Source organism: Rhodococcus sp. NPDC003382 (assembly GCF_053589135.1).
The window spans coordinates 1-57671 of sequence record NZ_JBSFRH010000035.1 but is presented as its reverse complement, the minus strand read 5'-3'; the positions used below and the strand labels follow the sequence as shown (position 1 = coordinate 57671).

Sequence of the window (57671 nt, the reverse complement as noted above, 5' to 3'; positions counted from 1 at the left end):
GGGCAACACAACGGTGCGAAGCATCCGCAGATGCTTTGCGCCAAGCCCCAGCGGGTGACGGCGATCGGTGATGTCGACGGCGGGTCGGACTCCCCCGACCCACCGTCGGTGCCGTGACTGTCCGTTGGACGCCGGGGGTTAATGGGTCAGGTGCGGGTGAGTGCGGCTTCTTCTCGGGCGCGGCGCAGGGTCGCGTACATCGCCGACCTCGACAGTCCGCTGATCTCGCAGAGCTGGGCGGCGGTGTAGTCGCCGGATTCGTGGTCGGCGAGTAGGCGTTTGCGCTGCAATGCGGAGAGCTTGGGCTGTTTGCCCTTGAGACGGCCGGCCTTCTTCGCTTCGGCCATTCCTTCGCGGGTCCGGGCTCGGATCAGGTCTGATTCGAACTCGGCCATCAGTGACAACATGCCGAAGAATAGTTTGCCGGTTGGGTCGGTCGGGTCGTGGATCGAGCCGCCGATGTTCAGGCGGGTGCCTTTCGCTTCGAGCTCGTCGGCGATGGCGCGCAGATCAACGGCTGATCGACCCAATCTGTCGAGTTTCGCGACGACGAGTGTGTCGCCGGTGCGGCAGGCGGCGAGGGCTTCGCGGAGGCCGGGGCGTTCTCGATTGCGTCCGGTGTAGCCCTTGTCGGTGTAGATCCGGTCGTCGGCGACGCCGAGGCGTTTGAGGGCTGTGCGCTGCGCTCGCAGGTCTTGGCCGCGGGTGCTGCATCGGGCGTAGCCGATCAGGATTCCGTCCATGAGGCGACGATAGTGCGGTTTAGGTCGCCTATACGAGACCAACATGCAGGATGGTTATCCAGGACGGTCTAGGGTCCGGATTCCGCAGGACGCGATCGAGTGCCGGACGGCTTGCGGGTGTGCTGTTTGAGGATCGCTCACTGGTAATGAAAACTGTTTCCAATTCGATGGCACGCAAACGGGGTTGTGCGTTACATAGATTCGGACACGAGTTTCTTTACATTTTCGACCTGGGCGGACCTGTGATCTTCAGCGGTAAACGGCAGCTTTCTCGCAGATGGGATTGGCACCGCGCGAACCCGACTGCCTGCCGGGATCAGAAACGTTCCGGGCCCGGGTTGATGGTGTCGCTGTACCACTGCACACTCATCTCGGCCGAGGCCTCGAACGCTTCCAGCTCGGGCGATGCGAGGAGCGACTCGACGCACTGCTTGGACCCGCCCACGTAGCTGGCCATCAGGTCGATATTAGTCGCCACACACCACGCGCGGTCCTGCGGCCACCACAGGTTCGGCGAGAGCAGAGTGCGGAACCGGTTGCCTGCTGCGGTGATCACATCGGCGATCAGGAACATCCCCATGCACCCCGCCTTCATACGGCCGACGGTGTTCACGGACATCTTCGAGGACGATGTGGCCTTCCCATATCGCGAACCAGCACTGGTCCGCGGTGGTGGTGAAGGGAGCGAACACGGCGATCAGGGCGTGGGCCGTAGGCCGCCCAGATCTCCGGTCGGCGGGCCCTCGTCCTACCGGCCCGGCTGTCCCTGACAGCGGCTCGCAGCGGCACTGATGAAGTCCCACTCCGTCAAGGGGGTGCGCGATACGCCCGTTCGCTTCCGCCACCTCACCCCAGGTGACCGGCTCGACCCCGCCGGCTGTAGCAGCGTCCAGTCGAAGCGTTGTCACTGCAACCGTATCGGTGAACAGACCCGCGGTCAGAAGCCCTTCGTGCGAAGGAATTCGGCGACGGTGACCACAGCCTGCGGGTTGCGGGGGCTTTCCACCAGCGCGGCATACGGCAGGGCGATGATGTTGTTCTCCCGCACCGCGGTGGTGCCGGCCATCAACGGCTGCTGACGCAACTGCTCGATCTTCGCCTCCACCGACTCGTCCGGGCCGGCGCCGTAGTCGACGATCACGATCACCTGTGGATCACGTTGCGCCGCCGCCTCCCAGGACGCTGTGGTCCACGAGTCGTTCAGGTCGTCGAAGATGTTGCTGCCACCGGCCTCGCGGATGATCTGCGACGGTGCCGCCGTGCGGCCGGAGGTGAACGGTTCCGGGGTTGCACTGTCGAACAGGAACACCCGTGCCGGTTCCTGCCCGGCCGGTGCCGTCGCGTTCGCCGCGGCGACCTGCTCGCGGTACCCGGTGACCAGCGCGTCCGCCCGGTCGCGGACACCGAAGATGTCGCCGAGGTTGGTCAGGTCCTCGTACAGGGCATCGAGCGGTTCCATCACCCCGCGGCGGTCGCTGCCCGGCTGGCGGCATGCTTCGGTCAGCTGGTAGGGCACAGCACCGATCGACCGCACCCAGTCCGGGGTCAACCCGGTCGATTCCTTGAATCCGTAGTTCCAGCCGGCGAACACGAAGTCCGGATTCGCCGCCTGGACCACTTCCCGGGTGAAGGCGTCACCGAGCGCCTGCGTGGCCTCGAATTCCGCCTTCCACGGGGAGGTGGCGATGTCACGTTCCTTCCCCGGATAACTCGTATAACCCACCAGGTGATCGGTGAGCCCGAGCGCGAACATCATCTCGGTGATCCCGGTGTCGTTGGTGACCACCCGCTCCGGTGTGCCGTCGACGGTCAGCGGCGCACCGCAGTTGGACACCGTGACCGATTCCCCCGCGGCTCGGGTGGTGCCGCCCTGCACGTCTGCACCACACGCCGTCAGCGTCAGTGCCGCCGCCACGACCGTCACCGCGGCCAACTGTAGGGATCTCATCTAGTACTCCTTCTCGTCGAAGATGATCTGGGGAACACCCAGCCGAGGATGGGTGACGATATGACCGCCGATCCCGAACCAGCGCCGGATCACCTGTGCGCTGAGAACCTCATGCGGGGTGCCGGAACACACGAGACGACCAGCGTTGAGAACAAACAGCCGATCGCAGTACTGGGCAGCCAGATTCAGATCGTGCAGCGCCGAGACCACCGTGATCCCCAGGTTCCGGGCGGCGGACAGGACGCTGTACTGGTGTTGAATGTCGAGGTGGTTCGTCGGCTCGTCGAGCACCAGCACCCGAGGTTGCTGCGCGAGAGCGCGGGCGATCAGGACCCGTTGACGCTCACCACCGGACAGCGACAGAAAGCTGCGCTCGGCCAGGTGGGTCACGTCCGCGGTGGCCAGCGCGTCGCGGCAGATCCGGTCGTCGCGAGTCCGGGAGTCTCGGATGGTTGCGCGGTGCGGCAGTCGTCCCGTGGCGACGACTTCGGCCGAGGTGAAATCGAACTGCATCGGGGTGTCCTGGGTCAGCGCAGCGACCTGGCGCGCGTTCTCGCGCATACTGATCGTGGCGATGTCGCTCCCGTCGACCAGGATCCGTCCCGACACCGGTGACAACGCCCGATACAGGCAGCGCAGCACCGTGGATTTGCCACTGCCGTTCGGGCCGACGATCCCCACGAAGGTGCCTTCCTCGGCGGACAGGGTTATCGCCTCGACGATGCGCGCTCCGGCGATCTCGACGCTGATCTGCTGGTAGTCGACCTTCATCAGCCGGCCCCGACCAGCGCGCCTCGCCGGCGCATCAGCAGGACGAAGACCGGGACCCCCACCGCGGCGGTGATTGCTCCCAGCGGCAGCTCCTGCGGGGGAATGAGAGTGCGGGCACACAGGTCTGCCGTGACCAGGAACACCGCCCCCAGCAGGGGTGTGACCACGATCAGTCGGCGGTGATCCGCGCCGACCAGCAGCCGGGCCACGTGCGGGACGACCAGACCGACGAAACCGACGGCGCCGCAGATCGAGACGTAGCATCCCGTCATTGCCGCGGCAACGACGAACAGCAGCAGCCGGAAGCGGTGGGCATTCATCCCCACAGCGGCGCTGACCTCGTCGCCCATGGAGAGCGCGTTCAGGTGGCGGGCGCATGCCACGATCACCGTCAGTCCTACGGCTGTCACCACGACTGCCAGGGGAACCATCTGCCAGGTGGTGCCGGCGAGGCTGCCGAGCAGCCAGAACATCACCGACCGGGCCGCGTCCCCGTGGGGGGCGGTGAAGACCAGCACCGTGGTGGCCGCGGAGAATCCGTATCCCAGCGCCGTGCCGGTGAGCACCAACCGTAGCGGCACCAGCCCTACCGCCGATCGGGCCATCAGGTATACGAGGATCGTGGCGCAGAGGGCCCCGAGGAACGCCGCGGTCGACAACGCGTACAAGCCCAGCGCACCGAAGGCGCCGAACAGCACCACCGCGGTAGCGCCCACCGAGGCCCCGGACGAGATGCCCAGCACGTAGGGGTCGGCCAGCGCATTGCGCACCATGGCCTGCACGATCAGACCCACTGCGCTCAACCCCGCTCCGACCAACGCGGCCAGCAGCACGCGGGGCAGCCGGGAGTCGATCACGATCCGGTAGTTCGGAACATCCGCTGCCACTATCGGCCCGCCCGTGACCTCGGCCCACAGGAAGCTCGTGGTTGCATGCCACGGGATGTGCGCGGCGCCGAGCATCAACGCCAGCACCGACACCACCGCCAGCGCTGCGGCCAAACCAACAGCCAAGGTGGCCACGGGCAGTCGGCGCATCATCGGACACCGCCACCTGGAGACTGGGGCACCCGTGTGGGAGGGCGGGTCAGCACATCCGTCGAAGGACGGTCGGGGGCACAGCGATGTGGCATGACTCTGTCAGGCGATTCCATACACGACGTAGTCGTCGAACAGCTGCCAGACGGTTCCCGATTCGGCGAATCCGGCGTGTCGCAACGCGGCGAGCTGAAACTGCACACCGGTCGGAGCAGTACCGTCGCGTTCGGCGAATCTGGCTGTCCGCTCGTCCTGTAGCGTCCCGATCCGGGGGTGTGCGCGCAGCAGGTCCCACCACTGATCCCACTCGTCCGCGCCGGCAGCAAAGCTGTGTTGCTGCGTGCGCCGGTCGTGCTGCGCCGACCACAGGGTGATGTGCCCATCACGGTCGTCGAAGCGAAAATGGTCACCGTTGAGGAAAATCCCGTCGGGCGCGAGCACCGACCTGATCTGTGTGTACAAGCCGATCAACTGCTCAGGACGCAACCAATGCAACGCGGTGGTCGACACCACGGCGTGAGGCGCGGTGTCGAGCTGGGCGGCCACCAGGTCCGTCCAGTGAGGATCGGTGAGATCGGCGTCGACGAAGCGCACCCGGTCTGCGTACCCGGCGAGATAGTCGCGGGCGAGTGCGAGCAGCATCGGGTCGTAGTCGACGGCGACGATCCGGGACTGCGGAAACCGGTCGAGGATCCGCGCGGTCAGTGATCCGGGGCCGCAGGCGAGGTCGAGCGCGGTGAACTCGCCACCGGTGGCGAACTCGAGGGTGTCGAGCATCGCGGTGAAACGGCTTTCCCGTTCGGCGATGTAGGCGGCTTGCTGCCTGTCCCAGCGCTCGACGAGTTCCGCGGGTGTCATCGCGTCACACCCGGTTCGCGCAGGCCCACGACACGTTGCTCGATTCCGGCGATATTGCGGACGGACGGGTCCATCATGGTCGCGGCTTCGAGGATGATGGACCGCTTGTTTGGCACCGCGGTCACACGACTGGCGACCGGGTCCGATCCGCGGAACCGGATCCTGTCTTCGGCGCTGTCGACGTTACTGCCGAGGGCCGGGTCGGCCCGGACGAGAACAGCTGCTGCTGCTGACTTCCGACTACTTCGGTGCATGGCGCATCGAACTTCCCGTGGCCGCTGCACGCGAGCGGGCCACACGTTACGACCGGGGACGGCGAGGCGTCACCGGTCCAGCAGGGTATCGGGCTCGGGGTCGTACGACCCCATACCGTTGCGCGTCAGCTCCGGATTCTCACCGGATTCCACCTGGCTCCGTCTCCGGGGCTACCTGGCTCGATGAATCTAGCAAAACGGACAGGACGATCGAGTTGCCGGTTGCTCTCCTCGCATCTGTGCGACCGTGTCCCTGCGCGTCGGGCACGTTGCTGTCGGATCGGCCAGGAGAGCCGTGGTTCTGGCCTGGGGTTTTTCCTAGTTCGTGGCATTCAGGTGCTCACGATCTCGTCTGTGTCCCCGGGTGGTTCTTGCAGAACTTTCCATCGGGACAGTGTCCGCCGGGTAGGAGGCGCCCAGGCGTTCACGCTCGGTTGTTCCGCCCCACACGCCGTAGGTCTCGCCGGTGGCCAGCGCGTGCTGCAGGCAATCTGCACGTGCCGGGCAGGGGTGACAGATGCGTTTGGCGGTGCGTTCACGTCGTGCGCGTTGTCCGCGAGTTTCGTCGTCGGAAGCGAAGAACAACGTCGGCCCGAAGAATCGGCACACGGCTGCGTCCCACCAACGTGCCCGTGCTTCGGGTGCCGAACGTGCGGTGCCGCCGTGGTGCGAGCGGTCCGCAGCCGTGGTCGGAGTCCGGCTCGTCATTCGGAGGATCCGGGGGTGTAGGGGATGGTGGGCGCTCGGTGTTCGTCGATGTCGAGAGTGCGACCGGCCTGGGGGAAGGCGCGTTGAGCGCAGTCGGTGCGGTCGCAGACCTTGCAGCCGGCTCCGATCGGGACGGTCGTGACGGGATCATCGAGGTTCAGTCCTCGGGCGTAGACGAGTTTGTGGGCGTGGGCGAGGTCGCAGCCGAGTCCGATGGCGAAACTTCGGGGTGGAGACAGATGTCCTCCGGTGGGGTGTTCGTCGGTGGTACGTGCGATCCAGAGGTATTTTCGTCCATCGGGCATCTGGGCGACCTGCGTGCGGATCCGGCCCGGTGTGGAGAAGGTGTCGTGGACGACCCACAACGGGCAGCTCCCTCCGACACGGGAGAAGTGAAATGCGGTGGCTGATTGTCGTTTCGAGATATTTCCGGCCTTGTCGGTGCGGACGAAGAAAAACGGCACTCCGCGTTGCCCGGGCCGTTGGAGGGTCGACAGACGGTGGCAGACGGTTTCGAATCCGACCTCGAAGGCACTTCCGATCAGATCGATGTCGTAGTGCAAGGTTTCGGCCGTACGCAGGAACTGCGTGTAGGGCAGGATGAGCGCTCCGGCGAAGTAGTTGGCCAGGCCGATCCGTGCGAGGGACTTCGATTCGGCCGAGAGGTTCACGGCGGCAGCGGCGAGTGCGCCGATAGTGCGTTTCTGGGTGAGAAAAGCGAGTTGGGTGGCCAGATGGAAGGCGCGCTGGCCGTGACTGAGGCGACGGGCGAGAGCAAGGGTTCTCGTGGCGGGGTCGTAACTGCGCTTCGGACCGGGCACACCGGGTGCATCGGTGCGGATCCGCACGGTGATCGCGTGCTCGTCGCGCAGCAGCCGCGCCAGCTGCAGATCCAGACCACCGAGGGACAAATCCCGGGACACGAACATCTGTTCTGCTGCATCGTCGAGCTCGGCGATGTGATTACGCCGGTCGTAGAAGAAGTCCCGCACGTCCTCGTAGGGCATCGACAACGGCGGCTCTGCGGAAACGCCGTCATGAGTCGGTGACAGACGTTCGACCTGTTCGGTGGCGCCGCGCAGCCGCCGGTGCATGGTGACCAGGACCTGCGCTGCAGCAGGATAGCGGGTGACCAGGTCGTCGATCTCCGCGGCGGTGGTCTCGGCGGTGGCATGGTCGGCGAAGACGTCCTGCAGATCGGCAACGAGCCGGGCATCGCTGTCGACGGCGAAGAACCCCATGTCGAGGTCGAAGGTCGAGTTCAGACGCAGCAACACCGGCACGGTCAGCGGTCGCTGATCGTTCTCGAGTTGGTTGACGTAGCTGGTGGACAACTGCAGCAGCCGGGCCAGGGCGGTCTGGGTCAGGCCCCGTTCTTCACGCAGCCGACGCAACCGCGCACCTGCATACAGCTTCTGCATGTGCAGAAACTAGCAACACCGGATTTCGCAACTTTCGCAGATTCGGTGACCGGGTTACACACAAATCCTCCTGTGCAAGGTATTTCCCCTCCGACACGGTGTGCATAGCGTGCAAATCAGCCGCTGTGACGGCTGTGCCCCCCTGGAAGGTTGTGTAGTGAAAACCCATCTCGTCCGCACTCATCGTTCCGCCGAAGAGTTCCCCAAGCACGACCATCTCGCGTGGAAGATCGCCGAGGTCGCCACCGATGCGATCGAGGTGCCGACCGAGACCGAGGAGATGATCGTCAACCGGATCATCGACAACGCGGCTGTCGCCGCAGCATCGGTCAGCCGGCGTCCGGTCTCCAACGCTCGCGCTCAGGCACTGGCCCATCCCTACTCCCCCGGCTCCACGGTGTTCGGCGTCGGCGGTACATTCTCGCCCGAGTGGGCAGCATGGGCGAACGGGGTCGCGGTCCGCGAGCTCGACTTCCACGACACGTTCCTCGCGGCGGAGTACTCGCACCCGGGCGACAACATCCCGTCGATCCTTGCCGTCGCCCAGCACACCGGCCGCAGCGGTGCGGACCTGATCCGCGGCCTGGCCACCGGTTACGAGATCCAGGTCGATCTGGTGCGTGCGATCTGCCTGCACGAACACAAGATCGACCATGTCGCCCACCTCGGCCCCTCGGCCGCAGCCGGCATCGGGACGCTGCTCGGCCTCGACACCGGCACCGTCTACCAGGCGATCGGACAGGCACTGCACACCACGACCGCGACCCGTCAATCCCGCAAGGGTCAGATCTCGAGCTGGAAGGCGTACGCACCGGCCTTCGCCGGGAAGATGGCCGTCGAGGCCATCGACCGGGCATTGCGCGGCGAGGGAGCACCGTCGCCGATCTGGGAAGGCGAGGACGGTGTCATCGCCTGGCTGCTCGGCGGACCGAACGCCGAATACCATGTGCCGCTGCCCGGTCCGGGCGAGGCCAAACGGGCCATCCTCGACACCTACACCAAGGAGCATTCGGCCGAGTACCAGAGCCAGGCGCCGATCGACCTTGCCCGCCGGATGCGCGAGCGCATCGGCGACCTGGATCAGATCGCGTCGATCGTGCTGCACACCAGCCACCACACGCATGTCGTCATCGGCACCGGATCGAACGATCCGCAGAAGTTCGACCCCCAGGCCAGCCGCGAAACCCTCGATCACTCGGTGATGTACATCTTCGCCGTCGCGCTGCAGGACGGCACCTGGCACCACGAGCGTTCCTACGCTCCCGAGCGTGCGCAGCGACCCGACACCATCGAGCTCTGGCGCAAGATCTCCACCGCCGAGGACCCCGAGTGGACCCGCCGCTACCACTCGACCGACCCGGACGAGAAGGCGTTCGGTGCTCGCGCCGAGGTCACGTTGAAGAGCGGCGAGGTGATCGTCGACGAGCTCGCGATCGCCGATGCGCATCCGCTGGGTGCGCGCCCGTTCGCCCGCGACCAGTACATCGCCAAGTTCCGCACCCTCGCCGAAGGTGTGGTCGCACCGGCCGAGCAGGACCGCTTCCTCGATACTGCGCAGCGCACTCCCGCGCTGGCGGCCGGCGAGCTGAACCAGCTCACCTTCACCGTGTCCGACGAGGTTCTGGCCCGCGCCCCGAAGTCGCCGAAGGGACTGTTCTGACATGTCCGGCCTCATCTCCGCCACGACCTCCGCGGCAGACAAGCGCATCGCATTCCGGGCGTCGCTGACCTCGGAGAAGATCACTCGGCTCCCGGGCGCGATCAACCCTCTGACCGCAAAACTGATCCAGGAGATCGGCTTCGAAGGCGTCTACGTCTCGGGCGGCGCGTTCTCGGCCGCCCTCGGTCTGCCCGACATCGGCCTGACCACACTCACCGAGGTCGCCGCACACAGTGCCCAGATCGCCCGTTCCACCGACCTTCCGGTACTCGTCGACGCGGACACCGGATTCGGTGAGCCGATGTCGGCGGCCCGCACCGTGACGGTCTTCGAGGACGCCGGGCTCGCCGGACTGCACCTCGAGGACCAGGTCAATCCCAAGCGCTGCGGGCATCTCGACGGCAAGGCCATCGTGCCGACCGAGGAAATGGTTCGTCGGCTGCGCGCCGCGGTCTCCGCGCGACGGGACCCGAACTTCGTGATCTGCGCACGCACCGATGCAGCCGGGATCGACGGGATCGAGGCCGCGATCGAACGCGCGAAGGCCTACGCGGACGCCGGGGCGGACCTGATCTTCACCGAGGCCCTGCATACCCGCGCCGATTTCGAGAAGTTCCGCGGCGCGGTCGATATCCCGTTGCTGTCGAACATGACCGAGTTCGGCAAGTCCGCGCTCATCCCGGCACAGGCGCTCGAAGCCATCGGCTACAACGCGGTGATCTACCCCGTCACCACCCTGCGGTTGGCGATGGGCGCGATCGAGCGCGGCCTGCGGGTGATCCACGAGGAAGGCACCCAGGAGACCCTCCTCGCCGAGATGCAGACGCGGTCACGACTGTACGAACTGCTCGAGTACGAGCGCTACAACGAGTTCGACTCCGAAGTCTTCAACTTCACCCTCTCGAGGAGCCAGTGATGACAGCTACGCACCACGGTTCGTCGATGACCGAGACCGCAGTCCCCACCATCTACAAGGGCCTGGCCGGCGTCGTCGTCGACACCACCGCGATCTCCAAGGTGGTGCCCGAGACCAACTCACTGACCTACCGCGGCTACGCGGTCCAGGATCTGGCAGCGCACTGCAGCTTCGAACAGGTCGCCTACCTGCTGTGGAACGGCGAACTACCCACCGATGCCCAGCTCGCACTGTTCTGTCAGCGCGAGCGCGCGAACCGGCGTGCCGACCGATCCCTGCTGGCGCTGGTGGCGAAGATGCCCGAGAACTGCCATCCGATGGATGTGGTGCGCACCGCGATCAGCTACCTCGGCGCCGAGGATCCGCAGGAATGGGACAACGATCCGAAGGCGAACCGCGAGAAGGCGCTTCGCATGATGGCCGTGCTGCCGACGATCGTCGCCGCCGACCATCGGCGGCGCCGCGGCCAGGACCCGATCGCTCCGCACCACTCGCTCGGGTTCGCCGAGAACTTCCTGAACATGTGCTTCGGGAAGGTGCCGGATGCGCAGATCGTGAAGGCGTTCGAAGTGTCGCTGATCCTGTATGCGGAGCACAGTTTCAACGCCTCCACGTTCGCGGCCCGGGTCGTCACCTCCACCCTGTCCGACATCTACAGCGCCGTCACCGCCGCGATCGGAACCCTCAAGGGTCCGCTGCACGGCGGTGCGAACGAGGCCGTGATGCACGACATGCTCGAGATCGGTGAACCCGAACGCGCCGAGGAATGGATGCGCGGCAAGCTGTCCCGCAAGGAGAAGGTGATGGGATTCGGGCACCGGGTGTACAAGAACGGTGACTCCCGGGTGCCGACGATGAAGAAGGCCTTCCTCGACGTCGCCGCGCACACCGGTGGCGAGAAGTGGGTGCGGCTGTACGACATCCTCGAGAAGACCATGGCCGATGCCACCGGCATCGAGCCGAACCTCGACTTCCCCACGGGGCCCGCCTATCACCTGATGGGCTTCGACATCGAGGTGTTCACCCCGATCTTCGTCATGAGCCGGATCACCGGGTGGACCGCGCACATCATCGAGCAGGGCGCATCCAACGCCCTGATCCGCCCGCTCAGTCAATACACCGGCGTCCCGCAACGGTCCGTCGTGGCCTGACGTCCACCAAGCAGCGCTTCCGCAAGGGAATCCGCCAAGCGCGCTTCGCGGTCCTCGCGCAGGCACGGCGAGTGAGGCGCTGAGGATCGTTACCGACGGCACCGGTGGCCCGGATCGGCATCAGCCCGGTCCGGGCCACCGGTTCATCGCGTGTCCGTCACAGAATCTCGGTGCGCACGGCCCTGGCCGCAGCGACCATGTTTGCCAACGACTCCTTGACCTCTGCCGGTCCGCGGGTCTTGAGCCCGCAGTCCGGGTTGACCCACAAGCGCTCTGCCGGCACCGCAGCCAGCGCCTTGCGCAGCAGCGACGCGATCTCCTCGACACTCGGAACCCGCGGCGCATGGATGTCGTACACACCCGGGCCGACACCGACGTTGAACCCGGCGGCGTCCAGATCCGTGAGGATCTCCATGTGCGAGCGGGCCGCCTCGATGGAGGTGACGTCGGCATCGAGCCCGGCGATCGCGTCGATCACTTCACCGAACTCGGAATAGCACAGGTGGGTGTGGATCTGCGTGTCGTCGCCGACGCCCGATGTCGCGAGCCGGAATGCGCCCACCGACCAAGTGAGGTACTCGTCCTTGTCCGCGGCACGCAACGGCAGTAGCTCGCGCAGTGCCGGCTCGTCGACCTGGATTATCCCGACTCCTGCCGTCTCGAGGTCGATCGTCTCCTGTCGGATGGCGAGCGCCACCTGATCGGCGGTGTCGGCCAGTGGTTGGTCGTCGCGTACGAACGACCAGGCGAGGATCGTCACCGGCCCGGTGAGCATGCCCTTGACCGGCTTGTCGGTGCAGGACTGCGCGAAGGTGATCCAGTCGACGGTCATCGGGCTGTTGCGGGTGACGTCGCCGTACAGGATCGGCGGTCGCACGCACCGGGTTCCGTAGGACTGGACCCAACCGTTGTCGGTGGCGAAGAAGCCGTCGAGTTGCTCGGCGAAATACTGCACCATGTCGTTGCGTTCGGGTTCACCGTGCACGAGCACGTCGAGGCCCAGCTCTTCCTGCAGCGCAATGACGTCGTCGATCTCGGCACGCATCCGGTGCACGTACTCGGCTTGTTCGATGCGGCCGGCGCGCAGGTCCGCGCGCGCGACACGGATCCGGGACGTCTGCGGGTACGAGCCGATCGTGGTGGTCGGCAGGACGGGCAATCGAAGACGCTCCTGCTGGATGCCACGTCGTTCGGCCGCCGGTGTGCTGCGGCCGCGGTCGGGTCCGAGCGCAGCGAGCTCTTCCCGGACCCGGGCATCGTGGAGGCGAGGGTCGCTGCGTCGCACCGCGGCGGCGGTCCGTGAGGACGCCAGCTCGTCGGCGACGGCGTCACGCCCCTCGTCCAGGGCGGTCGCGAGCGTGACCACCTCGCGTTCCTTCTCCGCACCGAACGCCAGCCAGCAGCGCAAGGATTTGTCCAGCCGGGTTTCGGCGGCGACGGTGTACGGCACGTGCAGCAGCGAGCAGGACGTCGACACTGCCACCGCGGCTGCCTGATCGCGCAGCCCGATGAGGGTGGTGAGGGACTGCTCGAGGTCGTTGCGCCAGATGTTGCGGCCGTCGACGATGCCGGCAACCACCAGTTTGCCGGCCAACTCCGGAACGTCGGTGAGCGAATCCGGAGGACCGCTGGCCAGGTCGATCGCGATTCCGTCGATCGCCGTGCGGGCGAGCCGCGGAAGGGCCGGGCCGAGCTGCCCGAAGTAGGAAGCGACGAGAATCGCCGGGCGGTGCCGGACCTCACCGAGCCGCTGGTACACGGCGGTCACCACGTCGAGATCGGTGTCGTCGAGGTCGGTGACCAGGGCCGGTTCGTCGATCTGTACCCAGGAGGCTCCGGCGTCGCGCAGCCGGCCGAGCAGGGCCGCGTACAGCGGAACCAATTCGCCGATCCGGTCGAGCAGCGGGCCCTGGCCGTCGACGGGTTTGCTCAGTTTCAGGAATGTGATCGGGCCGAGCACCACCGGGCGTGCCGGAACCCCCAGCGTGTGGGCCTGGGTGAGCTCGGCGAGCAGACGGGTGGCGTCGAGCCGGAACACGGTGTCCGGTCCGATCTCGGGCACCAGATAGTGGTAGTTGGTGTCGAACCATTTGGTCATCTCGAGCGGCGCGACGGCCGCGGTACCGCGGGCGGCTGCGAAGTAGCGATCGAGGTCGTTGCGGATTCCGGCGACCCGCTCGGGTACGGCACCGAGCATGAAGGCGGTGTCGAGCACGTGATCGTAGAGGGAGAAGGTGCCGACCGGGATCGAGTCGAGGCCCGCGGTGCGTTGCCTGGTCCACGTGTCCGCGCGTAGTTGCGCGGCGACGGCTTCGAGAGCTGGTCGTTCCATGCGGCCGGACCAGTAGGCCTCGATCGCCTTCTTCAGTTCGCGGTGGGGGCCGATACGTGCGGAGCCGAGCACGGTGGCCGTGAAAGGTGCTGTCGATACAGACATCAGGGGTGGTTCTCCGGTGTTCGTCGCTGATGACATACCACCCGACGAGCGCACGAATCACCGATACGAGCCCCTGCTTCGAACCCGGTTCGAAGGGTTTGCCGATCAGGTCGCGCACCCATTCCACGAGGTGGCATACCGTCGGACACGGCGTGTCCGACACGATCGGCAGGTCTTCGGACTCGCAGGCGCTCCACATCCGTGTCCGGACGGGAACCTACTGGCCGTCGCTTCCCGGAACCGGTTGGGTTCCAGTGCTGATGACGGCGGTCGTTCCTGCATACCGCTGCGGGACAGTCCCGGAGTCACACCGGGTTCCCTCTCGCACCCGGCAGGGTGCTTCGACGCGCGTGCGTTGTCTTCGGGGCTCCTCACGACAGGCACGGCGAACCGCTCGCAGCGTCGACTATATAACCCCGCATAACCCCCATCAGGCAGTGGACACACACGCACCTCCTTACGGCGACCGCGGTCGTGTCGAACTCATCTAATTCGCGGAGCGATCGATGTACTGGCGAGGGGACCGATTCCGTTTCGGCTGTGAAGCGAGCATGGTGTCAAGCGGTACACATTCAGTGAGACCCCGGATGCTCTCAGAGAAACCGCAGGTCGGTCCGTTCGCGAGCCCGATCATCCAGTCAATCCGTCTGGTCTCACGTTGATCTGCGCTGCATCTCGCCAGCATTGTCGAGATGCAGTGAAGATTGACAGGACACGCCGCTACAGACTGACAGAGTCTCGGTGAGACGAGGCGCCAGTCAAGGTTTCATTCCGGGAAACCGCAGCTCAGAAGCTTTATAAAGCTGCGGTCGGCCCAGTTAATCTGCCCCGCCCATCTCGCTCATCTTCGCTGCATCTCGACAAGCATCGAGAGAACGTGGGTGAACCGGGCTCGTTGGCCCCTGCGTCGTGGTCACTCACGGTTTCTGCGGGATGGGTGTCGTAAATTTCCGTTTACGCACCATCGACGCTGAACTGCCAGGTGAACGCATTTTTCGTTTCTGGACGGTGCGGGAGTCCCGCGATCGACATCCATAGCTGTGCAGAACCAGCGCATGTCCGACGAATACTTGTCCGGGCGACGACGACATTCAGCATCACCGCAACGCGGCAGACGATCTCGGGTCGTCAGCAGTAGTACGGCGGCTCCCGATCAGGGTCGTCCTCGACGACATCGACCTCCCGCAAGGCCACGATCGTGTCGATCGCCTCGGCGGATCCGCCGATCGTGGCGAAATGTGGATCGACGTCGCAGGTCACACACCAGGCCCGATCGGCCGGCCACACGAACGCCGGCGTCGGCGCCTCGATGTCGTCGAGGAGCGCCTCGATTTGGCTGTTCCAGTCGGGGAAGTCTGCGAGGGTGCCGTGGAACAGGAAGTAGTCGCGGTTCGGGATCGACACCTTCGGCATCGGATCGTCAGGGCGAAAGCTCGGCCACCCGTCCCAGACCAGGAAGTAGCAATCATCCGGTGTTCCGGTGTACCGGGCCAATTCGGCCAGTACGACACCGATCTGGTCCGTGTCGTGCACGGCAGCTGGGTCGGCGGGGATCTCACTTTCCTTTTGTCCCGGGTAGCTCGGGTCCGGGATGATCCGTAGACGCGCATATCTGTCGAAACAGGCCGGGCCCCGTGCGGCGAGTCGCCTCCAGTCCTCGGGGCGCTGTTCGATCCAGCGCGCCGCTGTCACTTCGTCACACCGTGTGATGCTCACGCAGCCAGTATCACTGCCGTAGCTGCACGCTGAACAAGTTGCTGTCCTGGAGGTATGGGCGGGCTCGACGCCGAGCCTGGCGCGATCGGCATCGATATCCTGGCGTCTCGACCCTGTTCGACACCGCACACCAGCAAGGACCCTTCCGTGACAGCACGCCTGCTGAGCAGCATCGCTGCCGCCCTCGTCGGAGTTGTTGCGTTCTGCGGGTGCAGCACCGATCCGGGCTCGCCGGCCACAGTGCCCGCCTCCACTTCTGCAGAAACGTCCCCACCGGCGCACTCGTCTCTTGAGTTGCCCGCCTCCACGATTCCCTCTGCGGAGCAGGTCACCGAGATGCTGGCTGCCGCGTTCGACTACGACCTGGATCTGAATACGCGCGTGCGTCTGTTCGAAGGCGCCACTGTCGAGACACCTGATCCTGTCCAGCAGGTAGCGCACACGGGCGAGGCGACCTTACGCGCCATCAGTGTCGTACCGGATGGTGTGCAGGCTCTGGTGGTCTCGGTGGTGGGCACCGGTGCCTCCCGGCGGCGCTGCGCAGGCCATCACCGTCGCGCCCGGCGCCGGCGCCGTCGTCCCGCTCGTGGCCGAGCACGGGATCTGGAAGATCAGCAGAGCCTGGATCTGCACCGTGTCCGGGCCGCACTGTCGGTAGCACCGCATCGGTGATCGCTTCGTCAGTCCTGTCGGTGCACGGCGATGCGCTCGGTCGATCCCCCTGTAGTCGCGGTAGCCTCCGGGCGCCGGTGGATACGGCGATGTTGCGAGGTCGCTGGCAGTCTCGAACATCCTCGGTGGCAGGTGGGCATGCTCCGTCATCCGGACATCCCTTCGCCGGTGCGGGCTGGTGCAGGTTCGACGGGTCATCTCACCCCCCTGGCCCCGGCACATCCCGTGTTACGGGAAGCGCTCGTAGAGCCGTCGCTCGCCCCCCGTCCGGCGCGGCCCGCCGAAACCCCTGTGCCTGACACACTCGACCGATGCGATCCCGGACCTGCATCGGCGCACTATTCCTGCTCCCACTCACTCTCGCCGCATGCGGAACCGACGACACCGACCCCGCCGAACCCACCCACCGAATGGACGCCACCGTCGAAACCGGCGCCCCGCCCCCACCACCGGCCACCATCGACCTGACACCGGACCCCACCACCGGCGCCCTCAATCCCCACGACGTCGAAAACGCTGTCCGCGCCCACGCCTCCGCTGAACTCGCCGGCACCACCCTCACCCACAACCACCACATCGACGTGCACTGCCTGACCGGAGGACCACCCCTGATCCACCCCGCAACGACCCTTTGTCACGCCCAGGTCAGCGCCCCCGAACTCGCCACCTACACCACCAGCTACGGCGTCGTGCTCACCGACACCCCAGGTCGGATCCTCATCACCCCCCACTACTGACCGCCACCCACTACGGCCCCGGAACGGGGGGTACAAAAAACTCTAACGACCCATGCATTCGGGACTTTCAGCCCTACCGGACCGAGCGGTCGTAAGCGAAGAAAATACCGTCCGGCCGAACGTGGTTGTGATTGACTCCTGCCGTCGCCGTCTGACGCTGTCCGGCGACACAGGCCCCGTCGGCACCCCCTGCATCAGCCGACGGGGTCTGCCCCTGCCCGAGGAAACCTTTCACACCCGCAACTCGAACCTGCCACGATCGGACACGGGCCAGTACTTCCCGGGCATGGGGAATGCCTGGTCAGCACTCGGGCCCACCCACCACTCTCGCGCCGTACCCGGCGAACGAGCCTGAGTGTGGCGAGGAACCCATTGCCGACAAACCGGGCATTCGGGTTTTCTGTCGACATGAGCCGAAAGATGCCGTGGCGATGGCGCCTCGACGAGCCACTGTTCGATGACGCGAACTCACGCCGCGGCGACCTGGCGATCGCTGCAGCACTCGGGACCACGATCATCCTTGTCGTGCTGCTGCTCTTGGCCGGATGACATCGCCGCTACCGGTCCGAACGGGATTCTTCGACCGACAAACAAACACACGAGCGCTCCACCTCCCGGGAGCAGAGGCGGAGCGCCGAACGGCTACTCCCCAACGCATCGCAGGCAGCCGGTTGCAGCCACCGTCAGTGTACGGCGGCGAAGACCTGACCGAACGCGACTGCGCCCCGCCTCCGGGGAGCGGAGGCGGGGCGCATGGGAGAGGTCGCGGTGAACATGTCGGGGGTAGTTCACGGCAACCATCCCTGAAATCGGACAGAACGGACCGGATGTTACCGGACGGTCGATGAGGCGCCCCCATCACTCACCGACACAAACCACCGCTCACGAGAAGCCCGCGGTCGCGGCGGGTTTCCTGCCGCCAGGCTCAGATCCTCGAGGGTCCGGCTTCGTAGGTGACCCACCGCGTTCGGGTGGCGAGAGTGTTGTAGAGGGCCTGGGCCTGGTGGTTGTCCTCGGCAGTGACCCACTGCACCACCGAACGCCCTTCGGCGGCGGCCATTTCGGTAAGACGCTCGATCAGTGCTCGTCCCACACCCCGCCCTCGAACGGCCGGATCGGTGAACAGGTCGTCGAGGAACAGACCGGTGGTGCCGGTGTACGGGGAGGAGAACCGACGATGGTGCGCGAACCCGAGGATCTCGCCGTCCATTTCGGCCACCAGAGCTTTGCACTCGTGCCGGGGATCCATGAACCATCCCCACACCCGGGAGACGACATCCTCTGACGCGGGCAGCGTGTAGAACTCGCGGTATGCGCGGAAGAGGACGCGCCAACGAACCTCGTCGGCCGCGGCGAGCGGCCTGATCGTCGCAATGGTGGCGGTCGTTGCCATCGGTGGCTCCTATCGGTGATGTGAAGGTCTCGGCAGAACGGCCCGTGCCGGCGCACCGCCTGAACGTTCCCGGCCCGCCCGGATCGAAGATCCGATACGGCAGGCACTGCGCGCAGGCGTCGGACACGGCCAGGGAATCGACAAGCATCCAGCGGAGGCCCGCGAGGACCCAGGGACACTGCGGCATCGCACGCAGCAGAGGCATCGCGGTTCATCGGCGTGCCACCGAGACGGACGACTTGACACCCGATCGGCAGGGTAACAATGTTGCGAACATGTGAGTAACGTTATTTATTAATCTCATGTCCAATGATAACAGGGCGACGGAAATTGCTACACACCTCCGCAACCGCATCACCACGATGCGCCCCGGCGAGAAGCTGCCGGGCGTGCGAGAACTCTCGACCGAATTCCAGGCCAGTGCAGCCACCATCTCCTCGGCCCTCTCGGAACTGACCACACTCGGGCTGGTACGGGCCGAGCCCGGACGGGGAACATTCGTCTCCGGCCGCGACCGGACACCGGAACCGGACTTCTCCTGGCAGTCCCAAGCCCTCGGCCACGCCCGAGTCGACGCCGACCGTGCCGCCCGCCTGGGCGGCTACGGCACCGCCGAACACATCCCGCTCTCCTGGGGATACCTCGCCCCCGAACTACTGCCGACCCAGGACCTGCATCGCATCGGCTCCCGGGCGGCGAAAAGTGCTCGCGCCTGGATGATGACCCCGCCCGCGGGATCGCCGGAACTACGGCGAATCCTCGCCTCCGAATACCGAGCCGATCCGAACGACGTTCTGGTGGTCTCCGGCGGGCAGCAGGGCCTGGTCTTCGCACTGCGCACACTCGCCGAACCGGGCTCGACAGTCATCACCGAAAGCCCCAGCTACCCCGGCGCGATCCTCGCCGCGCAGAGCGCGGGCCTCAACCTCTCCTCGGTCCCTGCCGACGCCGACGGGATCCTCACCGACCGTCTCGCCGACGAACTCGACCGCACGCGAGCCAGGGTGGTCTACCTCCAGCCGGGCTACGCCAATCCCACCGGAGCCGTCCTCGGTGCAGAACGCCGAACGCAGATACTCGAACTCGCCGCCCGACACGGCGCATTCGTCATCGAGGACGACTGGGCGAGATATCTCGACATCGACAGACAGGCCCCACCCCCGCTGTTCACCGACGACCCTCACGGCCACGTCGTCTCGATTCTCACCCTGTCCAAACCGGCTTCCCCGGGTCTGCGCCTCGGCGCCGTCATCGCGCGTGGCCCGGCAGGTGAGCGGCTCCGGGCCTCTCGCACCGCCGACGACCTCTGTGTCTCACCGCTGGTCCAGGAGATCGCCTACGGACTGCTGACCTCGAATGTGTGGCCCCGCCACCTCAAACGCCTACGCACCGAACTCGCGACACGGCGCGACGCTCTCGTCTCCGCACTTCACACCACCACACCCGACATCCACATCCCGCACGTCCCGCACGGGGGCATCCATCTCTGGGCAAAACTTCCTCACGGCATCGACACCCGCGAGATGTGCGCCGCAGCGTATGCGGCCGGGGTGCTCATCGGGGACGGACGCCATTTCTTCGTCGACGAACCACCCGCACCGTTCCTTCGCTTCTCGTTCGGTGCCGCAACCGAAGGTCAGATCACCGAAGGCATCAGGCGACTCTCAGAAATCCTTCAACGGTGACGCGCGGGACTACGTCGGGCGGGTGATTCTGGTGATCGACAAGACCGGGTCGATGAGCAGCCGCTATTCCAGCGGCGAGGTCGCCGAGATCGTCCGCCGGATGGTGCCGGTGGCCACCCAACTCGATTCCGACGGGCAACTCGAGGCGTACCTGTACGGGGTGCAGTTCGCGAAGCTGCCGGAGGTGACCGTCGACCGCGCCGACGAGTGGATCGACGAGTACATCCACCTTCACGGCCGTCACGGCGGAATCGACTACGACCGGCAGATCGGGGGCGTCAACGACGAGATTCCGATCATGTCCGAGGTGATCGCCAGCCTCGACCGTGACACCAGCGTTCCCACGCTCGTGCTGTTCTTCACCGACGGCGGCTTCCACAAGCGCGCCGCCATCGAGAAGCTGATGCGGCAGGTGTTGTCGCGGCAGGCGTCGTCGCGGCCGGCGTTCTGGCAGTTCATCGGTATCGGCCGTAGCGGCTTCGGTGTCCTGGAAAAACTCGACACCCTGGCCGGGCGTGTGGTCGACAACGCCGGGTTCTTCGCCGTCGACAATGTCGATAGCCTGCCGGACAGCCGCCTCTACGAGCTGCTGCTGGCGGAGTATCCGGACCGGTTGCGGGCCGCACGGGCCGCGACCATCCTCCCCTGAACGGGTAAGGGCTGGTCAGACCCCTGCCGCGGGTCCGACCCGCCCTTACCGACGGCATCATGTCGTTGTCACCCCGATTGTCACCCTGAATAGGAGATAACGGACAATAAGTACTCGGCGATGAATACCTGTGTCGGGAATCCTCGTCGGAACACCCAGTGTGTTCCGGCCCCAGGAGGGGAGACAACGGGTGAGAACATCGATTCGAGTGTGGGCCTGCGCAGCAGCAGTGATGGCCGGGACCGTGGTTCCGGCGGCCGCGTCCGCGACGCCGCTACCGCCGGTACGCGCACTGCAGATCGAGACCGAGCCTGCGGCCGCGGGGATCACCGCGGTGGTGTACGCACCCCGCACCGACCCATTCACCCTCACTCTCACTTCCGCACAGTTCCGGACCTGGGATGGGGTCCCTGCCGAGTGCGCGCCCGGATCGTCGGTGACCGTCCAGGTCCTCAATATCGAAGACCGGGTACCGAAGGACACACCCGCGCTGACCCGGTCGGTGCTGGTCTGCGAACTGGGTGTGCTCGACATCGGGTCCGTGCACACGGTTCCGGTTCCCGTGCCGCAGTCGGCCACGGACACCGCTGCCTTCGCGGCCGGCTCCGTGTTCACCGCGAGTCTGCGTTCGGGCGAGAGGCTCGTCGACCGGGTCGAACACCCCGCACCGCCGGTCACCGAGTGCGCCCCGCCCGGGCGAGCACCAACCCGCCCGGCCGAGGATCGGTCCTCAGACAACAGTGCCGGCGGGGCACGAAAGACGGTGCCGGCGACGGCGAGCGGGCAGATCGCCGGCCACACCGACCCCGGCACCCGTCTGTTTCTGACCGGAACGGATGCGTGCGAGGACCGCATCGACCGCACGGTCACCGCCACCTGCGACGGGCAGTTCCGCTTCACCGGTCTGTTGCCGGGCCGCTATGTCCTGCTCGACGAGACCGGGCAGATCCTGCGTCACATCGATCTGGACGCCGACACTCCGGTTGTCGAGGACCTCCTCGTCGCGCCCGTGGATCGACTGCAGTGAGCACAGTGCAGCCGACGAGTGCGTGGACTACGGCGGAGGTGGTGGCTGCCGTGACACGGTGACCCGAGAGCATCACCAGAACAGGGTGGGGAGACCGGAACAGGCAGGGGGCGAAACAGGAAGAGTTTTCACGTGGGACAACTACCGCGCTATCTCATCGGTGCCATCACGATCATCGCCGCCGGGTGCGCAGTCCTGGCCGGGGCCTCCGCCCTGGCGGCGACCTGGTGGCAGGTCGACCTCGCCTCCGGATGGGCCACCACCGCGCAGCCGGTGGCCACGGTGATGCTGGCGGTGGCGCTGGCAGCCTCGGCGGTCACGTTCGGTCGGGGTTTGACGGCGCAGCGGAAGATGCTGGCCACCCATCGGCACCTCGATGTCGAACCGGCGAACGTGCAGGGTCTGCGCACCCGCATGCTCGACGGGGCGCGGATGCTCGCGCAGGATCCTGCGACCCTGCGGTTGGTGGGGGTGTACGAGCTGCTCGCGGTGGCCGATGACTGGTGCCGGATCGCCCGCCGATCCGCCCACCCGCAGCGGATCCTGCTCGAACACCAACGGTGCCTCGAGTTGATCTGCGGATACCTGCGCGCCAACCACCGCCTGGAACGGTTCGTGCCCGGCACCATCGTCGGTGACGGTGACGAACACGACGAGCGGATCGTGCGCGGACAACTGTGCGCCGGCCTGTGCACACACCTGACCACATGGAAACACCTCGGGCCGTTCCGGGTCGACCTGTCCGGGGCGGACCTGGCCGCGATGGTACTGCGCGGGCGGTCACTACCGGGGATCATCGCTACCGGCAGTGTGCTCACCGAGGCCGACCTGTCCGGCTCGGACCTGTCCGGCGCCGATCTGCGGGAGACGGTCGCGGCCGGCACCCGGTTCACCGACACCGTCCTGACGGATGCGGATCTGACCCGGGCCACGGCACCGTTCGCCTCGTTCAGCGGCGCCGATCTGTCCGGCGCCGACCTCACCGATGCGGTCCTGCGCGGAGCGCACCTGCTCTCCGCCACCCTCGATCGCACCGAGTTGACCGGCACGGATCTGACCACTGCCAAACTCATGCGGGTCGATCTGCGCACCGCGACGTGGGAATCGGCGGATCTGTCCGGTGCGGACCTGACCGACGCCCAGCCGGCCGCCGTCCGTGACCGGTCCACCGCAACCACCACCGCCATCGGGGTGAGGAAATGACCGTGCCGCCGCGGCCTCTGGGGTGGCATCAGGATCCGGGTAACGACAGGTTGCAACGCTGGTGGGACGGCACCGCGTGGACGACGTTGGTCCGTCCTATTTCGCGACCGCCCGTCGCCGGCCTCGAGACGCCCCCGCCGCTGGATCCGGCGCCGCAGCGCACGCCGATGTCCACAGATGCCACACGCGCGTTGATCATCACCGCGGTCGCGGTTGTGTTGTTCGTGGTCTGGGGATACACCGCCCTCGTCGTGGACACGAATCCGGCGCCTTCCCCCGTGGTGGCAGAGCAGGACACCGCGCCGTGACTCAGGGCCCAGAGATGGTTGGTGGTCAGTCCTGGGGAGCAGGATCGATGCCCGGAATCGACCACCGACCTGGGGTGCAACGCGGCGACAACGGAACGGTGATCGTTTTGCCACCGTCGCTCATGCGCCGGCGACCAGTCGATGCCGTGCAGCTGCAGGCACTATCGGCACGGTATCGGGCTGAGCCACCCCGGCCAGGTCCCCAACGAGGAGCAGTCTCTACCGACGGCGCGGTCCGGCGGCGATGCCGACGGACAGCATCGGAAAACCCGCAGACCTCTGCTCCTCCCGACCGTGTCGGTCCACGTCGGTAGCGTCGCCGTTCGTGGACAGTGACGAGCCCATCCCAGCCCCGGCGGTCGTGGAGACCTCCACAGCCGGTACTGCCCTCGACCTGCCCGACCTCACGCCGCAGACCCTCGCGCGGATCGGCGCCTCGGTGGCCTCGGCCCGATCGGCCGGCACCCGCCGCACCTACGCCTCGGCGTGGCGGAAATTCACCACCTGGTGCCGGACCGAAGGCCACGCCGCCTTGCCGGCGCATCCGGTGACCGTCGCCGCGTACCTGGTCACCGCGGCCGACACCCTCACCCCCGACGGCGCCCGCGCCTACGCCCCGGCCACGTTGGCGCATCACCTCGCCGCGATCGCGCATCATCACCGCGAGGCGGGACACTCCAGTCCCACCGGCGATGACCTGGTGCGCCAGACGATGTCCGGGATCCGCCGGGACTACGCCACCGCCGGGGACCGGCCCCGCAGCCCGCGGGCGCCGTTGCTGACCGCCGATATCCTCAGCATCGTCGAGCGGGCCCGGGCGAGCTGTGAGGGCTGGGCCGATGAGGTCCTCGAACGCCGCGACAGCGCGATCGTGTTGCTGGGGTTCGCCGGGGCGTTCCGCCGCAGCGAACTCGTCGCCCTGACCTGCGGGGACGTCTCGCTGCACCGGCTCGACGGGCTGCATATTCGTCTGCGCAGGTCCAAGACCGATCAGGAGGGCCGCGGCACCATCCGCGCCCTGCCCTTCACGAACAGCCATACGAGTTGTCCGCCGTGTGCGTGGATGCGGTGGACGCAGATCGTGGCCGCCTACGACAGCGGTGGTCGTTCCGCGGTGATCCGGTTGCTGCGCACCGCCGAACCTTTCGAATCCCATGTGTGCCGGGGGCCGCGTCCGCGGACCGCCTCCGATGCGCCGTTGCTGCGGTCGATCCGTAAAAACGGCAATCTCTCCGAGTCCGCCTTGTCGGGGGCGGCGGTGCACAAGGCGATCCGTCGTCGCGCCGAGCAGGCCGGTTACGACCCCGAGCTTGTGCAGCAGTTGGGTGGGCATTCGCTGCGGGCCGGGTTCGTCACCCAAGCGTTCCGCAATGGTGCGTCCGCGCATGCGATCATGCGCCAGACCGGGCACAGCACTCCGGCGATGCTCGAGGTCTACGCCCGCGAGAACGCTCCGTTGATCGGCAACGCGGTCACGAATTTGGGGTTGTAGCACCGTGACCACCACACCCCCTCTGACCGGCCACTCGATATCGCTGGCGGGGCTGCGGATCCCGGAGCGGTATCGGCACGACTGGGCACTGTTCGCCGACTGGTGCCTCGCTGCCGACCAGCGGCCGATTCCCGCCGCACCCGACAGCCTGGCGGTGTTCCTGCGCGAGCACCCGGCCGCGGTCGCGACGCAGCGGCGTCGGCTGTCGGCAATCAATGCTGTCCACACCGATCACGGCTACCCGGCCCCAGGGCGCACCGAGACGGTGCGGCGGCACCTCGATGCCGCCCGTGCCCAGCGACTGGATCGACTGGGGCAGCTACTGCTGCATCGAGCGGCCGAGCTACCCACCACCGGGTGGCCGAGTGGACTGTTCGGCCGCCGCGATGCCTTACTGCTGGTCCTTGCTGCCACCGGCATGACCTTCACCGACATCACCCGCCTGCGCCGCCGCGACATCCGCCTCGACGGCAACGCCCTCCAGGTCACCACCCGGGCCGGCGAACGCTTCCGGCTCGCACCGGATCCCGAGACCGGGGACAATCCCGCCGCCGAGATCTGCCGGCGGTGGGCAGACATTCAGGCCTTCCTCGACCAGTACCCGGGCACGCATCTGCTGCGCCACCACCTCACCAACCCGACTGCGATCGTCACTGATCCACTCAGTCCGGAGCAGGCCAGGCAACCGTTGTTGTGTCCGATCGACCGCTGGGGACATCTCCCACACGCGCGATCGATGACCGCGCAATCGGTGTCGGACTTGGTGCGGGCGCACCTGTCCGGCCGCGCCCCCAACCGCCTCACACTGCCGACGGCCCCGCCGGACAATGACGAGGCAGGGGTCGAACCCGAGGTGGTTCTCGACCCGGATTACTACGAACGCGGGATCGCTGCTCGCCGCCGCGATCATCAGGACCTCGAGGACCTCGCCGGTACCTTCGACGAGATCGAACAGCGCGCCGAGGCCCTGTTCGACGACCTGCTCACCGTGCTCGAAGACCTGTAGCCGTAGCTGCACGACGGTGCTCGCCGGTCCCGACGATGGGCAAGTAATGCAAGCAATCCCAGCAATACCGGGCTGTGCCTGCACCTGGTTCGATCTGCGAGCATGCTGTCGACGACGGGCTGAGCATGGGTCTGGCCCACGGTGTGACGTGGCGACCTCGCCGGCTCATCTCTTTCCTCACCTGTCGATCTCCCCCTCGGGGTACCGTGCCGGCGGAAGAAAATCCGGGCGCCCGATTCGGATCGGGGAGACCGGATGATCATCGCTGCGGTGAACCCGGATGACGGCGGGGTGCGCGATCCACTCACAGGCCCACAGGTCGGCCAGCCGGTGGATCGGCGGGTCCGGTACCTGGTCGTTGTCGACGGTGACATGGACGGTGGTGTCGGGTGCCGCAGAACCGACGACCGCCCACCAGGTCGGATGGGGGGCATCGCCGGGAAAGACTTCGCCGAAGGTGGTCACCGCGGTGTAGTCCGGTTCGCTCCAGATCGACACGCCCTGCTGCTCGGCCTCGTACAGAATCTCCAGTGCATCCTCAGCGGCGACGAGATTCCTGCCGTCCTCCCGGCGCTGGAGCACCATGCGGGAGACGGGAAGGACGAGACGGTCGATGCGCATCGGGTTCCTCTCGGGGTCGGCGGACGTGTTCACTCGAGGACACCAGTGACCTGAACCCACCGCTCGATGGCCACAGACATGGAACGCATTCTCCCAGAGGTCAGCGTGCCTGTGAGTCCGGATGCTTCCCTTTTTCGCGGAGAGCGCCCGCCGGAAGCGTCGGGCATTCCGGCTCGCTTTCCCATGATCGTGTTCCTGAGGATCTGTGTTCGAGGTGACTGTGAAAATCATTGTCACGCAACATGTTGGGGCGTTGTCGCCGACTCGCGGCAGAGCGTAGCGTCGATCCCAGGTGCCCCGACGAGTCATCCATCGGGTGGGCGCCTAGAGGATCGATGATGGCCGCGGTGGAGTTGACCCCGGCGCAACGCACCGAGGCGATGCGCCGCTACCGGATGCTCGAACCGCACCTGACCGGCGGTGTCCCCCTGACGCGGGTGGCCCGCGAGGCCGGCATCGGAGAACGCACCGCCCGCCGCTGGCTCGCGCACTACCGCGCCCACGGCCTGTCCGGACTCGCCCGCACACCCCGCCGGACCGGCCGCACCACCCGCCTCGAGCTGGTCCAGTTGATCGAGGGGCTGGCCCTGACCCGCCCACCGCCGAGCATCGCCGCGATCCACCGGCGGGTGTCCACCGTCGCCGACCACCAGAAGTGGCCCGTCCTACAGCACCGTCTACGCCATCGTCCGCGGCCTCGACCCCGAGCTGCTCACCCTCGCCCACGACGGCACCGCGGGGTGGCGGGACCGCTACGAACTGGTCTACCGGCGCACCGCCGACGCCCCGAACCGGATGTGGCAGATCGACCACACCCTGCTCGATGTGCTGGTCCTCGACCCGGCCGGCACCGCGGTGCGGCCCTGGCTGACGGTGGTTCTCGACGATCACTCCCGCGCCGTGCCCGGCTACAGCATCACTCTCGGCGCGCCGTCCACCCTGGGCACCTCCCTGGCGCTGCGGCAGGCGATCTGGACCAAAGCCGACCCGAGTTGGCCGATGTGCGGGATCCCCGAAATCCTCTACGCCGATCACGGCAGCGACTTCATCAGCGACCACCTGCGCCAGGTCGCCGCCGACCTGAAGATCACCCTCATCCACTCGACCGTCGCCCGACCCCAGGGCCGCGGCAAGATCGAACGCTTCTTCGGCACCCTCACCAGTGAACTGCTGCCCGAACTCCCCGGTCACCTCGACCACGGCCGACCGGTCACCACCCCGGCCTTGTCGGTGACCGACCTCGACCACCGGATGCGCGACTTCATCATCGAGCAATACCACCAGCGACCCCACCGCGAGACCGGCGAAAGCCCACACCGGCGCTGGCTCGCCGACGGCTGGCTGCCACAGCTGCCCGAGAACATCGAGGCGCTGGATCTGCTGCTCGTCCAGGTCGCCACCGGGCGGATCGTGCACCGCGACGGGATCCACTTCCAGGGCCTGCGCTATCTCGACCCGGTCCTGGCCGCGTACGTGCGTGAACCGGTCACCATCCGCTACGACCCCCGCGACATCACCGCCATCCGGGTCTTCCACCACGACCGCTATCTGTGCACCGCGATCAGCCCCGAACACAGCGGCCGGACGATCTCCCTCAAAGACATCGACACCGCCCGCCGCGCCCACCGCCGCCGCCTGCGCAGCCAAATCCACGAACGCATCCAGCTCGTCACCGACTACCTCCCGACCCGCGCCGCACCACCAGCCGCAGAACCCGCCCCGCCCCGCCGCCGCTCCACGCTGCGCACCTACCGCGAGGACTGAGCCGATGAGCCCCACCGACAGCGGCCGGTTCATCGTCACCAAAGAACACCGCCGCTTCACCGAATTCGCCGACGCGGTCCGCCGCGACCGCACCATCGGACTGTGCTTCGGCCCCGCCGGGGTCGGCAAAACCCTCTCCGCCCGCCGCTACGCCCACTGGGACACCGTCGAACCTCTCCTCGACGACTGGGGACCCCGCGACAACGACGCCGAACAACCCATCAACGCCGCCCTCGCCCAGGCCCGCACCATCGTCTACACCCCCTACGTCGGGGTCACCACCCGCCGACTACGCGAGGACCTGCACCAACTGCTCACCCGCGCCGAGATCTGCATCGACACCCACCTGAACCCACCGCCGCGGCCGCAGACTCATCCCCGGCCCCGCAACCGACGAGGAAGCCGGGTCGAGTTGTGCATCGTCGACGAAGCCGAACGACTGACCACCAGCGCCCTCGAACACCTACGCGATCACTACGACCGCGGCGAGCACGGACTGATCCTCATCGGCATGCCCGGCATCGAAAAACGCTTCGTGCGCTACCCGCAGCTCTACAGCCGCGTCGGGTTCGCCCACCACTACCGGCCGCTGTCCCACGACGAACTGATCTTCGTACTCACCCATCATTGGCGCAGCCTCGCCGAAGACCTGGACCCCGCCGACTTCACCGACCACCAGGCCATCGCTGCTGTCGCCCGGCTGACCGGCGGCAACTTCCGGCTCATCCAACGCCTGTTCCGGCAGGTCGATCGCATCCTCGAGATCAACCATCTGACCGTCATCACCGCCGACGTCATCGACACCGCCGCCGAAACCCTCGTCATCGGCACCACCTGATCTCAGACTCGCCCCCAACAGAAGAGCCGAGCCCCTCTGGGGCCGACGGCCGCGGTCGGCACCGATCGTCCACCTACGAGATCAGCCGCAGCAACCGCGGGGTCGATGCGATGTCGGGCGACTCAGATGCTGTCGGCGGAGTTCGCCGACTCGACGAATCTCGACCAGAACGGAACTGCCACCTCGAAGGACCAGTCCTTTCTCGCCACCGCTCCCACGCCGAACTCGTATCTGAGATATCCGACCAGGTCCGGGCCGTAATAGATGACGTCGGTCTGATACACCGAGAACACCGGCGCTCCCGACGGGGCGGGTGCTGCCGGTGTGTAACGGTGGCCGTAGATCGGGACCAAGCAGGGCCATGCCGCAAGTTCACGACGGACAATTCGCTCGACCTCCGCGGCATCTGCAGGCCGCGCACCCCACGAGGCCGGCCAGAACGGGGGATCTTGGTGCAGTGCGTCCCACACGAACCCCTCGATCGGCCAGTCGAGCATCCGGTGCAGGTGCGCATCGCCCTGGCGCCAGTTCGGCCAGAGATCACCTGTTGGTACCGCTGCGGCGAGCAGAGCGCGATGGTCCGATGCGAACTGGAATCCGTATCGCTGCTGCACGGCTGTGAACTCGAGGTCGCTCAGTCCAGGAGCAAGGTCCACCCCTGCCTGCTCGAGCACAGAGATCGCTTCAGCAGCTACCGGATGCATCATGCGAGTCTGGCACGAACCGGCCCTCTCGAGAGCCCGCGACAAGCCTTGCCGTCTCCGATCAAGACGGAGCCGAGGACCAGTGCCAGAGAAAACCGTAGTGAATCCAGGGACGGCAAGACCCGCCCGGTGCGAAGGGGCAGATCATGTCATTCACCTGTGGAAATGCGGCCATTTATCACTGAAGGTCACAGGCGGACCCGAATCGTGTGAAAGTGTCCGCAAACCATCGTTTGCATTACGATCAATTTTCATGAAGATCGGACTTGCCCGCGTCTCGACTCGGGATCAGCATCCCCACGCTCAGGAAGACGCGCTCCGCGCCGCCGGGTGCGATGAGGTGTTCACCGACCACGCCTCGGGTGTCCTCGCGAAACGTCCGGGTCTGGACAAGGCGCTGTTGATGGCGCGGGCCGGCGATCAGATCGTGGTCACCAAACTCGACCGCCTCGGCCGGTCGCTGACGAACCTGATCGACCTGTCGAAGACCCTGCAGGAGCGGGGCGTGGACCTCATCGTTCTCGACCAGGGCGTGGACACCTCCACCGCGGTCGGCCGGATGTTCTTCTCCATCCTCGGCGCGATCGCCGAGTTCGAGCACGCTCTGATGTCCGAGCGAACCGCCGAAGGTCTCGCGGCGGCCCGCACCCGCGGCCGCACCGGCGGGCGGAAGCCGAAACTCGGTGCACGGCAGATAGAGATGGCGCGGTCGATGTACGACGAGATCGACTCTGATGGGAAGCGGAAGTACACCGTGGCGCAGATCGCCGCCGAGTTCGGCGTGACTCGCCCTACGATCTATCGGCATCTGCAATCTGTCCAACAGGTGGCTGAGCCTCACAAGGGCTAGCGATGGCCCCCGGCCCCACCCTCAGTTGTGGTGAACTGAGGAGCCTATTTCCAACCGGATGTGGCAGATCGACCACACCCTGCTCGATATGCTGGTCCTCCGCCCTACCGGCACCACGGTGAGCCGTAGCTGACTGTGGTTCTCGACGATCACTCCCCGCCGTGCCCGGCTACAGCGTGAATCTCGGCGCGCCGTCGACCTTGGGCGCATCGACTGCGCGATCCGGTCACCATCCGTTACGACCCCCCGAGACATCACCGCATCCGGGTCTTCGACGATCAGCTTTCGTTCAACTGCCCTCAGCATGTTTGTTCACAGCACTGTAGCGCGACCTTATCCAACGGTTTGTTGCCGCCAGTATAAAAGCAATCAGAACAACAGGTAGGAGGTAAATATATACCGAGGGCATGTCGGGTTTAGAAGAACCGGCCACAGTGGAGATCAATCCGATAATGAATAGTAATGCCAAAGCTGACACCACTATCGAAGCTGCACCGGGACGGGCGTAAACTGCAGGAGCTATACATAGCAGCACCGGCAGGGCAAGTACGCCTATCAATGGTAGGCCGAAGTAGCTTCCGATCGTTTGGTCGCAGTTGTATGCCACACTCAGGCCGAGTTCGCAGTCAGTTATTTGCATCAGCGAGTCAGTGCTTATATCTGCTAACCATGCAACCGTGAGTGCCGATAATACGAGCCATCCTACTCTGGTGTACGCTATCTTCATCTCCAGCTTTCTACAACGCGTTGCAGTTTAATGCCATTATTGGTACTCCTTCTCGCGTTATTCAAAATAGCGTCAGGTCAGTTACCGCGCGAGTCGATTGCCCGCTTTCGGTTTCAGAACCTGCAACCGAACTCAGCCAAGAAAGATCAATCTCAGAGTTTTCGTTTTTTCCCGATGCGAGATCGTAGGTGACTAGCTTTGATTCGCTTGAATGAACAAGCAAATAGACATTCTTGCCGGATATCAAAATCTTGTCGTGGAGGCTGTCTGTTCGAATCTCATACTCAAGGTGTGCGGGATCCGACCCTTGTATAGCGGTCGAATAAATTTGACCCGCCGTGTTAGCCCAGTACATCCTGCCGTTCAAGGCGCCCACAGCTTTCGTTGGAACTCTCCAACCCTCTCCGGGCCCTAGGAGTTCGTATTCGGTGAGCGAAGCATCGGATATGTTTATCTCGATTTTAAGGAGAGGGCTCATGTCCGGGTTTCCAGACCCCTCGCGATCGGTGTATAGCGCGGCCATTGACAACCCGTCGTCAGAACAAACTGCCCGCCGAGACACGGGGCGCTTTGAAGCGGGGAACTTCCATTCGCCTATGATCTCCGCACCGCCTTTGGGGTCGACACGGTACAGCCAATTCGTTAGCGGCCCGTCCCAACTCAGCTGGCTCTGGTCTTCGACGACCGCGTATGCAATTCCCTCGCAGAAAGCGGAAGATACGGTCATACCGGGGAGCGTACCCGAGCTCGGTGACGGAAGGTTGGAGTTAGTCAACCAATAGTTGGTGGAGTAGGTATTCCCAACCTTTCCAGAATTGAACCATATGATTCCATCCTCTGCGTCAGGGCTCTCGACGATCGCTTCGACCACTTGCTCATCTATATCAATGTCCCGCCGCCCGTCGGGACCAAATTCGATCAACGATTTCGCTGTGGGGAAAACGATTTGTCGACCTAACGTTTGCAATTGACCGTTGAGGACCGCTCCACCCTGAACTTCGCCCAGTTTACGGCCATGCTCGTCGAATGGAATCAGCAACATTGTGTCAACGTCCGAGTCGAACGGAAACTGAGATGGCCCAACCAGAACGGCACCGACACTTTCTTCGGGAAGTGCCGAAAGAAGCTCGCTGCTATCAGCAGGAGGCGTGGCTGTACACGCAGCTACTGACGCGGCAGCCACCGCTAGCAGGGCTGCTCGAATGGGGAACGATGTGCTCATCGGAATATTCTCTCAAAGATCCTGGAGGCTCGCGTGAGCCCCTACCGAACTCACGCGAGCCTCATGAAGACCGCACCGATGTCAAGGGTACGGGATGGCCAGTGGCGAGTGCTTGATGTCCAGTGGCCATACTCCAAGTCCGCCGTCGGCGTCCAAGTCAACCGCGCCATTCGACGGGCCGTAGAAGGCGGCCCAAACGAGTGCGGAGCAGTTATAGGCTACTGCGTCCACAACCTTGTTCGACCAGAATTGAGCGTTGTATCCGAGGCCGATTTTGCTCAGCGCAAAGTCGATGGCACTTTGACGCATCGAACTTGAGGTGTCCACCCAGAACATTTCGGGGCTTTTCATGATCCGGCCGCCGCCCGTGGTGTTGTCGATGATGTAGACGCCGTTGTTGTTATTGGCCTCGACGGAGTGGGTCATAGTGGCGAAAATTCCGTTGTGGCCATGTGACACTCGCGCGGTCGCCGCTTTGGAGTAGAAAATGTCGCCGGGCCCACGTGGTGTCGGCATGATCGTGTCAACACCTGGGTCTGGATCGCCTAGCCCTTCGGCTGCTCCCGCTATCTCAGTGAGGCCCATGTTGACAACGTCTGTGATTGTGAGACTGAGTTCGGTTGCGAGGCGTTGTGCTTCTTGCACAATGTCGTCAGCTGTGGCTCCCGGGTTCCAGAGTGCAAGCTCCTGCGCCTTGGGTCCGGGGACTGTGATCGATCCCGCCTGGAAATTCTGTTGCAGCGTAACGTCACCGTCCGTGCTGTATGGCTGGCCGGTGGGATATTTTTGTTGACCAGCTTCATAGCCGGATTGCGCCCATTTGTCCAGGATCGCGCCGCTGACATCCCAGGCTCCGGTGGTGGGGTGCCAATAGATGACGCCGCGTTCGAAGCGGCTCATCCGTCCTTGGCCGTCAGGAAGATCGACGGGGTCTTGGATGGGATAGCCGAGCAAGCTTCCGGGTTCGTGGGCTCCGACAGCGTTCCATCTGTCACGGATAAGGCCGTTGCGGATGGCGGAACCGATGGCGTTCTGGAAGGCGACGTAGATGGCACCGCGCTGGAATTCCTGGCGGCGACCGACACCATCTGCGTGCACGATCTCATCGGTGGTGGGGTACCCGAGCATGCCAGTGGCGGCTTCGTAGCCGTGGATGCCCCATCGGTTGAGGAAACTGTTGACTACCGGATGCGCGCCGGTGGCGGCGGACCAGTAGATCGGTCCGTTGAGGAACGTGACGCGCTCGCCAGTGTTGCCCGGGTTGACGATGTTCCCGCTGGTTGGGAACGACAGGAAGCTCGCCGGCCCACCGAGGCTGTTGTACTTGTCGCGGATATCTCCACACACGCTGTACGGGGACGGCCAGTAGGTCTGACAGGTCGCCAACAGGGACATCCGTGAGGTGCCCGAGGTGGATCGTTGCTGCGCTTCGAGCATCTCCGCCTTATCGGCGTCTTCCTTGGTGAACGGAGCCGGGACCTCTTCCCGATCCGAACGCATCTGACCCGGCACGATCGTCGACTTCGGGTTCTCGGTCGGCCGCCAGTCCAGATCCGGTTCAGCGGTCTTCGACGACAGCTCCGGATCGTCCGGGGCGACCGGTTGATCCGCAGCCGGAGCGGTCGGCATCAGCTCTGCCGGGAGCGGTGCCACCGTCTCGGCCGCTGGGGCCACCGTGTCCTGCGCCGGTGCCACCGGTGGCTGCTCCGGGGCGGGAGCGGATTCGGAGGCTGCGGCTGTTTCGGGACCGACGGGTTCCGGTGCCACCGGCGTCGTGGCGGGGTCGCACGGCGGCGCCGGTGCTGTTGTGGTCGTGGTGACCGGCGGCGCGGTGGTCGTTGTTACCGTGGCCGTCGTGGGGACCGCGCACGGATCGGCAGTGTCCTCCGTGAGCGCCGGCGCCGGCACAACATCCGAGGTCGCGGGCGCGGTTGTGGTCACCGGTGCCGGGGACGGCGTGGGTGTGGTCGAGGCTGGCTGGGCGAGTGCTGCCGACCCTCCGACGGCAACCATCACCACGGTCGTGCCGGCGACCACGCACTGACGCCACCATCTGCTGCGCGGCACGACAGAACCCCGCTTGGTTTGCGAATTCATCTGGTACCTACTGTCTTTCATGCGGACAGGGGTAGCGGTGGCGCCATCGCTACTTAGGAACTTAAACCTTTTCCCAAGAACCACAAACGCACCAGATAACACTTTCGTCACAAAAACCATTCGTCCGGTTTGTTTTTGATTCGAAGGGCAAACCGGACTTTCCGGTGATACACACAAGGCGCGGACCGTGCCTGTCCCCTGCTGCGGCGCCGCGTCTTCCTCACCGCCTCGCGGTGTCCCCCACCCCTGAAGGAGCAACGATGAACGTGACTACCCTTCCCGCATCCGGCAGCTCGGCGCGGCGGCGGATCGCCGGCGGTGTGGCCGCGGCCGGGCTGGCGGTGCTGTGCCTGGTCGGCGGCGGCACCAGCGTGGCCGGGGCGCAGCAGGCGGCGAGCTGCCAGTCCTACTGGCCCTCGCCGTATCAGGTGTGTGACGAGATCAAGGACCTGTACGCCTCGCTCGGCGGACCCGCCGGCGCGTTGGGTTTCCCCACCTCGGCGCAGCAGCCGTTCGGGGTCGACGGGCTGCGGCAAACCTTCACCGGCGGCGTGATCGTCTGGACCCCGGCCACCGGCGCCTACGTCGAATAACACCGGCGGCCGCGGCGCGGGCGGGCAACACGAACCCGGATCAGAAGTGGATCTGCGTGACCTGATCGATCCGGGCCAGCTCGCCCGCCTCGGCGCCGGGGTCACTGGCGGCCAATTGAAGCGCGGCGCCGGCGGTCTCGGCGATCCAGCTCGACTCCTCGTCCGCGGTGTAGGTGGCGAAATCACGCATCTGCCCGTGCCGGTCGACGTCGAAGACCAGCACCCGGCCGTGAGGGTCGACGAACATGGCCCTGCGGATGAAATCCTCGGCGCCGGGACGGCGTTTCGGCGGTGCCAGCTCTTTCAGGCGCCAGCCCAGCAGGTGCAGCTCGGCGAACGGGTAGTGCTCGAGGAACTCGTACTGTCGCGACCTCATGACCGTGAGGATGCCCGCCGGCACCGACACATGTCCGCGACGGCTGCCATTCGATGCCGGTGCCTGGCCTCCGTCACGGCTGGTACGGGTTCGGCGGTAGCGGGTTGAGATCGTCACTGTCCCAGGTGACCCGATTCGTCGCCGTGGTGTCGATGGCCTCGAGCACGGGATGCGCACGCAGCGCTCCGGCACACTCGATCGATGAGCCGATGTAGGTCGACATCAGATCGATGTCGGTGGTGACGAACCACGCCCGGTCCTGCGGCCACCACAGGTTCGGCCCCCACGAATCCAGGGCGCGCACCGCGTCGTGCACGGTGCCGTGGACCAGATAGTTCTCGCGCCCGGGGATGCTCAGCCGCGGCCCGAAACGGGGTAGTCCCAGACTCTGTGCGGCGCCGCGACCGTCCCAGAACCCGAACCAGCAGTCGTCCGGGGTGGCGGTGTGCCCGGTGAGCACCGCGGCCAGCGCGGCGACCTGGTCTTCGGGCATGTCCCCGATCTCGGGTGTCTCGTCCCACGCGGTGCCCGCACCGTCCCCGGCACCGCGGCTGGTCCCGGCGTGCAGTAGGGAGAACCATTCGACGGTCGGATGGATCACCCCGGCGGTCGCGGCCGCGACCTCGGCCCACCGCACCGGCGCCTGCTCACCGGAGTCGTGCTCGACGCGCATCGCCGGGTGCAGGATTCGCGTGTAGGCCGGGTAGATCGGCGGCACCAGCGACCCGACGGTGGAATCGAAGCAGGTCAGCGCGGCGGTGACCCAGTCACCGGCAGATACATCGCCGAGGACATCGTCCACCTGCCACGCCAGCTGCTGGTACTCGTAACCTTGGGTCATCGCTGGTCACTCATCCCGCGGGTAGACGCGGGTGGCCCGGAACGAATATCCGTCCTGCTGCGCAAGTTCCCAGCCGAACTCGACCGTCGCCCCTACGGTCAAGGCTCGAAAACCGGTTCCCTCGATGGTGCTCCAGTACACCCAGCACCCGCCGGGAGTATCGGGAGAGTCCAACACTCCCCACCCCAGCTCGCCGTGCCATTCCTGCACCGTCCCCACTGTCTGTCCCATGGTGACGGTGATGCTTCCTCCGCCGGGCACAGGTTGATCATCGGGATGTCTGCCCAGGGCGGCATCCCTCGCAAAGTCCTCGTCGCTTTCGGTTCTCCATCCTCGATCACAGGTTCCTCGACCGAGGGATCGTAGTCGGAAGGCACGTTGTCGTACGTGGACATGGCGGTTTGCTGCTCCTCGATCGGGAAGTTGTCCGGGTCATCGACGACGAGAGCGAGTGCAACTGCTACGACCGCTGCAAGCACACAAGCCCCGCCCACCATGTGTGCGAATCTCAGAGTCACGCTGCCTCCTCTCCGACAATGCCGTGAGCGTAGCGGTGACCGAGATGGTCGACAGGCTCATCGGAAGCGGCCAGCGCCGCATGGCCGTTCCGGGCGCTCGTCACCGCCTCCATGTTGTTTCTGGAAGAACCCGATCCCCGGTCGATCGATGTGCTGCTTGGCGATCGTCAAACAGCACACCTTCCCACCCTGACGCGCAGCCGCTATCCTGAGATTAGATTCGGATATTGTTTAAAGATTTGGAGTAAATCATGGATGGCTACAGCGAGTTGAGGGCGGCGGTTGCGGACTCCGGAGTGCACACCACGACGATGGAGACCCTCAAGCGGATCCAGGACGCGGGACGACTGGGCATCCACATCCGGTCCGCCATCAGCCGGGCCCTGGCCTCTCACGGGATCGGTCACCTTCCTGCAGAATTGCCGCCCAATCAGGACGACGAGGTCCGCCTTTACCTGCTGGGCACCCCCATCGCCGATGTGGTGAGCGCGGTCCTGACCCCTAGTGAACGCGGGGATGCGATGTTGCGTTCCATCGGTTCGTCCGATGCACAGGAGAAGCTCGCGTTGATCCGGGACATCGTGTGCGGTTCCTCCAAAGAGGGGATCTGACGTGGTCGTACCTGACGAGGATTGGGGGGCGGACCGTGCACGCCTTCATTGACGAGTCGAAGCGTGGCGAGTACATCCTGTGCGCGGTGACGGTCCTGCCGGCGGGCCTGGACGAGATGCGAAAACGGATGAGGGATCTGTGCCCCAAAGGGAACAGCCGAATCCACATGGTGGCGGCGGGAAGGTCTGCACCGAAGATCGTGGCCGAGGTCGCGAAGTTGAACGCCGAAAGTCGCCTGTACGTGGTCAAGTCACCGAAACTTACCGAGCGTGAGGCACGGGATCTCACACTCGAGGCTGCCGCTCACGACTTGGTGGAACTGGCTGCAAAGCGCGTCGTCATCGAGTCATGTGACCAGGACAAGGAAGATAATCGTGTGATTCGGAAGGTGGTGGGTCCTCAAGCTCCGTTCGAGTACCTGCACGATCGACCGAGCAATCCGTTGCTGTGGCTTCCTGACGTTCACGCGTGGGCGTGGGGCCGGGGTGGGTCCATGCGCCGCAAGATCGAGCATCGTATCGAGGTCATCACGCTCTGAGATGCGCGAAGGCCCCCTCCGCTTGGAGGGGGCCTTCTACGTGTGATGGGCGCGCAAGGCTAGAAACCACCAGGTGGAGCTGCCCACAAGGGGTACTTCTGCTCCGGAGACCTCCTACACGAACCACTTCCCTCGACTACTGTCTCGGGCACCACGACTGTACCACTTTTGCACCCTTCCAGTACTACTTCATAGTGGTTCAACGCTGCCTCGACAGCATCCCTGTAAGCGATTGATCAGTCCGTTTCGAACCCGACCTGGTCGAATTTGAGAACGGTGGCGTTCTCGCTGACCGTGCGGATTTTGTTCTCGTCGAATCCGTTCGGCGTGGTGGCGGTGATTTCGATCCGCACTTCGAGGTGAACACCGTCTGCGGCGGCAAGGTGTTGGATGATCTCGGTGGTGATCTTGTTGAAGTCACGGGCGTAGAAGTCCGGATGCAGGGCGGTAGACCCGAAGAATCGGGTTTTCGCCACAGGAGCGGCAGCGGCACCCCCAGCTTCACTGCGGCTACCCGTACGTGTGGCCGTGGTGGTCTGAACCGTCGCACCAGAGCCCGGGGAGGTCTTCTCGTCGCCCGCGGACGAGTCACTCTCGTGCTGAGATGCGCTCTCATCCTGGGTTGCCTCGTATTCGGCGAGTTCGCGTTCGCGTTGCGCCTCGGCTCGATCAGGCTGTACCAGCAGCAGCGCATCGGTAATCTGCGGCGCGCTTACCTGATCGGACGGCAGCACCAGTCCGAGATAGTTCTGTCCGTCCCAGTCGACGGCCAGGGCAAATCCGGTCTGCTGCCAGAGCATCTCGCGGGATACCGACTGCACCCCGTCTTCGAGGACGGCGCGATCGCGCAGCCTCGCCAGGTACGGGTAGGTGGTGTAGTAGTCCCACAACTGGCCGAAGCGGATGTGACCCTCGCGGTCCCAGGCGGCCTTGAGGGTGCCGGACAGGTCGTGGCGGATCAGACCGGCGCTGCGCTGCAGAGTCAGCAGCGATTCGTTGCGCAACTTCGCTGCGGCGCGGGCAGCCAGATCGGTGGTGGTGCCGTCGGCCTTGAACGCTTCGATCTCGAGGGGTTTGGTGGCATCGCGCTGGGTGGGAGCGAGCACCCAGTGATAGGTCTGCAGCAGCCGATCGGCGACGGCCTGGTTGTGAGTGGCAACTCGGTCGCCGGCCTGCTGGCGTTGCGCGGCGGTCAGGTTCAGGTCCTTGTCGGCGTTGTCGCGGATGTAGGACCAGGCCAGAAAGTCCCGGACCGCGCTGTCGAGTTCGGCCCAGCGGGCGTCGTCGGCGGCGAGGAAAGCGACCATGTTGCGGTGGGTGCGGGCAGCGCTGCCGCGATGTTCGGTGACGTCCTTGGCCCAGACCGCCGCCGGGGAGTCGGCCTTGGCTTTGCGGTTGTGCAGATGCGCGGGGGGCACGATCACCAACCGCACCTCCGGCACGTCCGGTACGTCCGCCGACGAGTCGGGGGCGACGTGTACGCCGGCGAAGCCGTCCGACGCCGTTTTGCGGTGATCCTGCAGTCGGCGCACGACTTCGGCCCATACGTCTTCCTTGTGGAGGCGTTCGGCGTGGTCGCGGGCGGTGCGGGTGGTGTTGGCCTGGGTGTCGTACCAGTACAGCGATCCGGAGTTGTAGAAGTAGGTGGCGGTATTGGCCAGGTGGTTCAGCGCCGAATGGAAGTTACCCGGCACATCCCCGGGAAGAGCGGTGCCGAGGAAGATCCGTTGCTTGTCCAGGCCTTTGTGCGCTGAGGTGAGCGTCGGGGTGGCGCCCATGAAGACGGTGCGGGCCAAGCGTTGGGTGGTCAGACGTTGGCCGAGCAGCTGGTTGGTGTTGTCGACCTGGGCGGGAGCGGAGTTCGGTCCGTCGACGTCAGTGTCTATCAGGGCCTTCCACTGGTCGTCGAGGTACTGGGTCAGTTCGGTGACGACCTTGTCGGCGCGCAGCGGGATCGACCCGGGCATGATCAGCGGAGCGGTATCGTTCTCGCGCCAGAGCTGACCGACGATGACGTTCATCAACCGCAGGACACCACGGGTGCGCTGGAAGCGTTCGAGTGTGGACCAGTCCTGGTAGAGCCGGTCGAACAGCTCCGGGTGGATCGGATAGGAGCGGCGGATGCGTTCTTCATAGTCGAGTTCGCGGACCTCGCGGGGAAAGTCGCTGCTGTTCTTGACGTAGAACGCCACCATTGTCTTGGCGGTGGCGTTGATCTTTGCCAAGGCGGTGCTGTCCGGGGATTCGAACAATCGGCGACGGACGATGTGGAAGCTCTCCTCGGCGTTGGCGGCGCGCCACTGCTCCGCGACCCGGCCGACGGCCTTGCGCAGCATCTTCAATGCTTCGCGGCCGTTCTGCCCACCGACTTCTTCCTCGTCACCGACGTACTCGCCGTCCTTCATCTCCGCCGAGGCAGGAATGGAGATCAGCACCAACGTACCGGGAACGGCCTTGGCCGCCTCGGTCAGCGCTTGGGCGAAGGTGAACTGTGCATCGAAGGTGCCGTCGGGCAGCTCCTCATGGCCGAACAACAGGCGCGCGTAGGCGACCCATTCGTCGATGAGGATCACCGCCGGGCCGAACCGCAGGAACAGCTCACGCAGTGCCTCACCGCTGGGATTGAGCCGGTTGGTGTCGGATTCGGCGACCATCGCATAGCCTTCGGTGCCGCCGAGATTCCAGGCCAGCAAACCGCCGATGGTGTTGATGCGGGTGCCATCGGGCATCACCTTCACCGCACCGGCCTTGATCTGGGTGCCCACCAACGCCACCCGCCGTGCAGCGGGAAGCTCGGTGCCGGCGAGCAGATCCTGTACTTCCTGCGGATAGTCCACCAGCGGCCGACCGGACGCCAGATGCCATACCGCGAGCATGGAGTGGGTCTTGCCGCCACCGAAGTTGGTTTGCAGGTTGATGATCGGCGCGGCGTTGGGGTCGCCGGACAGTCTCTGCATCGCAGGGACGAGCAGATCCTTCAAACCTTCGGTCAGATAGGTACGGACGAAGAACTCCACCGGATCGGTGTATTCGGGGTCGCCTTCACCGCGGGAGACCATCGCCAGGTCCGCGGCGAATTCGGCGGCATGGAAGTTGCCGCTCTGCACATCCTGATGCGGGCTGAGCACCAGCCGCCACGGTTCGAGTCCGTCGGCACCGATCTCCGCCGCCGCAGAGGTCTTGACGACTTTGCGGTCCTGCTTTTCGGAGCTCAGACGCATCAGCTCGATTCGTGAGCGTCGGGCCTCATCGGCTTGGTCCGGAGCCCCGATGGCCCGCAGGAACCGCTCTGCGGTATCGAGGGCCCGGTAGGCATCGTCGGCGGTGAACGATCCGTTGTGCGCCCACGTGTTGCGCACATCCCGCAGTTCGGTGGCCCAGGATTGCTCGGTGCGGGAGAGGTGATCGGTGAACGGATACCAGCCTTTTTGGATTTGGTTGGGGATCTGTTCGGTGATCATCCGCAGGCCGTTCTGCGGGTCGGTGCGCACATAGGTCTTCGACGCACCAGCACCCTTGGTCTTGTCCCGCGCCGCCAGCAGGGCCGTCCAGTCCCCACCATCCAGCTTCTTCGCCAACACATATGTGTGGAACTCGTCCAGTGCGGGACCGAGAAGCTCGAAGATCCGACCGATCCGATCGCGGTTGCTCACAGCCATGACAAGGTTCCTTCTAGGTGTCCAGCATTAACTGGTTCGAGGCATTACGAGACTCAGCGACGATGTCGTTCCATGCGGTACCAAGGGAGTTGAACTCGATCGCAACCTGGGTGCGCTTCGAGTCCTCGGCGATGGTGAAGAGCAAGAACGCCAGTTCCTTGCACAGATCCCGATCGATCGATTCCGGTACCCGGGACAACAACGCCGCAGCAGCCGGTACACCCTTTTCCGTCAAAGAGCGGGAGAGGTGCACGACCACTTCCCAGGTACTGATGTGCGGGTCGGTCGCCGGGTCGTACTCCCTGACCGAGTAGATCGCCCCTAACGCCTCGGGGGAGAGCAGCGCGACCTTGCCAGCACGACTGGTCAGGATGCCGGACCGTTCCAAATGTTCGAGAGATGCATTACGGGCTCGGGCCATATTATCGGCATCGCCGAACGTTCCCGTTTCGAATCCGTGCTGGCGGAACCAAGCAATCGCGAAACGCGTGTCCGGGTCGAAGTCGCCTTCCTGCTCCGCGAGGACCTCGTCGAGAATCTCATTAATTCGGGCCAACGCGGCACGCACAGTCATCTTCGACCCATCGTCAGTAAGGACTCCTGAAAAGCGGGAGAACACTGCCATACCCGGACCGATCGCCGCCTGTGGCAGATCAACGGGAGCGATTGCACCCTGTTGGAGCTCGCGCAGCGCATCCGGGAGCTCGTCCTTGAGTGCGTTGATGAAACCCCGCCGATCGATGGTCGGGGCATCCTCGGCTCGAGGTCGCAATGCAAGAACTATGGAAGAAGCGAGAGCGTTCGTGCCTACGCTGATCATTCGTCCGCCACGTTCACTACGCATCGGCCAAGTGCCAGTGATCGACCACCCAGACCGAACCATTCCTTCGAGTAAGGTCTCCCAGCCGGTCGATGCTTCCCCGCTCGCATCGCTATCCTGCTGCTTGAAGGCGTAGTACACAGTGATGGGAAAGTCGGGAATAGCTGATTCTCTCGCCCTGCGAAAGACCTCCTGGAACCCTTCCTCAAAGAACTTATGCGCTTCGTCTTTGCCGCCATGCCTGTAAGGATTAGCGACTAGTTCGTCATTTTTCGGTACCAGCATGGTGCCGAGTAGATCTTTGTGTATGGCACGCAGAGAGCGACGGATCCAAACATAAAAGAAGTCGGACAAGTCGGAGTAGCCGATGTTGTCATAGTAGGGCGGGTCCGTAGAGATCACGAACCGATCTAGAGCACGCTCACGTGCGCTAGCCTGCTTAACGTGCCCTTGCAACCCTGTTTGGAGTCGGTCAAGCGCTTCTGCCATGGATCTTGTCGCAATCCCTAGATCGCCAGCAGCCTCAGCAAACGGAGAAACCTCGACAAAATCCCATGCCATAGGGATAGCTTGGCGAGCAAAGAGATTACGAGCTTGATCTCGACTGTTCGACCATGTGACAAGTGCGTTTCCGAGATCTGCAGTTCGGCTCACGCCTAGACCGAGATACGTCGCCACCCCAGCGGCATACGCTGCGGCCCCCGTTCGTCCAGCTTCGAGACCATCGTCAGACATGCCTGCAGCAAGTGCATCAGCAAGAACGCGTTCATGAGCCTCCCCCACGAGGTCACTAAAGTGAGTAAGCGCAGTGAGTTGGCGTTCAGTGAACAAGTCAGAAAACTCAGTCAGTCCGTATCGGACGACATTGATTCGCCCCGGCCAGTCGAACAGTTCGCCATCAGGTACACCAAGCGGCCGTTCGACCTGAGCGGCCGTCTCTTGGTCCGAAGTCGGTTCCAGATAGATTCGTGTTCTGTGCCCCTCAGCCACCGTTGCCATTAGCTGAGCACCCATCCGCTTAGCTCGTGCCTCTGCTCGGATGTAGTTCAAGTCGACAGCAGCTCTGCAGCCAATGCACACTGCCCCTGCACGTCCTACAGTCCCGTCGCCATCTTTTGCTGATGCCTTCTTTGGATCGTGGCCGATACGGAATACGACCTCTCCGTCTACGACGGCAGGGATGACGTAGGATTCCTTGCCCTTCTTCTTCCCAAGCCACCACGAGCGAACGAGAGGCATCGCAATGCCGCAGGCAGGATTGGGGCAGGTGACTGTGCGAGCCCAGATCCATGCGATGACTGTGGCTTCGGATCCGTCCGGCAACTGCGCCTTTGGGTACAGGTGACCGATGCGCTTTTCGGCTTCGTCGCGCATCCACTGTCCGTAACGACGCACGTCTTCGGCCAGTCCGGTAGCCCGCGGCCAGGTGGTGATCTGAGCATCCGCTGCTCCGGGAAACACCGGGGGCTGACCGGCGAACTTCGGAGGGATCTCGATCAGAGCCTTGTTGATGAGCACCGCGACCGGGTTGAGGTCGGAGGCGTGGGCTTCGAGGCCGAGGCGCTGGGCTTCGAGCGGGATGGTGCCGCCGCCGGCGAATGGGTCGAGGATCGGCGGCGGGTTTCCATCGGTGGAGGCCAGGATCTCTTCACGCGCCCGGCGCAGCAGGTTTTCGTCGCCAGCGTTTTCCCAGACGACGAGCTGTTCGATGATTTCGTGCAGGCGTTTGCGTTCCTTCGCGACAGCCTCATCAGTAGGGAAGCGGTCCGGAAACGAAGATGGGTCATCGACGAGCTGCGCGAACAGCACAGCGCGTGCGGCGGCGAGGGGGCGGCGGGCCCACCACAGATGCAGGGTGGACGGGTGACCATGGCGGATCGATTTTTCGCGGGCCGACTCGGCGTTGATCTTCTCCAGCGGCAGCGCGACCTCGATGAGTTTGCGACGAGGGACTGCGGTGGTATCGGCGGTCACGAGGCGGGGTCCTTCTCTACGTACATCGGTGCTGCAGGAGCGTGGTTACGGGAAACAGTAGTGGCCGGGCGTGCCAGGATCCGGCAGCGGTGCCCGGTCCGGTCGGGACGGGAGGCTGCTAGGAGGGTGGTCCGCCTTTCGCCCAGGTCTTGGCCCAGTGCAGGCGTACCTCGGTGGCGGCGAGATCGCCCAGGTCGATGCGCCGGAAGGGCTCATGTACATACCGCAACTGGTCGTGGTCGGGACCGCGGTCACTGACCGAGACCATGGCGAGGCGATGCCGGTCGGGAACGTTCTTGCCGTAAAGGACTTCGTTGAAGGTAACGGTGAAGTCCTCGGCACCTTCGATGCGGCCTTTGACCTCGATGAACACGTAGTGGCCGTCCTGCGGGTCGAGGGAGCGGATGTCGTAGCCCTTGTTGTTGTGCGGCATCTCCTCCGGAATACGTCCCAGGGCGTGTTCGGCGGCGAGGACCTTGTCGACGGCGCGGCGTTCGATGCGAGCCGTTTCCTTGGCATACCGGGCGGGGGCGCCGGGCAGCATCCCAGCGGGGATGACCAGCACCGCGCCGGCGATCTGCGGGGGTTTGGCGGCCAGACGGGATTGCAGGTCGAGTTCGGTGGTGCGGGCGGTGAGGCGGGCTTCGAGGTCGCGGGCGCGGGCCTCGAGGCGTTCGGGGCTGTGCCGGGGTTTGGCGTGCCGGCCCTGGGTGCGGGTCGCCAGGACATCGCGCAGGCGGGCCGCTTCGCTGTCGAGATAGTTGATCTGCTGGGTGAGGCGTTTGTGCACCGCAGCGCGGGTTTTGTCGAGCAGCGGCAGGACGCGGTCTTTGACCTGGGCGAGATGTTCGGGTTGGGCGTGGGTGATGGCCCAGGTGGCGGCGAGTTGCTCGACCCCACCGGCGAGCCAGCTGTGGCCGAGGACCTCGTCGGCAATGGTGCGTGCCTCCGACGGTAGAGGTTGTAGGTCCAGATAGGGTGCCGGTCCGCACAAGGTGGCGGTGCCGTCGGGGGTGAGGGTGATGAAGTCGAAGCGTTTGGACACCACCACGCTGGTGCCGTCGCTGATTTCCCCGGTCACGGCCACGATCAGCCGGGGGTGTTCGGCCGGGTCGTGCGGGTCGAACAGCACGGTTCCGGTCTCCAACGCCTGCTGGTGGGTTTCGATGGTGGCGTCGAGGACCGTGTCGAGCAGCGGATGGCCGGGGGCGAGGAGTTCGGCGCGTGGTGCGGTGGGCTCGCCCAGGTCCATGCGGTCGGGATCGAATGTGACCCGCTGATAGCGCGAGACGATCGGCACCGCCGCGCCCGGGCGTTGCCGGGCCCGCACAGCCGCGGGGACATGGGTGATCTCGAACCGGCCCGATTCCCTCCGGGGCAGCCGTCCCCCGAGGCGGGGGAAGGCGTCGTGGAAGAACGCGGCGATGTAGTGCGGTTGCAGCCGCCGGGCGCGGGCTTCGTCCATCTCGCGGCGCAGCCGGTCGAGTTCGTGCGGGGCCAGGGCTTCGTGGGCCAGGGCGCGTTCTTCGAGCAGGGTGTCCAGGCCGCGGGAAACTTCGGCGTCGACGACCTGGTCGAGGGCGGCCAGGCGGGCCGGGTCGTCGCCGTAGCGGATCGCGTCGAGCAACAGAGTGCGTAGCGGTCGGTCGGTGAAGGCGTCGCCGAGGACGTCGAACAGCCGGCCGCCGTAGGCGCGGCGCTGGGTTTCCATCTTTTCGAGCAGCCGGGTGAACACATGGCCTTCGCGGGTGCCGTCGGCGACGAGATTCCACAGCCGGCAGGTGTGGCGTTGGCCGATACGGTGGATCCGGCCGAAGCGCTGCTCGAGCCGGTTGGGGTTCCACGGCAGGTCGTAGTTGATCATCAGGTGGGCGGCCTGCAGGTTCAGCCCTTCCCCGGCGGCATCGGTGGCGATGAGCACCTGGGTATCGGGGTTGTGGGTGAACTGCTCGCGGATCGTACGGCGGTCTTCGCGGCGGGTGCCGCCGTGGATGGTGACCACCGCATCTTCGCGACCGAGGATGTTGCGGATTTGCGCGGTCAGATAGTCCAGGGTGTCGCGGTGTTCGGTGAACACAATCAACTTGCGCGGGGCACCCTGGGCGTCGCGCAGCAGATTCCGGTCCAGCAGCAGTGAGCGTAGTTCGGCCCATTTGCGGTCCTCACCGGAGTCGCGGACCTGCTCGGCGAGGGCGACGAGCACCCCGAGGCGGGCGATTTCGATGTCGAGCTCGGCGACGGTCTGCGCCGCGGTGGCGGCGTCGACGACCTGCTCTTCCATCTCTTCGCGTTCGCCGGCGTCGTACTCGTCCGGATCGTCGAAGTCGATCCCGGTCAGCGCGAGATCGTCGACCCGACTCATCGGATTCGGTGTGAGCAGGTCGCGGCGTTTGGTACCGAGGCGTTCGCGGCGGCGTTGCAGCGACCGGACGATCGCGTGCGGGGAGGACGCCAGGCGCCGTTGCAGCACGGTCAGTGCGAAGCCGACGGTGCGGGCGCGGGGGTTGTCGGCGCCGAGACGGTCGGCGCGGTTCATCTCCTCGCGGACGTAGCGGGTGACCTCGTCGTAGAGCTGGCGTTCACCGTCGGAGAGGGTGTACGGCACGGTCTCGGCGATGCGCTCGGGGAACAGTGGGGTGCCGTCGAAGGTGAGCAGCTCTTCTTTGACCATGCGGCGCATCAGCCCGGAGGTGTCGGTGGTGTGCGCCCCGGAGCGGTATTCGCCTTCGAACCGGTCGGGATCGAGCAGCGCCATGAACGCCTGGAAGCTGGTTTCGTTGCCGTTGTGCGGGGTGGCGGTCATCAGCAGCAGGTGCCGGGTGATCTGCCCGAGGCGCTGGCCGAGCTGGTAGCGGCGGGTGACGTCGAGTTCGCCGCCGTACCAGGTTGCCGACATCCGGTGTGCCTCGTCGACGACCACCAGATCCCACTCGCTGGTGTCGAGCAAGGCGAGTAGGTCGTCGTTGCGGGCGAGTTGGTCCATCCGGGCGATCAGCAGCGGATAGCGTTCGAAGGGGTTCGTGTCCGGGCTCGAGGCGATCATCTCGCGCGAGAGCAGCTGAGCGTCGATGCCGAACTTGGTGGCCAGCTCGTCCTGCCACTGCTCGACCAGCGAGCCGGGAGCGACGATCAACATGCGGGTCAGGTCCCCGCGCAGCATCAGTTCTTTCGCGTAGAGCCCGGCCATGATCGTCTTCCCGGCGCCGGGGTCGTCGGCGAGGACGAACCGCAGCGGGGTGCGGGGCAGCAGTTCGCCGTAGACGGCACGGATCTGGTGCGGCAAGGGATCGACTGCGCTGGAGGAGACCGCCACCATCGGATCGTGCAGACCGGCCATGCGGATGCGCAGGGCTTCAGCGGCGAGCCGGAACTCGGCCGGATCGGCATCGAACGACCAGCGGGCCTGCGGTGTCTCGATCCGCAGACGTTCCTCATCGGTTCGGTACAGCAACTGCTGACCCAAACCACCGGCGGTGTCCTTGAACGTCACTGTCACCGCGTCCGGTCCGTGCCGGTCGACATCGACAAGGGTCACAGGTCCTGAATGCACACCACGAAGCACCTGGCCACGGTCGAGATCCTCGAGCCGCACCGGCATCCCTACCGGTGATGAAGCTGCCACCGTCCTGTCACTCTCCCCTGCGTTGTCGCCTTACAGATGTGATCGTTCGCCGGGCGAAGAATGTCACACATCACCTTTATCGTTCTGGGCTCGGGCACCTTCGGGTAGCTGGCACGGCGTGCAGGGACTGTCTGAATAACGGTGGATCCGGGTTGGCCTGACACGCCGAGCAGCGTGCTTGGCGGGAAGGATCGACCATGACGGAAACACTGGAGCCCATGGCGGACGAGGTGAACCAGCTGGAGTTGGCGCAGCAGCTGCTGGCCCAGGCCAAGGAACAAGGCGTCGAACTGATGGGCCCGAACGGACTGCTCGGGCAGTTGACGAAGAACGTGCTCGAAACCGCACTGGATGCGGAGATGACCGAGCACCTCGGTTACGAGAAGAACGACCCGGCCGGACGCGGTAGCGGCAACTCCCGCAACGGCACCAGATCGAAGACGGTGCTGACCGAGATCGGCCCGGTCGAGATCGACGTCCCGAGGGACACCGAGTCGAGCTTCGAACCGAAGATCGTGCGCAAACGGCAACGGCGGCTGACCGGCATCGACGAGATCGTGCTTTCCCTCAGCGCCAAAGGGCTGACCACCGGAGAGATCTCGGCGCACTTTCAGGACATCTACGGAGCGTCGGTGTCGAAGGACACCATCTCCCGGATCACCGACAAGGTGCTCGAGGAAATGACCGAATGGCAGAACCGGCCCCTCGATCGGGTGTATCCGGTGGTGTTCATCGACGCCATCCACGTCAAGATCCGCGACGGTCAGGTCACCAACCGACCGATCTACGTCGCGATCGGGGTGACCGTCAATGGCGAACGCGACATCTTGGGGTTGTGGGCCGGCGACGGCGGGGAAGGCGCGAAGTTCTGGCTGGCGGTGCTCACCGAGATCAAGAACCGCGGAGTCGCTGATGTGTGCATCGTCGTCTGCGACGGGCTCAAGGGTTTGCCGGATGCGATCAATACGGTGTGGGAGTTGGCGGTGGTGCAGACCTGCATCATTCACCTGATCCGTAACACTTTTCGGTTCGCACCACGTCAGCATTGGGACGAGATGTCCCGCGATCTCAAGCCGATCTATACCGCTCCGACCGAGGCCGCGGCCAAGGAACGGTTCGTCGAGTTCGCCACCAAGTGGGGGCCGAAGTATCCGGCGATCGTGCGGTTGTGGGAGAACGCGTGGAGCGAGTTCGTGCCGTTCCTCGACTACGACATCGAGATCCGGCGGGTGATCTGCTCGACGAACGCGATCGAGTCGATCAATGCCCGCTACCGGCGGGCGATCCGCGCCCGTGGGCATTTCCCGACCGAGCAGGCCGCGCTGAAGTGTCTCTATCTCGCGACGCGGGCGCTGGACCCCACCGGTCGGGGTAGGGCACGATGGGCGATGAGGTGGAAGCCTGCTCTTAACCTGCCGCTTTCACGGTGATTCGTGATTGCAGGGTGTCGTGAACGAAGAATGGCGCCCTGAACTGCGAAGATATGGCTTGTCTAGGGTCATGTCCGCCGCAGTTCGAGGAGCACCATTCAGGTGAACAAGTCTACGTCCCCCTACCCACGCGTGTCCGCATCGGCCACTGGAACCGGTGTTGTGTCGCAGGCCGGAGCGGTCCTGCTGCTGCGCACCGCGGAGAAGACCGGCCTCACCGCGGCGTTGACGACCGAGCTCTCACCGTATCGAAAACCGCTGGCCCACCACGATCCCGGCAAGATCCTCCTCGATCTCGCGACAGCACTGGCGATCGGTGGAGACTGCCTCGCCGACATCGCACAACTGCGGGCTCACCCGGAACTCTTCGGTGCGGTGGCCTCCGACCCGACCGTCTCCCGCCTGATCGGCGTGTTGGCCGCCGACGCCGACACCGCGCTCGCCGCGATCGGACGTGCCCGCGCCACCGCACGCACCCATGCCTGGACTGCCGCCGGTACATCGGCACCGGATCACGCCATCGACCAAGCGCATCCGCTGGTCCTCGATATCGATGCCACCCTGGTCACCGCGCATTCCGAGAAGGAACAGGCCGCCCCGACATTCAAGCGAGGCTTCGGTTTCCATCCACTGTGCGCGTTCGTCGACCACGGCACCGGCGGCACCGGTGAACCCGTCGCGATGCTGCTGCGGCCGGGTAACTCGGGATCGAACACCGCCGTCGATCACATCACCGTGGTGCAGGACGCACTCGCACAGTTGCCGTTCGACCCGGCCTACCGGGTCGGGAAGAAGGTACTGGTGCGCATCGACGGCGCCGGCGGCACCCACCAACTGATCGAGTATCTGACCAAGCGCAGGCTCTCGTATTCGGTGGGGTTCGGGTTGACCGACGCCCATGCCGAGGCGATCGATCTGGTTCCCGATCAGGCGTGGACCCCGGCCTACGACGCCGACGGACAGGTCCGCGACGGGGCCTGGGTCACCGAGATCACCGACCTGCTCGACCTGTCATCGTGGCCGAAGGGCATGCGGGTTGTGGTCCGGAAGGAGCGCCCACATCCGGGTGCGCAGTTGCGGTTCACCGATCGTGACGGGCTGCGCCTGACGGCGTTCGTGACCAACACCCGGCGCGGGCAACTGCCGGATCTGGAGCTGCGCCACCGGCGGCGGGCCCGGTGCGAGGACCGGATCCGGGCGGCGAAAGTCACCGGGTTGCAGAACCTTCCGTTGCACGGTTTCGATCAGAACCGGATCTGGTTGGCGCTCGTGCAGCTGGCGTGTGAGCTCGTCGCGTGGACCCAGATGCTGGCCCTGGTCGATCATCCGGCCCGGTGTTGGGAACCGAAGCGGCTGCGGTTGCGACTGTGGTCGATCGCCGGGCGGATCACCCGTCACGCCCGCCGCACCGTGGTCAACCTCGCCGCCCGGGCGCCGTCGGTCGCGGTCCTCACCGCAGCGCTGAAGCGCCTCGACGCGCTGCCCGCACCGGCCTGACCAGCCGGAACGTATCCGATCGAACGAAAGGACCGCACGCATTCGGGGCCGTGGACCCCGACGTCACCCGACCGTGTCGGGCGACAGACCGTGGCCGCACCCCGCGTCCGCGGTCTCCACACCCAATCCGAAGACGCTCAGGCCGGCACACCGGACTCAAGAAAGATTGAGGTTAATGCCTTCGCGATCACTTTCGAAGGACGCATCAACTAACCGATGCCAGGCCGGATCCACCGTTTATCGGACACTCCCGGCGTGCATGGAATCACGAGGTTCGTGAAGTGTGTCGAGCGGATTCATCCGCCAGACGTGCAGGAGTCTGCATCCTGGAGGGTATATGTCGGAAGTGTCTGAGATGCTCCAGTTGCCGACATGGTTCTGAAGGGATGAGCATGGCCATTTTCTATTTCGATATCGGTGGTTCACCGATTGCGTTCCGACGGATGGAAGGGGACAAGTTCCTCTTTGACAAGCGCGGAAAGTGGATCGGATGGTTCCCCTGGGGGGATGCCGATGCCGTCGACAAGAAGGGGAATTACCTGGGGACGGTGGTAGGTAATCGGCTTCTGCACCGCACGTTTCAACCACATCGCGGATACCCGGGATACCCCGGATACCCTGGGTACGCTGGTTATCCGGGGTATCCCGGTCACGCCGGTCATGCCGGGTACCAGAGCGGATTCAAAGATGTCGACCCCAGTCGACTGCAGGGATAGGGGTAAGTCCCGGAGATTGGCGGGAATCAGGGGCTGCCCCAGCCTCGGGATCTCGTGCACACACGGGCGCGCTCCCCCTGATTGGCACAATACGAGGTGTGCCGATCACACGCGCCAAACTTGTCGAGACGTATGGACAAGCGATCCTGTCCGGGAATGCCGCCGTCTTTGTGGGCGCGGGACTCTCGCGGGCTGCTGGTTATCCGGACTGGGGTTCACTACTGAAGCCGATGCAAGATCGCTGTGATATTCCGGGCCACGCCGATCTGCCGTTGGTCGCCGAGTACATCGCACTGGACCGCGGGAACGGCGGCCGCGACGCGCTGGAGACCCACATCCTTACCACCATGATCAAGATTCCACCCGAACCGACATCAAGCCACCGGGATCTGCGACGTCTCGACATCAAAGAGATTTGGACTACCAACTACGACCGATTGCTGGAAACTGCCATTCCCGAGGCCGTCGTCGTGGCTGGAGAGAACCACGTTCATAACATCGCCTCGCGCCGGCGAGCGATCATCAAGATGCACGGCAGCATCGACAACCGTAATGAGTGGGAACTCCCGCCTGTCATCACACGTACCGATTACGAACGCTACGAACTGGCACACCCTCGCACCTGGACCGTGCTCCGATCGTCGTACATGAGCCGCACCATGCTCTTCCTGGGATTCAGTTTCACCGACCCCAACATCGAGATACTCCTCCGCCTTGCCCGCACCCTGGGGACCGCATCCGCCGACCGCCACATCGCCGTGATGAAACCCCCCAATGGGGCCGATGACACACCGGAAGACCTACGCCGGTATCGACTCCAGGCCGCCGACCTCGAGAACAGCGGCGTCACCGTCTGCGAGATCAACGATCACGACGAGATCCCTGATCTGCTCGCCGAGCTGGTGCTGCGTACCCGGCCGCCACACCTGTTCATCTCGGGCAGCAGCGGAATCGAAAACGCAACGCCGGAGCAAGACGAAGAGATCCTGGGTCCCTGGTGTGCAACGCTCGCTGCCACCCTCGTCGATGAACCGACATGGACAATCGCCAGCCTCGGCGGCCCGGCCGGCTGGTACACCTCGCGGGACGTCGCACGGACGCGGCGGAAGGAAGGGACCTACGACCCCAGCAAACTTATGATCCATTTTCGCGGGAAGGACGAACCCCCCGTGGTGCCGCCAGAGAGAGTCGGGACCTCCATTTACTCCGATCTCCCGCGCAAGGAACTCGTCACAAGTGTCCTCGACGACTGTCGGGCGCTCGTCGCCATCCGTGGGGGGACCCGAACCGCCGTGGAGATCGGTTGGGCGACAGATCGACGGGTCGCGGTGATCCCCATTGCCGCCGCCGGTGGCGCCGCACGCGACTACTGGGAAGCTCACAGGGACAACCCTCCAACTATCGGCAGCCGTCCCACCGAGCACGCGACGTGGGAGAGGCTCAACGATGCCGACCCGACCATCACCGCCCGCGCCGCAAAATCCCTGATCAAGCAGGCCATGTACGAGTCGCAGTCCACTTCGTGATGCGTGTCGTACAGCCCTCGTACCATGACTGTCATGGAGGATGACTACCTGCGGCAGGCCGCGATCGTGATGGCTTCTCTCGAGCTGCTCCCGGCACAGCCCAGCGATCTCACCTACATTTTGCGCACCCCCGCCCAGTTCCGCGCTCTGCTGGATCTGAGCCTCCTGGATCCAAGCAATAGATCGTCGGATTCTGAGCTGGTCCGATACCTCCACGACAGTCTCGACCACGCGCGAATCGAATACTGGCACAAGCAGATCGACATTCTGGCCAGGGATGGCGTCGCCCGCCCCCTCCTGTCCGCGGACACAAACGGTACCCCGGTCTACCCGACACGGCTCGCCGAGTGCTGGGACGCACCTCCGATATTGTTCGCCACCGCGGCCCTGGACCGTGAATCCTCCTCCGTAGCAATCATCGGTAGCAGATCCGCCGGTACAGAGGTCATCCGTGACACCCACGAGTTGGCCGCAGATCTCGCGGCCACCGGAACGACGATCGTGTCCGGCTTAGCTCTCGGCGTTGACGCCGCCGCACACGAAGGAGCACTGGCAGCGGACGGAACCACCGTCGCTGTGATGGGGACCGGTATCACCCGCATCTACCCCGAGCAGAACACCGATCTGGCTCACCGGATACGCAAGAACGGGGTGTTGGTATCGCAGTTCGCGCCGTATGCCCCGAGAACTCGCACCTCGTTCCTGCGCCGCAATCACGTGATCGCCGGCCTCAGCGATATCAGCATCATCATGTCCGGTGAGTCCCGTAGCGGCAGCCGACACGAGATCGAGCAAGCCATCGGATACGGCCGACGAGTCCTGATGTGGTCACCCGCCCTCGAACACCAAGATTGGGCGCGCAAGCTCGCCGACGACGGCAAAGCTTCCTTTGTCACCAGCGCTGAGGAGGTTCGGCGCACGCTCGACGGGATCGACCAGTGATCGAGAACATCGACCCGCATCTCTGGGAATTGTCCGAGAAGGCAATCCCCGAACTGGTACCGCCTCCCACCGATGGGCAGCCTGAAACCTGTTGGCGCTGTCGCACGTGGACAGAATGGACGACTGGGGAGTGCTGGAACTGCGCGAAGAATAGGAAAATCCTAGGGGTGCCCGCACCGCCGCTGGACATGATCTCGTTGTACAACAAGCCGTCGCAGCTACGCGAATGGCTGACCTGCTACAAGGGCCGTATCGACGAAAGTGAGCCCTTCATCCCCGAGTACGTCGACGTCGTCAAGGCACTGATCGCCAGGTTCCTGTACGAACACGGTGCGCGCATACAAGCACGAAGTTCGGTTGACGTGATCACCGTCGTCCCCTCGTCTAGCCGGACGGGCCCACACCCACTCGAGACCATCCTCCGAGACCTGCCACTGCAGGTTCCCGTAGTAACCCTGCTACGCCGTGGGTCAGGCGCGTTGTCGTTCAACAAGCCGTCCACTGACGGATTCGTCTCCGTCGACGGCCCCGCCCGGCGGGTCCTACTCGTAGACGACGTGTGCACCACCGGTGCCCGTATCAACAGCGCTGCGTATGCACTCAACGCTGCCGGGCACCACCTTGCCGGTCACTTTGTCGTTGCCCGCCGCGTCAACATCGGCTACAAGAACACCCCGGCATTCTGGGCAGGGCAGAAAGCGAAACGGTTCTCCTGGGAACAGAGTCCGTTAGTCAACAGCCTGCATCCGGGTACACAGATCGAGGCATGACCGGTTTACGCATGAAGCTCGCATCCACACTGGGGTCGAGGCTTCTCTACGGAGCCGTAGACGATCACCTGACATAAGAGCTGGCTATCGGCATCGAACGCGAACGGATTGCATCGGCAGCAGGCAGTCGTCGTCGGTAGACCAACTGCGTCGCCGGTTACCGCTTACTCGCGGAGCATCTCGAGCTGCCACCGAACCCAATGCCACCGCTCGATGACATCCGGGTCGTCGGGGTCGTGGCCGACGGCTGCCCACACTGCACGGTCCTCGGGATCCATACCAGGTTGGACGCATCGAGCGCGTCGCTGGTTCCCCCACCACCAGTGGTTATGTGCCGGGCCCCAGCCCGGCGGAGTCTCCGAATGTGGGTAACGGATCCAGGTCGGCGCACTCGTGCAGACCCCCCATCGCTGGTGAACATCCGGCTGGCCCGAAGCATCGACCGGCGGGGGGTTCTGGTCGATGCTTCGGACCTGCTCACGAGCCACCCGGCGGGGGGTGGGGTGGCCCGTGGCCCCGCCACCTCTCCGAATCAACAGGGGTGAGATCCGGAGAAGCGGCGGGCGCTCGGTGACGCCAGCGTTCGGCGTCCCGTGTTCTTGTCGTCGAGTGCCCGCGAAATGTTTCATGCCCAGGGCATCTTGGTGGGAAGACGCGCTGCGGCACGGACCACGGATCGGTGCCGGAACCGAGCGATCACGGATTACCCGCGGCTCCGGCCGGCCGGGTTCGGTTCACTTCTCGGACCGGGGTGCCCGCAGTTCGCGCAGTTCGGCGCGCAGTTCATTGGCTCGTTCACGGGCTGCGTCGGCTTGGGCGTGCGCGGTCGCGGCCTCGGTGCGAGCGGCCTCGAGGTCGGCGCGCACAGTCTCGGCGCGGTCCCGTTCGGCGGCCGCCGCGCTGCGGGCCGCCGCGATCTCCGCTTCCAGCCGCCGGGCGTTCTGGGCCGCCGCTTCGGCTGCGGTGTCCTTCTCGGCCTGCACCCGGGTCAGCCGTTCCCGATGTTCCTCGACCTGCCCGGCGAGAACCTCGACCCGGTTCTCGAGGGCAGCGATCTGTTCCCGATGTGTCTCGGCGGCCTGCGCGAGCTGGTGCTGCCAGCGGGCCTCGGCCGCGGCGTGCTCGGATCTGACCGCGGTGAGCCGGGCGAGTGCCTCGGTGGCCTCGGCCTCGGCGGCGGCCGCGGCCGCATCGGCGTCGGCGCGTTCCTCGCGGGCGATATCGAGTTGTTCACGCAGCGCCGCGATCTCGGCGGCGGCGTCGGCGCGGACCTTGTCGGCATCGGCCCGTACCCGCCGCAGATGCGCATCGATCGCCGCCGGGTCGGCGAGCAGATCGGTCGCGGCAGTGATCGAGGACACGACCGACGTCAACGTCTCGAGCACCGCCTGCGTTTCACGACGCAGCAGCGGAACCGCGTCGGCGAGCGTGGTGATCGCCTCGACCGGATCGGCCGGCAACGCGTCCTGTTGCTGCTGGGCGCGGGCCTTCTCCTTCTGCCGCTGCCGCCACGCCCGCACCCGTTCGGCGTCCGTGGCGTACTCGCGGCGCCGTCCCCCCTTGGCTGCCTCGGTCATGATCCCGCCCTTCCGACCCGATTCCGTGCGTCTCACCGCATCGTAACATGTTTCGTAACGTACGTTTCATGATACGTACGTTACGAAACATGTTACGAGAGACCCGGTCCCCATGACCGCCGGGCGACCCACCCGTCGATCCCAAGCCGGGCCCGGGGGTGACGGCGCTCGGGCTACGGGGACAGGCCTGGGGCCCGGCGTGCCCGGTCGTCGGTGCCGCCCCAGTGACCATGGCGATGCGGACGGGCGATCCCGGCCTGGGCGATCGATTGCTGGCGGCAAGTCCGCCCGGTGCGGAGCCTCCGTTACGGAAGGCTCGTTCCTCGCATCGAGGGCCGGGGCATCAGGCGTGCGAGCGGCCCCCTCCCCTGGTCGCCGGGGATGAGCCCGGTGGGGCTTCTGAGGGGGTTGCCTGAACGGTTGCCGGATCCAGGTGGGGGGTCTGTGACCACGCCGGTGCGGCAGGCCGGCGCTTCCCGAACACTGTGTTCTCGCGCTCCCCCGACCTGCCGCCCCAGCATTCTATTCGAACAGACTTTCGATTACGTGGGAGGATGTGGTGGTGAGGACGTTCGAGCGGTCACCGAAGGTCTGTCCGGCCGGTCATCGGCTGGGGCCGCACCGGGTCTTGGTGGGATGGTCCCCATGTGACTGTCCCGCGGCCGCGGCGTCGGCTGGCGCCAGCGGTCACCGAACCTTCCAGTGCATCTGTGGGGCGGTGATCGAGGTACCGCCGCATGTGGGGCCGCCGCGACCGGGGGTGCGGTGGTCGTGACCGCGCTGCTCCGTGCCGCCGCGGTAGCGTCACCTATGTCGTTCCGGCCCCGCCTCTCCGGGTGCCGGAGCGACACCCGACGATGCTCCGTTGCATACCGGCGTCACTCGGCCGGGCACGACGGGGATGGATTGGTAAGCGCACAGCGGATCGCCTGCTGCAAGGCGTCGATCACTGATGGCGCTCATTGATCCTGCTCAGTCCTGCTCACCGAAAGTGCTCACCCGTGTGGCTCCGCCGATGAGGGCGGGTCTCCTTCGATGCTGGTGG

General features: G+C 65.3%; 47 protein-coding genes, 1 pseudogene and 2 riboswitches. Of the genes and pseudogenes, 25 read left to right on the top strand and 23 right to left on the bottom strand.

Translation table 11 applies throughout. The features are described 5' to 3' along the window. Positions 1–146: 146 nt before the first annotated feature. From ACWDUD_RS21800 to ACWDUD_RS21765, 8 genes are all read right to left on the bottom strand, one after another. Positions 147–743, bottom strand: coding sequence for a recombinase family protein (locus tag ACWDUD_RS21800; RefSeq protein WP_450110644.1), 597 nt, complete (start codon positions 741–743; stop codon positions 147–149). 316 nt (positions 744–1059) lie between these two features. Further along, positions 1060–1362 (bottom strand): hypothetical protein, encoded by a 303-nt coding sequence (locus tag ACWDUD_RS21795; protein WP_450110643.1) that lies wholly within the window; start codon positions 1360–1362, stop codon positions 1060–1062. 318 nt (positions 1363–1680) lie between these two features. Beyond that, positions 1681–2691, bottom strand: a complete 1011-nt coding sequence (locus tag ACWDUD_RS21790) for an ABC transporter substrate-binding protein (RefSeq protein WP_450110642.1) — start codon at positions 2689–2691, stop codon at positions 1681–1683. Further along, positions 2692–3462 carry an ABC transporter ATP-binding protein gene (locus tag ACWDUD_RS21785; RefSeq protein WP_450110641.1) on the bottom strand — a complete coding sequence of 257 codons (771 nt, stop codon included), beginning with the start codon at positions 3460–3462 and terminating at the stop codon, positions 2692–2694. Beyond that, positions 3462–4499: a FecCD family ABC transporter permease gene (locus ACWDUD_RS21780; RefSeq protein ID WP_450110650.1), complete on the bottom strand. Its 1038-nt coding sequence runs from the start codon at positions 4497–4499 to the stop codon at positions 3462–3464. The genes ACWDUD_RS21785 and ACWDUD_RS21780 overlap by 1 nt, the downstream gene beginning before the upstream one ends. Positions 4500–4601: 102 nt before the next feature. Further along, complete coding sequence (locus ACWDUD_RS21775) at positions 4602–5357, bottom strand: class I SAM-dependent methyltransferase (protein WP_450110640.1); 756 nt, start codon at positions 5355–5357, stop codon at positions 4602–4604. A gap of 317 nt (positions 5358–5674) precedes the next feature. Beyond that, a riboswitch (cobalamin riboswitch) is annotated at positions 5675–5805 on the bottom strand. A 124-nt stretch (positions 5806–5929) separates the two neighbouring features. After that, entirely contained in the window at positions 5930–6319 is a 390-nt protein-coding gene (locus ACWDUD_RS21770; protein ID WP_450110639.1) for a WhiB family transcriptional regulator, read from the bottom strand. Beyond that, a complete protein-coding gene (locus ACWDUD_RS21765) occupies positions 6316–7740 on the bottom strand; it encodes a short-chain fatty acyl-CoA regulator family protein (RefSeq protein WP_450110638.1) in 1425 nt (474 codons plus the stop codon). The genes ACWDUD_RS21770 and ACWDUD_RS21765 overlap by 4 nt, the downstream gene beginning before the upstream one ends. 157 nt (positions 7741–7897) lie before the next feature. Between ACWDUD_RS21765 and prpD the strand changes: the two genes are divergently transcribed. From prpD to ACWDUD_RS21750, 3 genes are read left to right on the top strand one after another with little or no spacing between them, the layout of a single operon-like run. Next, positions 7898–9400 (top strand): 2-methylcitrate dehydratase PrpD, encoded by a 1503-nt coding sequence (gene prpD, locus ACWDUD_RS21760; RefSeq protein WP_450110637.1) that lies wholly within the window; start codon positions 7898–7900, stop codon positions 9398–9400. 1 nt (position 9401) lies between these two features. Further along, entirely contained in the window at positions 9402–10316 is a 915-nt protein-coding gene (gene prpB, locus ACWDUD_RS21755) for a methylisocitrate lyase (protein ID WP_450110636.1), read from the top strand. Between the two features lie 26 nt (positions 10317–10342). Beyond that, positions 10343–11467: a bifunctional 2-methylcitrate synthase/citrate synthase gene (locus ACWDUD_RS21750; protein WP_450110635.1), complete on the top strand. Its 1125-nt coding sequence runs from the start codon at positions 10343–10345 to the stop codon at positions 11465–11467. A 157-nt stretch (positions 11468–11624) separates the two neighbouring features. Here the strand turns inward: ACWDUD_RS21750 and metE are convergent, their stop codons facing one another. Together metE and ACWDUD_RS21740 are read right to left on the bottom strand one after the other, a co-directional pair. Then, the gene (gene metE, locus ACWDUD_RS21745) at positions 11625–13904 is read right to left on the bottom strand and encodes a 5-methyltetrahydropteroyltriglutamate--homocysteine S-methyltransferase (RefSeq protein ID WP_450110634.1); all 2280 of its coding nucleotides are present in this window, start codon (positions 13902–13904) and stop codon (positions 11625–11627) included. Positions 13905–14057: 153 nt separating this feature from the next. Continuing rightward, positions 14058–14265, bottom strand: a riboswitch (cobalamin riboswitch). A 767-nt stretch (positions 14266–15032) separates the two neighbouring features. After that, positions 15033–15620: a hypothetical protein gene (locus ACWDUD_RS21740; RefSeq protein ID WP_450110633.1), complete on the bottom strand. Its 588-nt coding sequence runs from the start codon at positions 15618–15620 to the stop codon at positions 15033–15035. 54 nt (positions 15621–15674) lie between these two features. On the opposite strand from ACWDUD_RS21740, the gene ACWDUD_RS21735 reads away from it, so the two are divergent. The 3 genes from ACWDUD_RS21735 to ACWDUD_RS21725 all read left to right on the top strand — a co-directional run bounded on the left by ACWDUD_RS21735 (position 15675) and on the right by ACWDUD_RS21725 (position 17578). Further along, entirely contained in the window at positions 15675–16292 is a 618-nt protein-coding gene (locus ACWDUD_RS21735) for a hypothetical protein (protein WP_450110632.1), read from the top strand. A 311-nt stretch (positions 16293–16603) separates the two neighbouring features. After that, complete coding sequence (locus tag ACWDUD_RS21730) at positions 16604–17029, top strand: hypothetical protein (RefSeq protein ID WP_450110631.1); 426 nt, start codon at positions 16604–16606, stop codon at positions 17027–17029. Positions 17030–17437: 408 nt separating this feature from the next. Next, complete coding sequence (locus ACWDUD_RS21725; RefSeq protein WP_450110630.1) at positions 17438–17578, top strand: hypothetical protein; 141 nt, start codon at positions 17438–17440, stop codon at positions 17576–17578. 376 nt (positions 17579–17954) lie between these two features. Here ACWDUD_RS21725 and ACWDUD_RS21720 read toward each other — a convergent pair whose 3' ends face one another. Then, the gene (locus ACWDUD_RS21720; protein WP_450110629.1) at positions 17955–18422 is read right to left on the bottom strand and encodes an N-acetyltransferase family protein; all 468 of its coding nucleotides are present in this window, start codon (positions 18420–18422) and stop codon (positions 17955–17957) included. Between the two features lie 302 nt (positions 18423–18724). On the opposite strand from ACWDUD_RS21720, the gene ACWDUD_RS21715 reads away from it, so the two are divergent. From ACWDUD_RS21715 to ACWDUD_RS21685, 7 genes are all read left to right on the top strand, one after another. Further along, on the top strand, positions 18725–20107 hold the full coding sequence (locus ACWDUD_RS21715; RefSeq protein WP_450110628.1) for an aminotransferase-like domain-containing protein: 1383 nt from the start codon (positions 18725–18727) through the stop codon (positions 20105–20107). A 31-nt stretch (positions 20108–20138) separates the two neighbouring features. After that, positions 20139–20756 (top strand): vWA domain-containing protein, encoded by a 618-nt coding sequence (locus ACWDUD_RS21710; RefSeq protein WP_450110627.1) that lies wholly within the window; start codon positions 20139–20141, stop codon positions 20754–20756. 232 nt (positions 20757–20988) lie between these two features. After that, positions 20989–21783 carry a hypothetical protein gene (locus tag ACWDUD_RS21705; protein WP_450110626.1) on the top strand — a complete coding sequence of 265 codons (795 nt, stop codon included), beginning with the start codon at positions 20989–20991 and terminating at the stop codon, positions 21781–21783. Positions 21784–21915: 132 nt separating this feature from the next. Further along, positions 21916–22986 (top strand): pentapeptide repeat-containing protein, encoded by a 1071-nt coding sequence (locus ACWDUD_RS21700; RefSeq protein ID WP_450110625.1) that lies wholly within the window; start codon positions 21916–21918, stop codon positions 22984–22986. Then, positions 22983–23294: a DUF2510 domain-containing protein gene (locus tag ACWDUD_RS21695; protein WP_450110624.1), complete on the top strand. Its 312-nt coding sequence runs from the start codon at positions 22983–22985 to the stop codon at positions 23292–23294. The genes ACWDUD_RS21700 and ACWDUD_RS21695 overlap by 4 nt, the downstream gene beginning before the upstream one ends. 394 nt (positions 23295–23688) lie before the next feature. Beyond that, the gene (locus ACWDUD_RS21690; protein ID WP_450110649.1) at positions 23689–24786 is read left to right on the top strand and encodes a site-specific integrase; all 1098 of its coding nucleotides are present in this window, start codon (positions 23689–23691) and stop codon (positions 24784–24786) included. 4 nt (positions 24787–24790) lie between these two features. After that, positions 24791–25792, top strand: coding sequence for a hypothetical protein (locus ACWDUD_RS21685; protein ID WP_450110623.1), 1002 nt, complete (start codon positions 24791–24793; stop codon positions 25790–25792). Positions 25793–25969: 177 nt separating this feature from the next. On the opposite strand, the gene ACWDUD_RS21680 is transcribed toward ACWDUD_RS21685, so the two are convergent. After that, positions 25970–26413: a hypothetical protein gene (locus tag ACWDUD_RS21680; RefSeq protein ID WP_450110622.1), complete on the bottom strand. Its 444-nt coding sequence runs from the start codon at positions 26411–26413 to the stop codon at positions 25970–25972. Positions 26414–26655: 242 nt separating this feature from the next. Here ACWDUD_RS21680 and ACWDUD_RS21675 point away from each other — a divergent pair. From ACWDUD_RS21675 to ACWDUD_RS21665, 3 genes and pseudogenes are all read left to right on the top strand, one after another. Then, positions 26656–26889, top strand: a pseudogene (locus ACWDUD_RS21675) (hypothetical protein); the annotation flags it as partial. A gap of 319 nt (positions 26890–27208) precedes the next feature. After that, on the top strand, positions 27209–28177 hold the full coding sequence (locus ACWDUD_RS21670; protein ID WP_450110621.1) for a Mu transposase C-terminal domain-containing protein: 969 nt from the start codon (positions 27209–27211) through the stop codon (positions 28175–28177). A gap of 4 nt (positions 28178–28181) precedes the next feature. Then, on the top strand, positions 28182–29015 hold the full coding sequence (locus tag ACWDUD_RS21665; RefSeq protein WP_450110620.1) for an AAA family ATPase: 834 nt from the start codon (positions 28182–28184) through the stop codon (positions 29013–29015). A 122-nt stretch (positions 29016–29137) separates the two neighbouring features. Here the strand turns inward: ACWDUD_RS21665 and ACWDUD_RS21660 are convergent, their stop codons facing one another. Further along, the gene (locus tag ACWDUD_RS21660; protein ID WP_450110619.1) at positions 29138–29671 is read right to left on the bottom strand and encodes a hypothetical protein; all 534 of its coding nucleotides are present in this window, start codon (positions 29669–29671) and stop codon (positions 29138–29140) included. Between the two features lie 301 nt (positions 29672–29972). Between ACWDUD_RS21660 and ACWDUD_RS21655 the strand changes: the two genes are divergently transcribed. Further along, complete coding sequence (locus tag ACWDUD_RS21655) at positions 29973–30569, top strand: recombinase family protein (protein WP_450110618.1); 597 nt, start codon at positions 29973–29975, stop codon at positions 30567–30569. A gap of 289 nt (positions 30570–30858) precedes the next feature. Here ACWDUD_RS21655 and ACWDUD_RS21650 read toward each other — a convergent pair whose 3' ends face one another. The 3 genes from ACWDUD_RS21650 to ACWDUD_RS21640 form a co-directional block, all read right to left on the bottom strand. Beyond that, positions 30859–31296: a hypothetical protein gene (locus ACWDUD_RS21650; RefSeq protein WP_450110617.1), complete on the bottom strand. Its 438-nt coding sequence runs from the start codon at positions 31294–31296 to the stop codon at positions 30859–30861. Between the two features lie 61 nt (positions 31297–31357). Continuing rightward, a complete protein-coding gene (locus ACWDUD_RS21645; RefSeq protein ID WP_450110616.1) occupies positions 31358–32518 on the bottom strand; it encodes a hypothetical protein in 1161 nt (386 codons plus the stop codon). An 81-nt stretch (positions 32519–32599) separates the two neighbouring features. Continuing rightward, positions 32600–34636 carry a hypothetical protein gene (locus ACWDUD_RS21640; protein WP_450110615.1) on the bottom strand — a complete coding sequence of 679 codons (2037 nt, stop codon included), beginning with the start codon at positions 34634–34636 and terminating at the stop codon, positions 32600–32602. A gap of 239 nt (positions 34637–34875) precedes the next feature. Here ACWDUD_RS21640 and ACWDUD_RS21635 point away from each other — a divergent pair, with 239 nt between their 5' ends. Further along, positions 34876–35208 (top strand): LGFP repeat-containing protein, encoded by a 333-nt coding sequence (locus tag ACWDUD_RS21635; protein WP_450110614.1) that lies wholly within the window; start codon positions 34876–34878, stop codon positions 35206–35208. Positions 35209–35248: 40 nt separating this feature from the next. Here ACWDUD_RS21635 and ACWDUD_RS21630 read toward each other — a convergent pair whose 3' ends face one another. The 3 genes from ACWDUD_RS21630 to ACWDUD_RS21620 all read right to left on the bottom strand — a co-directional run bounded on the left by ACWDUD_RS21630 (position 35249) and on the right by ACWDUD_RS21620 (position 36656). Beyond that, positions 35249–35584 (bottom strand): hypothetical protein, encoded by a 336-nt coding sequence (locus ACWDUD_RS21630; protein WP_450110613.1) that lies wholly within the window; start codon positions 35582–35584, stop codon positions 35249–35251. Between the two features lie 73 nt (positions 35585–35657). Then, entirely contained in the window at positions 35658–36425 is a 768-nt protein-coding gene (locus ACWDUD_RS21625; RefSeq protein WP_450110612.1) for a hypothetical protein, read from the bottom strand. Between the two features lie 6 nt (positions 36426–36431). Continuing rightward, the gene (locus ACWDUD_RS21620) at positions 36432–36656 is read right to left on the bottom strand and encodes a cold shock domain-containing protein (RefSeq protein ID WP_450110611.1); all 225 of its coding nucleotides are present in this window, start codon (positions 36654–36656) and stop codon (positions 36432–36434) included. 598 nt (positions 36657–37254) lie between these two features. Between ACWDUD_RS21620 and ACWDUD_RS21615 the strand changes: the two genes are divergently transcribed. Both ACWDUD_RS21615 and ACWDUD_RS21610 read left to right on the top strand, forming a co-directional pair. Continuing rightward, complete coding sequence (locus tag ACWDUD_RS21615) at positions 37255–37554, top strand: hypothetical protein (protein ID WP_450110610.1); 300 nt, start codon at positions 37255–37257, stop codon at positions 37552–37554. 35 nt (positions 37555–37589) lie between these two features. Next, positions 37590–38093, top strand: a complete 504-nt coding sequence (locus ACWDUD_RS21610) for a hypothetical protein (protein ID WP_450110609.1) — start codon at positions 37590–37592, stop codon at positions 38091–38093. Between the two features lie 236 nt (positions 38094–38329). On the opposite strand, the gene ACWDUD_RS21605 is transcribed toward ACWDUD_RS21610, so the two are convergent. The 3 genes from ACWDUD_RS21605 to ACWDUD_RS21595 form a co-directional block, all read right to left on the bottom strand. Beyond that, on the bottom strand, positions 38330–41752 hold the full coding sequence (locus ACWDUD_RS21605; protein ID WP_450110608.1) for a Swt1 family HEPN domain-containing protein: 3423 nt from the start codon (positions 41750–41752) through the stop codon (positions 38330–38332). A 13-nt stretch (positions 41753–41765) separates the two neighbouring features. Further along, complete coding sequence (locus tag ACWDUD_RS21600; protein WP_450110607.1) at positions 41766–44546, bottom strand: DUF1156 domain-containing protein; 2781 nt, start codon at positions 44544–44546, stop codon at positions 41766–41768. Positions 44547–44664: 118 nt separating this feature from the next. Next, positions 44665–48144: a helicase-related protein gene (locus tag ACWDUD_RS21595; protein ID WP_450110648.1), complete on the bottom strand. Its 3480-nt coding sequence runs from the start codon at positions 48142–48144 to the stop codon at positions 44665–44667. A gap of 221 nt (positions 48145–48365) precedes the next feature. Here ACWDUD_RS21595 and ACWDUD_RS21590 point away from each other — a divergent pair, with 221 nt between their 5' ends. The 5 genes from ACWDUD_RS21590 (at position 48366) to ACWDUD_RS21570 (ending at position 55049) form a co-directional block, all read left to right on the top strand. Continuing rightward, positions 48366–49598 (top strand): IS256 family transposase, encoded by a 1233-nt coding sequence (locus ACWDUD_RS21590; RefSeq protein WP_450110606.1) that lies wholly within the window; start codon positions 48366–48368, stop codon positions 49596–49598. Positions 49599–49700: 102 nt separating this feature from the next. Beyond that, positions 49701–51095: an IS1380 family transposase gene (locus tag ACWDUD_RS21585; protein ID WP_450110605.1), complete on the top strand. Its 1395-nt coding sequence runs from the start codon at positions 49701–49703 to the stop codon at positions 51093–51095. A gap of 814 nt (positions 51096–51909) precedes the next feature. Beyond that, positions 51910–53337: an SIR2 family protein gene (locus ACWDUD_RS21580; protein ID WP_450110604.1), complete on the top strand. Its 1428-nt coding sequence runs from the start codon at positions 51910–51912 to the stop codon at positions 53335–53337. Positions 53338–53340: 3 nt separating this feature from the next. Further along, complete coding sequence (locus tag ACWDUD_RS21575; protein WP_450110603.1) at positions 53341–54279, top strand: DNA-processing protein DprA; 939 nt, start codon at positions 53341–53343, stop codon at positions 54277–54279. After that, the gene (locus ACWDUD_RS21570) at positions 54276–55049 is read left to right on the top strand and encodes a ComF family protein (RefSeq protein WP_450110602.1); all 774 of its coding nucleotides are present in this window, start codon (positions 54276–54278) and stop codon (positions 55047–55049) included. Before ACWDUD_RS21575 ends, ACWDUD_RS21570 begins: the two co-directional genes overlap by 4 nt. Positions 55050–55783: 734 nt before the next feature. On the opposite strand, the gene ACWDUD_RS21565 is transcribed toward ACWDUD_RS21570, so the two are convergent. Beyond that, the gene (locus tag ACWDUD_RS21565; protein ID WP_450110601.1) at positions 55784–56626 is read right to left on the bottom strand and encodes a hypothetical protein; all 843 of its coding nucleotides are present in this window, start codon (positions 56624–56626) and stop codon (positions 55784–55786) included. Positions 56627–57671: the final 1045 nt, after the last annotated feature.

Coding starts and splice junctions, on each gene's coding strand:
- ACWDUD_RS21800 (WP_450110644.1), bottom strand. CDS start 743: ATGGACGGAATCCTGATCGGCTACGCCCGATGCAGCACCCGCGGCCAA.
- ACWDUD_RS21795 (WP_450110643.1), bottom strand. CDS start 1,362: ATGTCCGTGAACACCGTCGGCCGTATGAAGGCGGGGTGCATGGGGATG.
- ACWDUD_RS21790 (WP_450110642.1), bottom strand. CDS start 2,691: ATGAGATCCCTACAGTTGGCCGCGGTGACGGTCGTGGCGGCGGCACTG.
- ACWDUD_RS21785 (WP_450110641.1), bottom strand. CDS start 3,462: ATGAAGGTCGACTACCAGCAGATCAGCGTCGAGATCGCCGGAGCGCGC.
- ACWDUD_RS21780 (WP_450110650.1), bottom strand. CDS start 4,499: ATGCGCCGACTGCCCGTGGCCACCTTGGCTGTTGGTTTGGCCGCAGCG.
- ACWDUD_RS21775 (WP_450110640.1), bottom strand. CDS start 5,357: ATGACACCCGCGGAACTCGTCGAGCGCTGGGACAGGCAGCAAGCCGCC.
- ACWDUD_RS21770 (WP_450110639.1), bottom strand. CDS start 6,319: ATGACGAGCCGGACTCCGACCACGGCTGCGGACCGCTCGCACCACGGC.
- ACWDUD_RS21765 (WP_450110638.1), bottom strand. CDS start 7,740: ATGCAGAAGCTGTATGCAGGTGCGCGGTTGCGTCGGCTGCGTGAAGAA.
- prpB (WP_450110636.1), top strand. CDS start 9,402: ATGTCCGGCCTCATCTCCGCCACGACCTCCGCGGCAGACAAGCGCATC.
- ACWDUD_RS21750 (WP_450110635.1), top strand. CDS start 10,343: ATGACCGAGACCGCAGTCCCCACCATCTACAAGGGCCTGGCCGGCGTC.
- metE (WP_450110634.1), bottom strand. CDS start 13,904: ATGTCTGTATCGACAGCACCTTTCACGGCCACCGTGCTCGGCTCCGCA.
- ACWDUD_RS21735 (WP_450110632.1), top strand. CDS start 15,675: ATGGGCGGGCTCGACGCCGAGCCTGGCGCGATCGGCATCGATATCCTG.
- ACWDUD_RS21730 (WP_450110631.1), top strand. CDS start 16,604: ATGCGATCCCGGACCTGCATCGGCGCACTATTCCTGCTCCCACTCACT.
- ACWDUD_RS21725 (WP_450110630.1), top strand. CDS start 17,438: ATGAGCCGAAAGATGCCGTGGCGATGGCGCCTCGACGAGCCACTGTTC.
- ACWDUD_RS21720 (WP_450110629.1), bottom strand. CDS start 18,422: ATGGCAACGACCGCCACCATTGCGACGATCAGGCCGCTCGCCGCGGCC.
- ACWDUD_RS21715 (WP_450110628.1), top strand. CDS start 18,725: ATGTCCAATGATAACAGGGCGACGGAAATTGCTACACACCTCCGCAAC.
- ACWDUD_RS21705 (WP_450110626.1), top strand. CDS start 20,989: ATGGCCGGGACCGTGGTTCCGGCGGCCGCGTCCGCGACGCCGCTACCG.
- ACWDUD_RS21695 (WP_450110624.1), top strand. CDS start 22,983: ATGACCGTGCCGCCGCGGCCTCTGGGGTGGCATCAGGATCCGGGTAAC.
- ACWDUD_RS21680 (WP_450110622.1), bottom strand. CDS start 26,413: ATGCGCATCGACCGTCTCGTCCTTCCCGTCTCCCGCATGGTGCTCCAG.
- ACWDUD_RS21670 (WP_450110621.1), top strand. CDS start 27,209: ATGTGGCAGATCGACCACACCCTGCTCGATGTGCTGGTCCTCGACCCG.
- ACWDUD_RS21665 (WP_450110620.1), top strand. CDS start 28,182: ATGAGCCCCACCGACAGCGGCCGGTTCATCGTCACCAAAGAACACCGC.
- ACWDUD_RS21655 (WP_450110618.1), top strand. CDS start 29,973: ATGAAGATCGGACTTGCCCGCGTCTCGACTCGGGATCAGCATCCCCAC.
- ACWDUD_RS21650 (WP_450110617.1), bottom strand. CDS start 31,296: ATGAAGATAGCGTACACCAGAGTAGGATGGCTCGTATTATCGGCACTC.
- ACWDUD_RS21645 (WP_450110616.1), bottom strand. CDS start 32,518: ATGAGCACATCGTTCCCCATTCGAGCAGCCCTGCTAGCGGTGGCTGCC.
- ACWDUD_RS21640 (WP_450110615.1), bottom strand. CDS start 34,636: ATGAAAGACAGTAGGTACCAGATGAATTCGCAAACCAAGCGGGGTTCT.
- ACWDUD_RS21635 (WP_450110614.1), top strand. CDS start 34,876: ATGAACGTGACTACCCTTCCCGCATCCGGCAGCTCGGCGCGGCGGCGG.
- ACWDUD_RS21630 (WP_450110613.1), bottom strand. CDS start 35,584: ATGAGGTCGCGACAGTACGAGTTCCTCGAGCACTACCCGTTCGCCGAG.
- ACWDUD_RS21625 (WP_450110612.1), bottom strand. CDS start 36,425: ATGACCCAAGGTTACGAGTACCAGCAGCTGGCGTGGCAGGTGGACGAT.
- ACWDUD_RS21620 (WP_450110611.1), bottom strand. CDS start 36,656: ATGGGACAGACAGTGGGGACGGTGCAGGAATGGCACGGCGAGCTGGGG.
- ACWDUD_RS21615 (WP_450110610.1), top strand. CDS start 37,255: ATGGAGACCCTCAAGCGGATCCAGGACGCGGGACGACTGGGCATCCAC.
- ACWDUD_RS21605 (WP_450110608.1), bottom strand. CDS start 41,752: ATGGCTGTGAGCAACCGCGATCGGATCGGTCGGATCTTCGAGCTTCTC.
- ACWDUD_RS21595 (WP_450110648.1), bottom strand. CDS start 48,144: ATGCCGGTGCGGCTCGAGGATCTCGACCGTGGCCAGGTGCTTCGTGGT.
- ACWDUD_RS21590 (WP_450110606.1), top strand. CDS start 48,366: ATGACGGAAACACTGGAGCCCATGGCGGACGAGGTGAACCAGCTGGAG.
- ACWDUD_RS21565 (WP_450110601.1), bottom strand. CDS start 56,626: ATGACCGAGGCAGCCAAGGGGGGACGGCGCCGCGAGTACGCCACGGAC.